The 57,671-nt window shown below is 60.0% G+C and carries 41 protein-coding genes, 1 pseudogene and 1 riboswitch (2 of these 43 running past the window's edge); of the genes and pseudogenes, 23 read left to right on the forward strand and 19 right to left on the reverse strand.

The features are described 5' to 3' along the window. The 13 genes from CLV65_RS04770 to CLV65_RS04830 form a co-directional block, all read left to right on the forward strand. Nucleotides 1-137 carry the 3' portion of a uracil-DNA glycosylase gene (locus CLV65_RS04770; RefSeq protein WP_094690813.1) on the forward strand. 565 nt of this gene lie to the left of the window's left edge, so only the last 137 of its 702 coding nucleotides appear in the window; its start codon lies off the left edge, out of view; the stop codon is at nucleotides 135-137. Between the two features lie 335 nt (nucleotides 138-472). After that, nucleotides 473-1,561, forward strand: coding sequence for an AAA family ATPase (locus CLV65_RS04775; protein ID WP_094690952.1), 1,089 nt, complete (start codon nucleotides 473-475; stop codon nucleotides 1,559-1,561). Beyond that, nucleotides 1,561-2,589 (forward strand): DUF58 domain-containing protein, encoded by a 1,029-nt coding sequence (locus CLV65_RS04780; RefSeq protein WP_094690814.1) that lies wholly within the window; start codon nucleotides 1,561-1,563, stop codon nucleotides 2,587-2,589. Before CLV65_RS04775 ends, CLV65_RS04780 begins: the two co-directional genes overlap by 1 nt. 11 nt (nucleotides 2,590-2,600) lie before the next feature. Beyond that, nucleotides 2,601-3,200 carry a hypothetical protein gene (locus tag CLV65_RS04785; RefSeq protein ID WP_144441853.1) on the forward strand — a complete coding sequence of 200 codons (600 nt, stop codon included), beginning with the start codon at nucleotides 2,601-2,603 and terminating at the stop codon, nucleotides 3,198-3,200. Further along, nucleotides 3,200-4,309 (forward strand): vWA domain-containing protein, encoded by a 1,110-nt coding sequence (locus CLV65_RS04790; RefSeq protein WP_094690816.1) that lies wholly within the window; start codon nucleotides 3,200-3,202, stop codon nucleotides 4,307-4,309. The genes CLV65_RS04785 and CLV65_RS04790 overlap by 1 nt, the downstream gene beginning before the upstream one ends. Continuing rightward, a complete protein-coding gene (locus tag CLV65_RS04795; RefSeq protein WP_094690817.1) occupies nucleotides 4,306-5,343 on the forward strand; it encodes a vWA domain-containing protein in 1,038 nt (345 codons plus the stop codon). Before CLV65_RS04790 ends, CLV65_RS04795 begins: the two co-directional genes overlap by 4 nt. Then, nucleotides 5,340-6,062, forward strand: a complete 723-nt coding sequence (locus CLV65_RS04800; RefSeq protein WP_094690818.1) for a DUF6466 family protein — start codon at nucleotides 5,340-5,342, stop codon at nucleotides 6,060-6,062. The genes CLV65_RS04795 and CLV65_RS04800 overlap by 4 nt, the downstream gene beginning before the upstream one ends. 312 nt (nucleotides 6,063-6,374) lie before the next feature. Continuing rightward, nucleotides 6,375-6,854, forward strand: a complete 480-nt coding sequence (locus tag CLV65_RS08725; protein ID WP_144441854.1) for a hypothetical protein — start codon at nucleotides 6,375-6,377, stop codon at nucleotides 6,852-6,854. Then, entirely contained in the window at nucleotides 6,851-8,413 is a 1,563-nt protein-coding gene (locus tag CLV65_RS04810; protein WP_094690820.1) for a hypothetical protein, read from the forward strand. The genes CLV65_RS08725 and CLV65_RS04810 overlap by 4 nt, the downstream gene beginning before the upstream one ends. Before the next feature lie 104 nt (nucleotides 8,414-8,517). Beyond that, nucleotides 8,518-9,954 (forward strand): adenylosuccinate lyase, encoded by a 1,437-nt coding sequence (gene purB / locus CLV65_RS04815; RefSeq protein ID WP_094690953.1) that lies wholly within the window; start codon nucleotides 8,518-8,520, stop codon nucleotides 9,952-9,954. Continuing rightward, nucleotides 9,951-12,524: a lysylphosphatidylglycerol synthase transmembrane domain-containing protein gene (locus tag CLV65_RS04820; RefSeq protein WP_094690821.1), complete on the forward strand. Its 2,574-nt coding sequence runs from the start codon at nucleotides 9,951-9,953 to the stop codon at nucleotides 12,522-12,524. Before purB ends, CLV65_RS04820 begins: the two co-directional genes overlap by 4 nt. Nucleotides 12,525-12,938: 414 nt before the next feature. Continuing rightward, entirely contained in the window at nucleotides 12,939-13,226 is a 288-nt protein-coding gene (locus CLV65_RS04825; protein ID WP_094690822.1) for an HU family DNA-binding protein, read from the forward strand. Nucleotides 13,227-14,010: 784 nt separating this feature from the next. After that, nucleotides 14,011-14,934 (forward strand): class I SAM-dependent methyltransferase, encoded by a 924-nt coding sequence (locus tag CLV65_RS04830; protein WP_094690823.1) that lies wholly within the window; start codon nucleotides 14,011-14,013, stop codon nucleotides 14,932-14,934. A gap of 58 nt (nucleotides 14,935-14,992) precedes the next feature. On the opposite strand, the gene CLV65_RS04835 is transcribed toward CLV65_RS04830, so the two are convergent. The 5 genes from CLV65_RS04835 to arc form a co-directional block, all read right to left on the reverse strand. Then, the gene (locus CLV65_RS04835) at nucleotides 14,993-16,459 is read right to left on the reverse strand and encodes a proteasome accessory factor PafA2 family protein (RefSeq protein WP_094690824.1); all 1,467 of its coding nucleotides are present in this window, start codon (nucleotides 16,457-16,459) and stop codon (nucleotides 14,993-14,995) included. Nucleotides 16,460-16,462: 3 nt separating this feature from the next. Next, nucleotides 16,463-16,681 carry a ubiquitin-like protein Pup gene (locus CLV65_RS04840; RefSeq protein ID WP_094690825.1) on the reverse strand — a complete coding sequence of 73 codons (219 nt, stop codon included), beginning with the start codon at nucleotides 16,679-16,681 and terminating at the stop codon, nucleotides 16,463-16,465. A 179-nt stretch (nucleotides 16,682-16,860) separates the two neighbouring features. After that, nucleotides 16,861-17,661 (reverse strand): inositol monophosphatase family protein, encoded by an 801-nt coding sequence (locus tag CLV65_RS04845; protein WP_094690954.1) that lies wholly within the window; start codon nucleotides 17,659-17,661, stop codon nucleotides 16,861-16,863. Nucleotides 17,662-18,334: 673 nt separating this feature from the next. Further along, entirely contained in the window at nucleotides 18,335-20,038 is a 1,704-nt protein-coding gene (gene dop, locus CLV65_RS04850; protein WP_094690826.1) for a depupylase/deamidase Dop, read from the reverse strand. Then, on the reverse strand, nucleotides 20,035-21,651 hold the full coding sequence (gene arc, locus CLV65_RS04855) for a proteasome ATPase (protein WP_094690827.1): 1,617 nt from the start codon (nucleotides 21,649-21,651) through the stop codon (nucleotides 20,035-20,037). The genes dop and arc overlap by 4 nt, the downstream gene beginning before the upstream one ends. Nucleotides 21,652-22,232: 581 nt before the next feature. Between arc and serB the strand changes: the two genes are divergently transcribed. Further along, nucleotides 22,233-22,901 (forward strand): phosphoserine phosphatase SerB, encoded by a 669-nt coding sequence (serB, locus tag CLV65_RS04860; protein ID WP_094690828.1) that lies wholly within the window; start codon nucleotides 22,233-22,235, stop codon nucleotides 22,899-22,901. Nucleotides 22,902-24,014: 1,113 nt separating this feature from the next. On the opposite strand, the gene CLV65_RS04865 is transcribed toward serB, so the two are convergent. The 6 genes from CLV65_RS04865 to rpoZ all read right to left on the reverse strand — a co-directional run bounded on the left by CLV65_RS04865 (nucleotide 24,015) and on the right by rpoZ (nucleotide 32,132). Beyond that, complete coding sequence (locus CLV65_RS04865; protein WP_211278396.1) at nucleotides 24,015-25,610, reverse strand: RsmB/NOP family class I SAM-dependent RNA methyltransferase; 1,596 nt, start codon at nucleotides 25,608-25,610, stop codon at nucleotides 24,015-24,017. Further along, a complete protein-coding gene (gene fmt, locus CLV65_RS04870; protein WP_094690829.1) occupies nucleotides 25,603-26,592 on the reverse strand; it encodes a methionyl-tRNA formyltransferase in 990 nt (329 codons plus the stop codon). Before fmt ends, CLV65_RS04865 begins: the two co-directional genes overlap by 8 nt. Nucleotides 26,593-26,760: 168 nt before the next feature. Further along, nucleotides 26,761-27,477 carry an HAD family hydrolase gene (locus CLV65_RS04875; RefSeq protein ID WP_244569105.1) on the reverse strand — a complete coding sequence of 239 codons (717 nt, stop codon included), beginning with the start codon at nucleotides 27,475-27,477 and terminating at the stop codon, nucleotides 26,761-26,763. 142 nt (nucleotides 27,478-27,619) lie between these two features. Further along, on the reverse strand, nucleotides 27,620-30,061 hold the full coding sequence (locus CLV65_RS04880; RefSeq protein ID WP_094690830.1) for a primosomal protein N' family DNA-binding protein: 2,442 nt from the start codon (nucleotides 30,059-30,061) through the stop codon (nucleotides 27,620-27,622). Next, nucleotides 30,058-31,272 (reverse strand): methionine adenosyltransferase, encoded by a 1,215-nt coding sequence (metK, locus tag CLV65_RS04885; protein WP_094690831.1) that lies wholly within the window; start codon nucleotides 31,270-31,272, stop codon nucleotides 30,058-30,060. Before metK ends, CLV65_RS04880 begins: the two co-directional genes overlap by 4 nt. A 572-nt stretch (nucleotides 31,273-31,844) precedes the next feature. Then, complete coding sequence (rpoZ, locus tag CLV65_RS04890; protein ID WP_094690832.1) at nucleotides 31,845-32,132, reverse strand: DNA-directed RNA polymerase subunit omega; 288 nt, start codon at nucleotides 32,130-32,132, stop codon at nucleotides 31,845-31,847. Between the two features lie 712 nt (nucleotides 32,133-32,844). Here rpoZ and ilvD point away from each other — a divergent pair. Beyond that, nucleotides 32,845-34,701, forward strand: a complete 1,857-nt coding sequence (ilvD, locus tag CLV65_RS04895; protein ID WP_094690833.1) for a dihydroxy-acid dehydratase — start codon at nucleotides 32,845-32,847, stop codon at nucleotides 34,699-34,701. 331 nt (nucleotides 34,702-35,032) lie between these two features. Here the strand turns inward: ilvD and gmk are convergent, their stop codons facing one another. Both gmk and pyrF read right to left on the reverse strand, forming a co-directional pair. Beyond that, nucleotides 35,033-35,671 (reverse strand): guanylate kinase, encoded by a 639-nt coding sequence (gmk, locus tag CLV65_RS04900; RefSeq protein WP_094690834.1) that lies wholly within the window; start codon nucleotides 35,669-35,671, stop codon nucleotides 35,033-35,035. A gap of 530 nt (nucleotides 35,672-36,201) precedes the next feature. Beyond that, nucleotides 36,202-37,095, reverse strand: a pseudogene (gene pyrF / locus CLV65_RS04905) (orotidine-5'-phosphate decarboxylase); the annotation flags it as partial. Nucleotides 37,096-37,191: 96 nt separating this feature from the next. Further along, nucleotides 37,192-37,310: riboswitch (FMN riboswitch) on the forward strand. Between the two features lie 4 nt (nucleotides 37,311-37,314). Between pyrF and CLV65_RS04910 the strand changes: the two are divergent. The 6 genes from CLV65_RS04910 (at nucleotide 37,315) to CLV65_RS04930 (ending at nucleotide 44,051) form a co-directional block, all read left to right on the forward strand. Next, nucleotides 37,315-38,031 carry an ECF transporter S component gene (locus CLV65_RS04910; RefSeq protein ID WP_094690836.1) on the forward strand — a complete coding sequence of 239 codons (717 nt, stop codon included), beginning with the start codon at nucleotides 37,315-37,317 and terminating at the stop codon, nucleotides 38,029-38,031. A gap of 130 nt (nucleotides 38,032-38,161) precedes the next feature. Beyond that, complete coding sequence (locus CLV65_RS04915) at nucleotides 38,162-40,666, forward strand: energy-coupling factor transporter ATPase (RefSeq protein WP_158216090.1); 2,505 nt, start codon at nucleotides 38,162-38,164, stop codon at nucleotides 40,664-40,666. Nucleotides 40,667-40,695: 29 nt separating this feature from the next. Next, the gene (locus CLV65_RS09205) at nucleotides 40,696-40,812 is read left to right on the forward strand and encodes a class III lanthipeptide (RefSeq protein WP_211278397.1); all 117 of its coding nucleotides are present in this window, start codon (nucleotides 40,696-40,698) and stop codon (nucleotides 40,810-40,812) included. A gap of 146 nt (nucleotides 40,813-40,958) precedes the next feature. Next, nucleotides 40,959-41,804 (forward strand): ABC transporter ATP-binding protein, encoded by an 846-nt coding sequence (locus CLV65_RS04920; protein WP_094690957.1) that lies wholly within the window; start codon nucleotides 40,959-40,961, stop codon nucleotides 41,802-41,804. Between the two features lie 216 nt (nucleotides 41,805-42,020). After that, a complete protein-coding gene (locus CLV65_RS04925; protein WP_157847224.1) occupies nucleotides 42,021-43,775 on the forward strand; it encodes an FtsX-like permease family protein in 1,755 nt (584 codons plus the stop codon). 54 nt (nucleotides 43,776-43,829) lie between these two features. Then, nucleotides 43,830-44,051, forward strand: a complete 222-nt coding sequence (locus CLV65_RS04930) for an energy-coupling factor transporter transmembrane component T (RefSeq protein WP_094690839.1) — start codon at nucleotides 43,830-43,832, stop codon at nucleotides 44,049-44,051. A gap of 223 nt (nucleotides 44,052-44,274) precedes the next feature. Here CLV65_RS04930 and CLV65_RS04935 read toward each other — a convergent pair whose 3' ends face one another. Then, entirely contained in the window at nucleotides 44,275-46,923 is a 2,649-nt protein-coding gene (locus CLV65_RS04935; RefSeq protein WP_094690840.1) for an ATP-dependent Clp protease ATP-binding subunit, read from the reverse strand. 389 nt (nucleotides 46,924-47,312) lie between these two features. Here CLV65_RS04935 and CLV65_RS04940 point away from each other — a divergent pair, with 389 nt between their 5' ends. Next, nucleotides 47,313-48,275 carry a universal stress protein gene (locus CLV65_RS04940; RefSeq protein ID WP_094690841.1) on the forward strand — a complete coding sequence of 321 codons (963 nt, stop codon included), beginning with the start codon at nucleotides 47,313-47,315 and terminating at the stop codon, nucleotides 48,273-48,275. Between the two features lie 185 nt (nucleotides 48,276-48,460). On the opposite strand, the gene CLV65_RS04945 is transcribed toward CLV65_RS04940, so the two are convergent. The 4 genes from CLV65_RS04945 to CLV65_RS04960 form a co-directional block, all read right to left on the reverse strand. Then, complete coding sequence (locus CLV65_RS04945) at nucleotides 48,461-50,389, reverse strand: DUF3027 domain-containing protein (protein ID WP_244569106.1); 1,929 nt, start codon at nucleotides 50,387-50,389, stop codon at nucleotides 48,461-48,463. Between the two features lie 105 nt (nucleotides 50,390-50,494). Then, entirely contained in the window at nucleotides 50,495-50,884 is a 390-nt protein-coding gene (locus CLV65_RS04950) for a cold-shock protein (protein WP_094690842.1), read from the reverse strand. Nucleotides 50,885-51,089: 205 nt separating this feature from the next. Then, the gene (locus CLV65_RS04955) at nucleotides 51,090-53,231 is read right to left on the reverse strand and encodes a sensor histidine kinase (protein ID WP_094690843.1); all 2,142 of its coding nucleotides are present in this window, start codon (nucleotides 53,229-53,231) and stop codon (nucleotides 51,090-51,092) included. A gap of 262 nt (nucleotides 53,232-53,493) precedes the next feature. After that, on the reverse strand, nucleotides 53,494-54,222 hold the full coding sequence (locus CLV65_RS04960) for a response regulator transcription factor (RefSeq protein ID WP_094690959.1): 729 nt from the start codon (nucleotides 54,220-54,222) through the stop codon (nucleotides 53,494-53,496). 365 nt (nucleotides 54,223-54,587) lie between these two features. Between CLV65_RS04960 and CLV65_RS04965 the strand changes: the two genes are divergently transcribed. Then, the gene (locus CLV65_RS04965; protein WP_094690844.1) at nucleotides 54,588-54,878 is read left to right on the forward strand and encodes a WXG100 family type VII secretion target; all 291 of its coding nucleotides are present in this window, start codon (nucleotides 54,588-54,590) and stop codon (nucleotides 54,876-54,878) included. Between the two features lie 1,192 nt (nucleotides 54,879-56,070). Here the strand turns inward: CLV65_RS04965 and groL are convergent. Beyond that, nucleotides 56,071-57,671 carry the 3' portion of a chaperonin GroEL gene (gene groL / locus CLV65_RS04970; protein WP_094690845.1) on the reverse strand. It continues 16 nt past the right edge of the window, so 1,601 of the gene's 1,617 nt are visible here — the last part of the coding sequence; its start codon lies off the right edge, out of view; its stop codon occupies nucleotides 56,071-56,073.

Raw genomic sequence — 57,671 nt, forward strand, 5'->3', positions numbered from 1 at the left:
CGATCATCAAATCGCCCCACCCCAGTCCCATGTCGGCACGCTATGGCTTCTTCGGATCCCATCCGTTCTCACGAGCGAACGCCGCCTTGGCGTCGATGGGCGCGCAGCCAATCGACTGGTCGCTGCCTTCCGCCTAGGCTGGTGACGTTTTCGCTTAGACTGGTGTCATCCCAGACATGATGACGTTCGAGACACGTGCATCGCCAATCCACGAACAATTCCAAGAACTTCGTTTCAATTCGACAGGAGAATCATGACAGCACCCAATGCCACGCCGGGCATCCCGTCCGGCATCCCCGCGCCAGGAGCGCAACCCGTGGCTTCGCAACCGGCCGCACAGCCGACTGCACAACCGACTGCGCCGTCCCATCTTTTCGCCACGCAGCCCGGCTCACCCGCAACGCCTTCCGCAACCCCCTCCACTGCCGCGCCCTCCGTGAACGCTGCGCCCTCCATGACTGCCGCGCCCTCCATGACCGCCGCGACTTCCGTGCCTCCCACGCCGGCAATGCCCAGTGCATCCCCGCGCAAGCCGATCGTGACGCCCGGCGCATCCGCACCCGGCCATGTGCTGGATGCCGACACCATCGCACGCTCCAATGAACTGGTCGGACGCATCCGCACCTGTTTCTCACATGGTCTGGTCGGCCAGCAGCAACTGCGCGAAGCCCTCATCGTCACCCTTTTGGCAGGCGGACACATCCTTATCGAATCGGTCCCCGGCCTTGCGAAGACGACAGCGGCGCGACTGCTCGCATCATCCGTCTCAGGCACGTTCCACCGCATCCAGTGCACACCGGACCTCATGCCCGCCGACCTCGTGGGCACCCAGGTGTTTGATTTCGCCACGCAGCGCATGACGACGCAGATCGGCCCGATTCACGCGAACATCGTGCTGCTCGACGAAATCAACCGCTCCAGCGCCAAGACGCAGTCCGCGATGCTGGAGGCCATGGCGGAGGGCGCCACGACAATCGGCGGCGAAAGCATCGAGCTGCCCCAGCCGTTCATGGTCATCGCCACCCAGAACCCCATCGATGAGGAAGGCACATACGCGCTGCCGGAAGCCCAGATGGACCGTTTCATGATGAAATCCGTCATGACCTATCCCACGCCCGACCAGGAATGCCAGATGCTTGACATGCTGGCGCGCCGCCGCACCGACCAGCCCGATTACCAGCAAGGTCCGGAGACGACGATCAGCCTGCGCGACCTGACGTATCTGCGCGACAACGTGCGCCGCGTGCATGTAGCGCCGTCCATCATGCAGTACGTCGTGGGCATTGTGTCGACGACCCGCGGAGGCGGTCCGCGTCCGGTGCAGGGATTGCGCAACATCGTGCGATTGGGCGCCAGCCCCCGCGCCTCCATCGCGCTGATCCGCGTGGCGCAGGCGCAGGCGCTGCTCAACCACCGCGACTACGTGGTTCCCGAGGACGTGAAGAATTTCGCCACAGACGTGCTGCGCCACCGCGTGTTGCTCACGTTCGAGGCGCAGGCGGATGACATCACGAGCGACGAGGTCATCGACCGCGTCATCAAGGCGGTCCCCGTTCCGTGATGTTCTTCAAACGCACGCGCGACGCGCGAAAGCCCAACACGCAGCAGGCGAACGACGCATCGCAGGCCGATGTGACCGGCGCGATTGCGCCTGTTGGCGTCGAAGCCGCCTTGGGGCTTGACGACGATCCGATCCGGGCGCGCATCAACGCACTGGGATCGCGCCTGTCGCTACCCACGGTGCGGCGTGCGCTCGGAGTGCTGGAAGGCGAACATCCCTCCGGTCAGCGCGGCAGCGGATATGAGTTCTTGGACGAACGCACCTACATGCCCGGCGACGAAGCACGGTTCATCGATTGGAAGGCGACCGCACGGCGTGGCCGCCCCATCGTCATCGACAAGGAGCGCACCGTCACGAGCACCGTATGGATGCTGCTTGACGGCGGATCCGAAATGACAGGCATCACGGCCGCCGGGGAAAGTGAATGCCGCGTGGCGTTCAACGCGATGCGCATGTTCGCGATGCTCTCCATGCGCCGCGGCGATGATGTGGCGGTCGCGGCGGTGAATTCGCAAGGCGTGGTCAAGGCTCCCGTGGCGAACCGCCCGGTTGATTTCGACCGTGCTTTGCGGCATGTCTCGCGCAGGATCGGCAAGGCACCGCGTTCGATGGAGGAACTGCTGCGTTTCGCCAAGCGTATCAAGGACCGCCGTTCACTCATCATCATCGTCTCGGACGAAACGGGCTGGTCGCAGGTCAACCCCGCTTCCATCAAGACGCTGCGCCGCACGCACCAGATAACAGCGGTATGCATCAAGGCGCTCAACCCCTTCTCCGTGAGCCAAGCGCCCGGCGGGGTTTTCGACGCCCACACCGACAGGCGCATCCCCGCGTATCTGCGCACCAGTACGAATGAATCAGAGCTCTCCACCCACCGCGCCTACATGGACACGACGCTGCACGACACCCTAGAACGTGCCGGCGCCACCTATATCAGCGCGGCATCAAGCGAAACGATGTTCAGCGAATTCGTCACCATGCTGTCGGCGGCGATGAAGAACCGCGACGTCGCCCGCGGCGTGAGATGAAAGGCATGACCATGCTCACTTTTCACCAGGACCTTGCACACGCCTTCGCGCAGCAGGGCGCGGTGCACCTGTCGTATCAGTTTGACGAGACGCCTGTCTCCCAAGTCCCTGCCGCGCCTTTCGCAATCGCGGGATTCCTGCTGCTTGCCATCACGGCACTGGTCATATACGTCACGTTCTTCCCCAAGAAGGCCACGGCCATGCCGTCCGCCCCAGCGGATGGCCCCAGGCACAGTGTTGATTCCGACGCCCGGTCGTGGCATGGTCGTGTCGCGGCGATCGCCAAAGCCCACCGCGACGGCACCATCGATGATGACGAAGCGTATCGCGCGCTCGCCAAGCTGAGCCGTGATTACGCCTCCATGCGCATGGTCACCCGCCATGTGTCGACGCCGCAGACCGGAAGCGATCTGTCCAGCAGCACGCTCACGGACCTGCGCAGCGCCGCGTGGCCGACGCAATGCAGGGACGGCGCGCAAGCCCTGCGGCAGACGATAGCCGCGCTGTATCCGCCTGAATTCGCCAACCCTGCTTCGGATTCCCATGCCGCTGCGGCAACCGTCGATCAAGCGTGCGACTGGGTGGATTCGCTGATCGAGAGGTGGCGCTGATGCAGTCGCTGCAGATTTCACCGTTCGCCCATTTCACGCTGCGCTGGCCGGTGGCAGGCGTTGCCGTTCTCATCGTGCTGTTCGTGGCGTGGGCCGTGTGCCGTCGGCATTCCGCCCGCAAGACGCTCCTGCCTGGCGCCGACGTGCCTCCCGCATGGACGCTGGATGACGATATGTCCGGCTCTCTGGTCGACAAACGCTACCGTCGCTGGCTTCGTTGGAACAAGGCGGCCGTGGCGCTGCTGGCTGCCGCGGGGATTGCCGCAGCGGGATTGTGCGCACGCCCCAGCACCATCGACCGCGACACGACGGATGCCGCGCGACGCGACATCGTGCTGTGCCTGGATGTGTCCGCCTCGACCCTGCCTTACGACGCGCAGATATTGTCGACATACCAGAGCCTTGTCGATCATTTCAGCGGCGAGCGCATCGGCCTGAGCATCTTCAATTCCACGTCGCGCACTGTCTTTCCGCTCACCGACGATTATTCACTGGTGAAAGACCAGCTCGAATACGCCAGCGGCCTGCTGCAGCACGTCACGTCCCAGGAAAGCCTCGATTCGATGAGCGACACGGATTTCAACAACTTGTTGGCATGGCTCGACGGCACGGAAAACGTGACGGACGCCTCCTCGCTCATCGGCGACGGCCTTGTCAGCTGTGCCACGATGCTGCCTGAATTCGTGCTCAACGCCGACCGCAAGGCTGCGGATTCAGCGACATCCACGGCGGATCGCACCGGCATGATCCTGCTCGCCACCGACAACATGACAGCCGGCACGGAACTCTACACGCTGCAGCAGGGCATGGACCTGGCGCATCAATCGGGCATCGCCGTGGACGGCCTGTATGCGGGCGACCCCAGCTTGGTGTATTCCAGCGAAGCGCAGGAGATGCAGAACCTGATCCAGACCAATGGCGGCGTCTATGAAGCGGCCACGTCGGATGACGCGGTCGACAACCTGGTGCGTGACATCGACTCCCGCAGCAAAGCGAGCGACGAGACATCCCAGCGTGCGGATCTGCGCGATTCGCCGGCGCTGCTCCTCGCTGCGCTCGCACTGCTGTGGATGCTGTACCTTGCGATTGAGGGGGCGCTCAAGCGATGAGATTCACATGGGAACCCACACTCGGCTGGCCGGTTGCGATCGTTGCGAGCGTAGTCGTGGCGGCCGTCACCATCGCGCTCGCGGTGCGCGCACACAAGCAGGCGCCGAACGTCGATTCAACGGCGGTTGACTGGGGCAGGCGTTGCGCCATCAGCGCGGTCATCGTCGTGATGCTGCTCGGACCGGCGACGACCGTGCAATCGACCACGCGCGCCGTGTCCGCCACGGATGTGGTGATCGCCGTCGACATCACCGGTTCCATGGCGGTGCAGGATGCGAAGTACCCGGATTCCGGCGGTTCCGCAGTCACGCGAATCACCGCCGCGCGCTATGCGGTTGACACAATCGTGAACCTGTATCCGGATTCGAGCTTCGCAGCGCTGAGCTTCGGTGGCAGCACCACGCTCGGCCTGCCGCTCACGCCTGACACATATGCGGTGGAATCGTGGGGTGACAACCTGCAGACGGAACCCACCGGCATATCGTCGGGCTCCAACCCCTCGTCCCCGCTCGACGGATTGACGACGGTGCTTTCGGATATGCGCAAGCAGCATGCCAACGACACAATCGTGTTGTATTACATTTCGGACGGCGAACAGACCAGTGACGAGCAACGCCAATCGTTCTCGTCTCTGCGCGCCTATGTGGATGATGCGGTGACAGTCGGCGTAGGGTCGGACGATGGCGGGCAGGTGCCGCAGCTTCGCACGGGGTTGCGCGCTGGGGACGCCTTGCCGAATGGCACGACATGGGTCCCCGATCCGGACACCGGCCAGCCTGCCGTTTCGAAACGGGATTCGCAGACGATGTCGCAGATCGCGGATGAACTCTCGGGCACTTATCAGGCCATTGACGCCAACACCCCGGTGTCATATCCGCACTCGGGGGCATCGGCAGGCGATTACCGCATGGTGCAGATCGACAAGCCGACCACGACGACGAACGCCATCGTCTGGCCTTTTGCCTTCGTTCTTGCCGCACTGCTCATCTGGGAAGCCATCGCCCATGCACGCACATCAAGGAGGCTGCTGTGAAGACGAAGATCACTCGCAGGGTTGTGGGATTGCTGGTCGCCTTGGTGCTGCTCGTGGCGGCGTCATGGTGCTTCCTGCTCATGTATTCGATGAACCTGTATGACAAAGCCACCGTCCAGCTCGAGCAGGACATCACGACGTTCACCCAGGACGATTCCGCAGACTTGGCATCCCTTCTGGCCCAGCAGCAGGCGGTGGATTCACAGTTCGAATCCGTGCAGCGCCTGCAGTGGGCGCATGTGCCGTCCTTGCGCACCAAGGTCGATACGAACACCAAGGTCAGCAAGGACCTCACGGAAGCCATCCGTCAACAGCAGGAAGACAACTCCGCCAATTCGAACGGGTCGAATTCAGGATCGGGCGGTTCCAGCAGCTCGGACAATTCCAGCAGCTCTGGCGACTCCAACAGCTCTAGTTCATCCGGTTCCAGCTCATCCTCCTCTGGTTCGTCGGATTCATCCAGCTCCAGCGAATCCTCCTCGGGAAGCACCAGCTCCCCGTCGGAATCCTCGTCAAGCTCATCGTCGGAATCGCCGTCGGAATCATCGTCGGAGTCATCGAGCGAAAGCCCCTCATCCGGCTCCTCGGATTCCTCCAGCGGTAGCGACGGCGATCAGCAGAAGCTGCAGGAACTGCTCAACCGCAACGGCAGCACATCCTCGTCTTCGGGCACCGCGACCGGCGGGTCCACGGGCTGGGGCGCAAGCCGACCCTGGTGACACAAGCCCCTGACGCGCCCCATGCCAGGGCGCGGAACGTCACTCCTCAGCGTGGCACTCCGCGTCATGACACATCCTTGTGCGGCGCCCCGCACCCCTGTGCGACACGCCTGCACGACACGCCCGGCGGCTGACGCCACCGCGTCAAGGGAGATGCGCCCATTGTGCAACTTGTGTCGCGTCCAATGCCTCTGAGCCATGCCATCGCAAGGCTCAGAGGCATTTTCACACTTATCCACAGCCTTCGCCCACACATGTTTTTTGCCTCATGACGGTCCACATTGGTGCGCGACCCGCGGATGGGCAATGCACATGACGCAAGATGACGCTATGGAACACCCGTCTTCACTCAAACCACAGCTGACATCGCCGCTGTTTGCCGAGACACCGCCACTCACACAGCCTCCCTCGCAGTCGCAGTCATCATCGAGAGACGATGGCGCCCTGCAATTTTGCGATATCCCACCGCTGCCCACCGGTCCCACGCTGCGACCCATCGTATCCGGGACCATGGCGCTCGCCCCGGCAGCCGCTTTCTCCGCGGCGCCATGCATATGCCACCGTTTCGTAGAGATGGATGCGGCGCTCATCACCCGCCATGTGCAAGGAAGCCAAGTGGCGCTGCGCACCATCACGGACGCCATCAACGCCTATACCTTGCTGCAATGGCAAGGTTCCGCGGCACAAACATGCCAGTCGAAGCTCGAATCGATGCGCCAGCTCATCGCCGGTATCGACGATGAACTGACCGTCACCATGCGCATGACAACGATAAGGGGGCAGCGACGATGACCCAATACGTCGACACGAAGATCAGAGCGAACCTCACCTACCTAGGTGACCTCGAGGCGTTGCGCAACTATGCCGCGCAGCTGGAATCCGCGTCACGTGAAGCCACGCAAATCGTGCAGGGATGGCGCACCGCACCGGATACGATGCGATACCACCGCAACAACGGCATGTGCTCGTTTTTGACCGCGGGCGCACCTTCCGTCACCCCTGCCGAGCATGCAACACTGCCCTACGATGCGCTCTACGGGCAGTGCCTCACGCATGCCGACCAGTTCACCATGCTCGCCACCACGCTCCATGGCGTCTCCGACAGCCTGGTGAAAGCCTATTCGCTGTATTCGCAAACCGAGCAGACCGCCAGGCGCGTGGTCAACGAGATACTTGAAGCGGGAATCGCGCTCAGCCCCACCACCGCGCTCTATGGACTTGCCGCAGTGCCGCTCCTCACACCCATCATCGGCTTGGCGCGGCATGGCGAATTCACACCCGTGTCTTACACGAACGAAACCGCGTGGATCAGCGATGGCCTTGTCGCCGGCTTCACGTCCGCGCTCACAGGGGCGGCCATCAGCACGTCGCTCGGGAAGCTTTTCACGACGCTGGGCAAATCCAAGGCGAAGCTTCCCAAAAACATCGACTGGGAGAAATACCTCGATTCCACCAACCTCAAGAAGCTCGACCTGGCGCAAGTGTTCAAGAACCTGTTCGCCACCGATGAATCGAACGCGACGTTCCATAAAGCCGCCACACTCACCGCTCCCCTGACGAGCATGGTGCACGGGGAGGGACTGGATGTATATGCGATAACACCGCATGCCGCGCTGCCCAAGCCCGAATCAATCGCGCAAGCGTATGCGAACGTGGACGCACTCACCGCCGATTCCACCAGCCCGGGCTACGCCACGGTCTGCATCCAAAAGCTCGCAGACGCCAATGGCAAGCGTTCATGGATCGTGACCCTGCCTGATTCCGACAACCACCTTGATTCTCCCTGCGCCGCATCGCAAACGATGCAGTTGATGAGCGACTCGTCGCGCCAGCGGCTTGACTCGACGGCCGTGACCTTCGTGCGCAAGGCGATGCAAGACGCCGGCGTAAAGAACGGCGATTCCGTGGTGCTCATCGGCGCTTCGCAAGGCGGCTTGGTCGCCGCTTCGCTGGCCAGCGGGCTTAAAGGCACGTATAGCTTCACGCATGTGGTGACCGCGAGCGCGCCCATCGCCAACCATGAGATTCCCGGCAACACGTTCGTCACGAGCGTCGAGATGGAAGGAGACCTCATGCCCAATCTGGACGGCGCGCAGAATCCGGTGCGTGAAAGCTGGCTCACCGTGCAAGGCACCGCCACGAACGAGGCGGGCGCCACGGATACGAGCACACCCGTGGCAGGGACCGGCAGCAAGCTGGAGCGACCCCACGGCATGAACTACCAGCGCGCCGCATGGGAAAACGCCGTGCAGGCGGGGTCGCCCGCCGTCGAGGAGCATGAAGCGCACTTCAAGCAGGCGACGAGCGGCAAGCTTGTGAGCACCATGTATTACCAAGGCAGGCTGCAATGACTCATTCCCCCAACCGTGCGGCGCACGCCTTGGCAGACGCCGGCACCGCCAAGCGCCCATCGGCAGACGGGAATGCGGTTTGCCCCCTGCCGTATTGTGGAAGCATGTTGCTTACTGATATCACCCCCGCCATTGCTTTGAGCCCTCTGGACGGACGCTACCAGGCGCAGACCGCCCCCCTCGTCGAATATTTGAGCGAACCCGCCCTCAACCGCGAGCGCATCCACGTGGAAACGGAATGGATGATCTACCTCGCGGGCGGCGATGACGGCAAGACCCCGTACATGCCTGGCGTCACGCCGTTCACCGATGCTGAGAAGGCATATCTGCGCGCCATCGTCGATGATTTCGGCGCCGATGGCATCGCAGAGCTCAAGTCGATCGAAGCCACGACGCACCACGATGTGAAGGCCGTGGAATACTACATCGACCGTCGTCTCGACAAGGCCGCTGACGTGCTGGGCGAAGGCACGGAACTGGCACGTCTGAAGCCCCTCGTGCATTTCGCCTGCACGTCGGAAGACATCAACAACCTCTCATATGCGCTGTGCGTCAAGGGTGCGGTCGCCAACGTGTGGCGCCCCGCGCTCGAGCGGGTCGTCGACAAGCTGGCCGCCGCGGCAGACAAGTACCGTGACATGCCGATGCTTGCTCTCACGCACGGCCAGCCTGCCACGCCCACGACGCTGGGCAAGGAGCTCGCGGTGTACGTCTACCGCCTGCGCCGCCAGCTCAAGCATGTGGACGCACAGGAGTACTTGGGCAAGATCAACGGCGCGACCGGCGATTTCGCTGCCCATGTGGCGGCGCTGCCCGACGTGGACTGGGTGCATGTCTCGCGCACGTTCGTGACCGAGCGCCTCGGCCTCGACTGGAATCCGCTGACCACGCAGATTGAATCGCATGACTGGCAGGCTGAGCTGTACAGCACCGCAAGCCATGTCAACCACATCCTCCATAACCTCGCGCAGGATATCTGGATGTACATCTCCCGCGGTGTCTTCGCGCAGATCCCCGTCAAGGGAGCCACCGGTTCGTCCACGATGCCGCACAAGGTCAACCCGATCCGTTTCGAAAACGCCGAGGCGAACCTCGAGCTCAGCTGCGCGCTGTTCGACACCCTTTCCGCCACGCTCACCGAAACCCGTTGGCAGCGCGACCTGACGGATTCGACCACGCAGCGCAACATCGGATCCGCATTCGGTTACGCACAGCTGGCTTTGTATAACCTTGACGGCGGCCTGGACGGGATCCATCCCAACGAGCAGGCCATGCAGGCAGAGCTCGACTCCAACTGGGAGGTGCTGGGCGAAGCCATCCAGACGGCCATGCGCGCTGCCGCCATCGAAGGCCGCGACGGCATGGACAACCCGTATGAGCGCGTCAAGGAACTCATGCGCGGCAAGCGCATCGGCAAGAAGGACGTCGAGGACTTCGTCGCCACCCTCAACTTCGATGAGGAGACCGGCAAGCGTCTGGCGCAACTGACGCCATCGACCTACTGGGGCGTCGCCGACAAGCTGGTAGACTACGACGCATGAGAAGTGATACTGGCGACACGGATCGGCGCGAAGCGACAGGCACACGCGCCGATTCCGGCTCCATCACCAGCGCCAGTGCAATCAATGACGCCGCTGCCGGCATGAATCCCAGCGGCAATTCCCCTGAGGACGACGCTGCGTCCACCGAAGACTTAGGCACCGAAGGCTTAGGCACGGTGGACGCACCCCTCATTTACGACCATGCGCCTCACCGCATCCGAGACAAGGCGGATCTGCTTCGTCTCGTCGGCGCCGCAATCCTTGGCGTGCTGGTGACACTCATCACCGTTTATCTGACAGGCCTCACCACAGGCATGCAATCCGACATGGAACGGTATGCGCAGAGCATCTCGTGGCTCATCACCATGCCGTTCTCGTTCCTGTCGCAGCTGTGCACGGTCATCATCATCGGCTGGGGCGTCATACAGACCCTTGCCGGGCGTGAATGGACGCAATGCCTCAGCGCCGCCGTCGCATTGATCCTAGGCTATCTGCTTGCCAACGCGGCGAGCTGGGCAATCACCGCCAGCGGAAACACACAGCTCATATCCGCGGTCATCTCACCCAGCAATGTCTCGGGAACGCTCCTGCCTGACCTATATGCAGGCATCGCCGCATTCCTCACCGCCAACGGCCCCCGTCGCCTAAGAAGCTCCGTGCACTGGGGCTGGGTCATCATCGCGGCGCTCGCCACGATCCTCGTGATATTGGATTTCGAATCCATCGCCGGCACCGCGGTCTCACTGTGCATGGGACGCATGCTGGGTCTCGCGGTGCGTTACATCGTGGGCTCCCCCAGCTTCGGAGCCTGGGGCAAGCACATCACCGACGCCATGGGGGCGATCGGCTTGAAACCGGTGCGCCTTGTGCGCAGGCGCTCCACAGGGTCGCGCAACATGGCCGACGGACTGGTTCCGGATTCGCGCATCTATGACATGCATTGCAGCGACGGCAAGGATTACGTCGTGTCCGTCTGCGATGAGCAACGGCATACCTCCGGTTATCTGCGCCAGCTCTGGCAGATGATCACCCTCACCGGCATCTCGCACCGCACCGACCGCTCCGCCCGCGGCGCCGTGCGCCACCATCGCACGATGCTCATGTCGCTACGCCACATGGGACTGGAGCAACTCGACCCATACGAAGTCACCTACAGCCGCGAATCCGCGATTCTCGTGCTCACCACCACCGAAGAGCTCACCGCCTGCGACTGGGAATCCGTCACCGACAGCGATGTCGCCGATGCAATGACATATCTGCGCCGCGCGAACGACCGCGGCTACACCAACCGGCTCATTCACCCCGGCAGCTTCGCCCGTACCCGCGCCGGCAACCTCATCGTGACCGGCTGGGACATCGGCGATGACGGCAGCAATGCCGCGAACATCGCCATCGACCGCGTGCAGATGCTCGCCGCGCTCATGTGCACAATCGGCATCGACCGCACCATCACCTGCGGCATCCGCGCATGGGGACGCTCTGCGATGGCCGCGTTGCAACCGTATGTGCAAAGCGCAGTGATCCCCATGGAGACGATGCGACATCCCCAGTGGGACCGCCGCCACAGCATCAAGACGCTCCGCACGCGCCTGAGCAGCCTTGTGGACGAGGATGAATCCGAGCAGACTGCTCCCGTCACCGTCACGCGATTCTCACTGCGTTCGATCCTGAGCATGACGCTGCTCATCATCGCCGTCGTGGCAGTGTTCACCCAACTGAACATGGAAGACATGATCAGCGCGGTCAAGAGCGCGAACCCAGGCATGGCGATCGTGTGCTTCCTCGTGGGCTGCCTGGCATGGGTGGGCATGTCCATCACACTGACAGCGTTCATGGACCGCAGCAAGCGCAACTTCTTCGCAGCGTTCATGGCCCAGGTCACCACAGGCTTCACCGCGGTGTCCATGCCCGCCGGCGTCGGCCCCGCTTTCGTCAACCTTCAGTTCCTGCGAAAATCCGGATACCGCAATTCCGCTGCCACCGCCATCATGAGCGCCGTCGTGGCGGTGCAGGTCGTCATGACGGTGCTGCTCATCGTGTTCGTCGGCCTGTTCACTGGCCGCAATACGCTCAGCAGCGTGATACCGACCGGCACCGTCGCCATCGTCATCGGCATCGCCGTGCTCGTCGTCTCACTGTGCATGCTGATTCCTCCGCTGCGTTCGCTGCTGAGCAGAAAGCTCATGCCGTTGCTGCGCCAATACACGCATCAACTCATCGCCCTGCTCTCCCAGCCCCTCAACCTTGCGATTGCGGCATTCGGCGCGGTGTTGCAATCCGTGGCGCTCGGCGTGAGCTTCTGGGCGGCGCTGCTCGCCTTCGGCTATCGCACGAACGTGATTGAAACGACGTTCCTCTATCTTCTGTCGAACACCATTGGTTCGGCGGTGCCCACCCCAGGTGGCTTGGGCGGCGTGGAGGCGATGCTGTTCGCCGCGTTCACCAGCACCGGCGTGCCCGGCGCCATCGCCATGAGCGCCACCATGCTGTATCGCGTGCTCACCTACTGGATTCGCATCCCTCTGGGTGCGCTGAGCATGAAGTGGCTCGAAAAGCACAACCTCATCTGACCCTTATGCGAAATCTGCGGATTCATCCGTGATTCATCGGTTCGCCGATCCGTATGCTCGTCAATCCGTCCGCTCACCGATCCGCCCTCCGTTCCTTCGCCCACATACCTGCTCCTCCCCTGTTCTTTCCCTGTTCACCCCTTCTCTTCCCCATTCCTTCCCAGTCTCTTCCCTGTTCCGCGCCCGTTTATCGATCCATTTTTCGCACAACAAACGCACTGTGAGAAACCAGAAGGACACACGCTGCCGACGATTCTCACAGATTTGCCCAAAAATCACTGAAATATCAAAGAAAATGCCGTTTCTGGGGCAATTTTGAAGTAATATCTCTAGTGTGATTCAGGGTTTTCCAGTCTGGGAGACCCTTGGAAACTGGGCATCCACCCGGAAGCCCCAAAAGAGAAGGGTGTGCACATGGCATACAACAAGTCCGAACTCGTGTCGAAGATCGCACAGAAGGCTAACCTGACCAAGGCCCAGGCTGAGGATGCAGTCAACGCTTTCGAAGATGTGCTCGTCGAGTCCCTCAAGAGCGGCGAAGGCCTGCGCCTTACCGGCATCCTCACCGCTTCCCGCGTTGAGCGCGCTGCTCGCAAGGGCCGCAACCCCCGCACCCGCGAGGTCATCGACATCCCCGCAGGCTACGGCGTGAAGCTGACCCCGGGCTCCCTGCTGAAGAAGGCTGTTTCCGAGCAGGAGTAGTTCTGACCTCTCGTACAGACTGGTCTGTCGTCACGCGCAAGAGGCGCACTGTCATGCATAGTGGCTTGGCAGTGCGCCTCTTATTGGATGGTCGTCACGCTCGACGAACAAATGGCCGGAAGCATTGCCGAGCGAATTAACACACGTATGGTATCCTGACCTTATCAACGGCGGGACCAAAGAACCCGCCATAGCAAAGCCTGAGACATCAGGCACTGGCCGTCAGACAGCATCTGGCCGCCACACACTGGTCACCAATAACAAAGGAGGAGCATCATGGCTTTCACCACTTCCATGCATCACACCGCCCTCTCCTTTGTCTGCTGTGACGCACATATGGCTGCACCGTCTTGTTGCAATGTCGCATCAATGCGTTGTTGTCGCAGCCTCATTCAGCGTTAATCCCGCACTCGATTAATCGCGTAATCGCGCGGCAGCTTCGACGCGATCGGTCCCCGCATATTTGAATGCATCGCAAACGCGGGCATCCGCGTCAACATACGCCCCGTTTTGCGGCTGTAGGTCATTCGCACCTCCGCCCATCGCCACCGCTGCCCCATCCCTGCCACAACCAGTGGATTCCCCAGCACAATGGATTCCCCAGCACATATGCAATCCATCTGTTGAATCCACCGCATGAATCCACCGCATGAATCCGCCGCATCACCGGCAACCTTGCAACCCGCACAAAGCAATGCATCCGGCACAATCAGCGTACTGATTGGAAAGCCGCGGCAGCCGCTTTCGCCACCCGTAGCCCAAACTTAAGAAAGAGAGACACACCATGCTCACCCAGCAACTTCACGTTCAGAGCCCCAAGCCCCAGCACAACATCTCCATGCAGCGCACCGCCACTTCGCTGGGCGCGGATTTGCCCAATGCACACGCCATTCTGCGCATGCGGGCCATGCCTTCTCACACGGTCAACTTGCGCGGCGTGTCACAGACCATGCTGCAAACCTTGGCAATCCGCGCATTCCGCATGTCCGACGCCTTGGCAATGAGCCTTCTTCGTCGATTGAACTTCGACTTCTCCACAGCCGCGCGGGATGAAGCGCTGTCACAGGCAGTGGTCGCGCGCACACTTGCGCTGGACTCCCTGACCGCCTCATACATCGCCGCCTATCCGCACGGCGTGGTGGTGAACCTTGCGGCGGGGCTCGACACTCGTTTCCACCGTCTGCACACCGCCGACGTGACGTGGTTCAACGTAGATCTGCCGGATGTGGCGGATGCCCGCGCGCGGCTGCTGGGACACAGCAAGAACCTGTTCAACATCGCCGCGGACGCCACGACAACCGCATGGGCAGAAAAAATCAACAACCAGCTGGCGCAGCTGCGTACCACTACACGTACCGCTACACGCGCCACTGCACACACCGCCGAAGCGCAGCCAGATGACATGCCGATGCACCAGCCCGTTCTCGTGCTCATGGAGGGGCTGTCCATGTATCTCAACGACCAGCAGATGCGCAGCATCCTCCACGTCGCGGCGGATGCGTTCCCGCACGCCATGTTCGTGGCGGAGGCACTGACACCACGAGCGGCAATGACCGCGATAATGCCTTCCATCAGCGCCACCGGTTCTCGATTCACATGGGGCGCGGACCGTGGCGATTCACTGCACGCGCTTGAACCGAGATTCCAGTGGTCGGCGGATGTGCCGTTGGAGAACCGCGAGCATTATCTGGCGATCCTCACCCGCTGAGCGCCTGAAAGCGCCCGGAAGCGCCCGGAAGCGCCCGGAAGCGCCCGGAAGCGCCCGGCTAGTCCGCGGCTCCGCTCACGAGTTCCATGACCTTCTTGTAGTCGTCGCTTGGCTGGGAGTCAAAGGGATCGAGCATCTCCGCTTCGCGCGACTTCGCACCGGGCACGGAAGCGCTCACATGGGTCCAATCGGCACTCCATGTGCACCCCGGCGCATTGTTCGCCGCCGTCACGAACGCACCGCGCAGCGCAGCTCGCGTGTCACTGGGCGGCGTGGTGCGAGCCCGCTCCACATCACTTTCGGTGAGCATCGTGCGCATTTGCGCATGGGATACCAGCGAATCGAAGATATGCCCGTTGGCCACATCATGGTAGTCAAGGTCGAATTGCCGGATTCTTGCGACGGAAAGGTTGGGATGCCGCAGTTGCATGGATTGCACGAAACGGTATTTCGCCGCCCAATCCACCCATGTGGCGAGTTCTGTGATGTCCGAAAAGTGAACGGCGTCCAACGCCTTGCCCCACAGTTCCAAGCATTCAGGCGCATCGGCGATGTTGAGGGCTATGTCGTCGCCATGGTCACGCACGAACCGGTCAGCGACGCGCAGATACGTGTTTTGAATTTCCAACGCGCATTTGCGAGAACCATCCGCCATGTCCAGCACCGCCGTGCCGTGCGGGTCATGGCTTACCGTCTTGATGGCTTTGCCAGGATCAGCCAACGCCATGCCGGCCAGTCCGGTGTCAAGGCAATGATGCGTGCAGTATTCGAGGATGCACAGCACCAGATGCGTACATGTCAGCTTCATCCACGTGGCAATCTGCGACCTATTGGAATCCCCCAGGATCACGTGCAGCCTGCGATACATGTCGGAATCCGCATGGGGTTCGTCGCGCGTGTTAATCATCGGTCGTGAACGCGTCGTGGATGCGGAGATTGCATCGTCAAGGAAGTCGGCGCGCTGTGACAGTTGGAACTGCCCGTCGGCGGACCATGTGCCGGCACCTGTGTACAGCTGTCGGGTGACGAGGAACGGTATGAGCTGCTCGCCCAGCAATGACAGTGAAATGTCGCGACGCACCAAGTAGTTTTCGTGGCATCCGAAAGAATGGCCGGCGCTGTCCTGATTGTTTTTATATACGTGGATGCGCGTACGGGGCCCGTATTGCTCCCGGAGCAGGTCCTGCGCCTGCATCGCCAGCGAACGCATCGTGCTCTCCCCCGCGGCATCCAGCCGCAGGGCGTCGATTGGCCGACGCGCCTCGGCGGTGGCGTACTCGGGGTGGGATCCAACGTCAACATACAGGCGGGAACCGTTGGGCGTATAAGTGTTGGTGCTCCGGCTTGCCGCCACAATGGGCCGGAACATGATCATCGCCACCGTGCCCGGGTCAGGGTCACGGTCGGCGTCAGTGACGGAGATGCCGTATTCCGTCTCGATTCCGAAGATGCGACGGAGAGTCATGTCCATCGCATGGCTTTCGGACCGCGACACCCTCGACCTGCTGTCGCGAAGCTGCGGCACGGTTCACTCGCCGCCCTTCTGCACGAAATGATTCACGTAATCCTCCGCGTTGTTTTCCAGCACGGACTCGATGTCGTCAAGCACGGAGTCGAGTCCTTCGGCAACATCAGCATATTGGGCGGCCGGATTGACCTGTCCCTGTTCAACCGCCAGGGACTGCTCCTGTTGCGTCTGCGCGCCCTGCACGTTCGTCTGCTGAACCGGCTTGTGTTCCTGCGGCATTGCTACCTCCAAATCATGCATATGCCCATGCTGGCCGGCCGGGGTCAGTGGATTCCGCCGGTTAAATCGCCGGCGGGTTTGCCCTGTCAAGACCGCGACCTGAACGATTGGTCACCGTGGCTACCTTACCTCATAAAAGCGCGAGATGAAGCGTGAGGCGAAGCGTAGCGCAGAATCGCCTAGTCCGCTGCAGCATCCGAGGCGTGTGCCGCTTTGTTCAGATATTCGCGAATCTCGTCACGCAGCACGCCATTCGTGGCGAGCACATCGTTATCACTGTCCCAAGCGATCTGATTGCCGTCCCAGCGTTCGAGGGTGCCCTGTGCCTCCCATACGACCACCGTCGCGGCGGCGACCGCCGGCACATCCCAGGAGTGCAAGGCCGGCTCGAAGTACGCGTCATACGTGCCATCCGCAACCTTGCACAGATCAAGGGAAGCCGGCCCAATGCGCTTGATGTCGGCGGGCAGCCCCGCCATGGATGCGGCGGCATTCAAAGCCAACTTGGATTCCTCGGGGAAGTATGACATGCCGAAGCAAATGACCGAGCCGCGCAGCGTCTTCGCAGCGGAGGGAATCACCGCCTCGCGCTTCTCGTCACCTTGGGGCGAATGGCGAATGCGGATGGCGCCTTCACCACGCGCCGCCAGATACATGAGACCCAGGGCGGGTGCGTAAACGACGCCAAGTACCGGATATACCTGGTGGAATTCGTTCACTTCCAAGATTGCGATGGTGATGGTCCATTCGCTCAGGTTGCGCAGGTAGTTGATCGTGCCATCGAGCGGGCACAGGCTCCAATACCGGTTACCCGGCGTGAGGTCGGCGCCGCCATCCTCCCAGAAGCCCTTCAGCGGGTCGATCGCGCTCACCTCGGCGCGCAGCATGCTCATGATGGTGTCGCTCAAATCGGTGGTGAACGCCGCCCCAGGCTCGTCCTGTTTGGCTTGCGTGCCGTGCGGTCGCAGCTGCGAGCGCATCACCTGGTCGCCCACATGGTTGGCAACCGTGGAGATTTCGAATGTCAGCGAACGCAAGAGGTTCGTGTCGGACGTGTTGAGCGCACGCTCGGCGTCCACGGAGTCGCTGCGCTGGCTTGAAGGCAGTGACGGATTGGGGTTGATGATGTTCGCCATACGTCTTGTCCTTTCCAACGGGCCGCGTGTGACACAACGGCCCGCGCATCATGCGGTGTCTGGGTTATCGTGCGTTCCGCAGCGCAGCCATGCCGATCCCAATTCGGCTGACATGCGCAGTGCACAGACGCGACGAGCGCAATGCTGGCGCATGTATGCCCATGGCTTTCACGCGACCGTTCTCCGCATGTGTCCTCATGCGTCTTACCTCATGCGTGTCATCGTGTGTATCACCACATGGGGGATGTATCGGTGCGTCTTCTTACTGCGCGTGCCGCGTTTTCTGGCTTTCGCTGCGTGATTCTTGTGTCTTTCTTTGATTAACGCAATCCATTTTATCCGCTGTCATGCCCATGACCATGCATGGCGATGCCAGACACGCTGACGTGTCTCACCACATTGCGCAGACGAACACCATTGCGCGCGTGAACACATGTCGCAACGTCAGGCGTTCACGCGTTCCGCCTGTGTTCTGGGGCTCTGCGCGCTGTGATTTTGAGCTCCGAGACTTTGTGCCTTAGGATTCCGCCTTCCACGATTCGAGGAATCGCCGCGCCTGTTCGCCATAGGCTGATTCAGTGTGGCCGCAGGGGTCGGAGCAATCGATCACGTGCAAGGTCCCGCCCGTGTCGCGCACCGTGATTCGGCTCCATCCTGCCGAATACACGGCCTGGGGGCATGATCCCACCAAGACGCCCCGTAGCCAGGCGCGGGTGTTTGCCGGAGGAGTCCCCGCGGCGGCAAGGATTTTCCGCGGTTCCACCAGGGACTGCGCACGCCGCCGCACCGTTTCGAATACCGACCCCTTGGGATCCAACGCCGCCCATGCGATGTCTATGGCACGCAGGCGGGCATCGGACCACGGCAGCGAGCGCCTGTTGCGCAGCGATTGCATCACCTGCCATTTGAGCAGCCATTCCAACCTGCCCGCTTCATCGGAAAGCCCCAGTCGCTCGTCCTCGTCTGCGTTCATGACGCGCCCGATGTCCGTCAGCGCCACACCCCACATGTGCATGATGCGCGCCGTGTCTTCATCCGGCCACAGAGGCTCCCCCACGGAGGTGCAGCCCCAGATCTGCGACGCAGCAGCATACACCTGGGAGCGCAACGCCACCTGTATCTGCCAGGCGGTGCGCGTGGTGCCGTCCGCCATCTGCAGCGGCACGCGCAGCGTCAGGTCATGCGACACCGTGTGCATGGCTTTCACGGGGTCGGCGAGGGTCAGATGCTGCAATGTCTGTGCGGTATCGAAGCCTGCGGCGTCCAGCGCCCCGGCAAGCCACACGACGATGGCGGTGGTGCCCAGCTTGAGGGCCTCCGGCACGTCCATGCGGTTGGCGTCGCCAGCGATCACATGGAACCGGCGGAATTGCTCCGTGGCATGGGATTCATCCCGTGTGTTGACGATCGGACGGTCGAATGTGGTCTGCAACCCGATTTTCGAGTGGAAGAAATCTGCCCTTTGGGACAGCTGGAAGCCCTCGCCCTCCGATTTCTCTCCAATGCCCACGCGCCCGGCACCGGTGAAGATCTGCCGGGTCACCGCATGAGTGGTGAACAATGCCGCGATTGTGTCGAACGGCACGGCGCGGGGCATGAGGTAGTTTTCGTGAGCGCCCCAGCTGGCGCCCTTGCCGTCCGTGTTGTTGCGATGCAGCACGATGCTCCTGCCGGTGCGCTGGGAAGCGAGCCGCGCCGCACGGAGTATCAATTCGTCGCCCGCGCGGTCATACAGCAGTGCGTCGAAAGGACCGATGCATTCGGGCGCGGAATATTCGGGATGTGCATGGTCCACATAGATGCGCGCTCCGTTGGCCTGGAGCCGGTTTGTGGCGCGCAACTGAGGGGAATCCGTCAGCATGCTCGGATCGGCTTGGGCGCGTTGCAGTCTCATGCCACGCGCATCGTTCACCGGATCCTCCATGCCGTAATCCCAGCGGATTGCGGCAGCCTGTCCCTCACCTGCCGCGGCAATGACATCATGGCTCAGTTCGATGGGATTGGCATGGGGGTCGGTCTTGTCGCTGACGGCATATTCGGTCTCGATGCCGATGACGCCCATGGGGCTGCGTGCCGGTGATGCAGAGGAATGGTCTGGCGCCTTGCGCGGCCCTGGGGGGACGATGCCCTGCTGCGGATCGATGCGCGCCGTTCCGCCGGCGGCATCCAAACCCGAATATGCCGTATCCGGATTCGTGTTTTCAGAGCTTTCAAGCGTCATTTGATGCCTCCGTCCTCCGTGAAGCTCGCACCACCGCCTGTGGGCACCGTGTCGCCCGAGGAGAGCACCACCTGCGCCACGTCGTCGCCAATGCCGGCGATGCGCGCCCACTGCTTCACATTCTGCGACGTATACGCCTGACTTGCGGCATCCGAGGATTCGACGAATTCCTGCTGCACCGCCTCAAGCAGGTCGCGTTTGGTCAATGCCGCGGCCTCGTCCTGCCCCAAGGAACGCTTGAGCGCGCTCATCTTCGCACGGTCCACGATGCTGCGCAGCATCGCACCGGATGCCAACTCCGTCAGGAACACATCATGGCGCACGCCTTCCGAGTTGTACACGGCGCAGATGTGCCGGCGATGTGATTTCTCGTATACATCGTCCACCACCGCGTCGATGAGCCCCTCAACGGTCTCGCCCTGCGCTATAGGCAGGTCAGAGGTAATGTAACGGCCTAGGATATCCGCCGCTGCGGAACGATCCGGCCGATCGATGCGCACCTTGACGTCCAAGCGTCCCGGCCGCAACACAGCCGGGTCAATCATGTCCACGCGATTCGACGCGCCGATCACCACGACGTTGTGCAATGCTTCGATGCCATCGAGTTCGCTGAGGAACTGAGGCACGAGAGTCGTCTCCACGTCCGAGGACACACCACTGCCACGGGTGCGTAGCAACGAATCCATCTCATCGATGAACACGATGACCGGCACCCCTTGGGCCGCCCGTTCACGCGCCCGGGCGAACACAAGGCGCATGATGCGCTCCGCCTCGCCCACGTATTTGCTCAAAATCTCCGGCCCCTTGACCGACAGGAACACGCCCGGCACCACACCTGCACGCCCGGAATCGCCAAAGCCTTGGGACAATGAGTGCGCGATGGCCTTGGCGATGAGGGTCTTGCCATTGCCAGGAGGACCATACAACAGCACGCCCTGCGGGGGACGCAGACCGTAATGCTCATACAGGTCGCGATGCAGGAACGGCATCTCCACGGCATCCCGGATGCGTTCGATCTGGCGGTCGAGTCCGCCGATGTCGTCGAAGGTCACGTCCGGCGCCTCTTCGAGCACCAGATCGTCAACGTCTTCGCGTGGGAGCGTCTCCACGGCATATGCGCCTGTGGAATCCACCATCACGTCATCGCCCACCGCGATGTCGAGATCCGTCAGTGCAGCCCCGCGCAATGCGACGCTGCGCCCGCCGGCGGAATCCTCCAGCACCAGTCTGCCGGCGCCCAGCAAGCCTTTCACACGGCGCACGGAACCCGCGCGCGGCATTCCGCATGCCCGCACCAGCACCAGGCTGTCGTTGAGCAGCACTTCCTCCCCCGGCTGGAGCCTGTCGACGCGCACCTGCGGCGACACCACCACGATCATGCGGCGCGTTCCTTGCGCGACTTCAGCTGTGGCCTTCTGCTCCCCGCGATCGATCTTGGCTTCATCCACCCGTATGAACATCGCATACGTCATCGGCGGATGCGCCAAATCGTTGAGCCGCGTGCGGGCGTCGCTCAGCTCCTTGCCCGCCTTCGTCAAAGCCGCGGCAAGGGCATGATTGCGTTCCCTCAATGCATCGAGCTGCTCGGCAAGATCCTCCACTCGATCGACCATGTTCGCTCCTTGCTCGTCCGATTGAGCCCTTTCTTTGAGCTCAAGCGATTCAGGCCATCGCAGCCTGCCATACCAGCCTATACAAACCGCGGCGCAAACCGAAAGCCGATTCTTCGCGCCGCACGTCGCTTTGACTCTAGCGTGCGTGCGTTGATGCCGCTGTGTGTGTCGGCCTTGCGGCGCATCCTGACTTCACTGTTTGCCTTGGCTCCACTGCTGATCTTGTCTTCACGACTGATCTGTGTTCCGCTGCGCGCGGCACGCCTTTCCCAATATTCAGCCCACGTGTAGAATCGTTATGTTTTCCGTTTGTGTTTCCCGTAGAAAACGCGCGGACCATCGCATGTCATCTGCGTGCGACGCACCCCGGCTTGTGCCTTGGCCGAAACTGCCATCGACGAACCGGCCTCAGGACAACGCGCGTCGACCAACAGACACAGGCAAACCAACGCATAACAAAACGGCAGATAACCAACTGACAACCAACCGGCAACGACGCAACAGACACACCGCGCCGATTGCACGCACACAATTCGCCGCCCGCGCACCACGCGCAGACCGGCACAACACGAAAGCGACAAATGACCCAGCCCCTGCACACCAACGCCACGCCATCGCGCCTTGTGGTGATGGATATCGATTCCACGCTCATTGACGAGGAGGTCATTGACCTTCTGGGCGAAGCCTCTGGCCATGGGGACCTCATTGCGGGCATCACCGAGCGCGCCATGCGAGGCGAAATCGACTTCAAGCAGGCGCTGCGCGAACGCGTCGCCCTTCTCAAGGGACTGTCCACCGATGTGTTCGACCGCGTGCTGTCGCAGACGCATTTCACCAATGGCGCGCTTGACTTCGTGGACGAATGCCATAGGCGCGGATGGAAGGTCGGAGTGGTGTCCGGTGGATTCCATGAAGTCGCTGATTCACTTGTGGAACGGGCGCACCTCGATCATTGCCTCGCCAACAGGCTCATGGTGCGCGACGGCCGTCTCACGGGTGAAGTGGACGGCGACATCGTGACGAAGGAATCAAAACTGGCCGCATTGCGCGCGTGGGCTCGATCGGATGGCGTGCCGATGGATCGCACCATCGCCATCGGCGACGGTGCGAACGACATCCCGATGATTCTCGCTTCCGGCATCGGCATCGCGTTCTGCGCCAAGCCCGTGGTGCAGCAAGCCGCACCCCACAGCATCACGCAACGCGACCTGCGCCTCGCCCTGCCCATCATCGACGCAGAAGACCGCTGAGGCCGAATACTGGAGCCAAACACCTGAAGCCGAAACCTGAAGCCAACACCGTGCTGGCAGGCGGATGCAAGGGGACGCGAGGAATGCTCATGGCATGTCGCGTCTGCGTTTGTCTGCGTTTGTCTGCGTTTGTCTGCGTTTGTCTGCGTTTGTCTGCGTTTGTCTGCGTTTGTCTGCGTTTGTCTGCGTTTGTCTGCGTTTGTCTGCGTTTGTCTGCGTTTGTCTGCGTTTGTCTGCGTTCGTTCGCTGGGCGTCAGCCCGATTGCCCCTGTCGCGATTCTGTTTGTTAGCACGAAAATGCATATCGGTCAAGTAAACATCTCGAACAGAAATATCGAAAATTTACCTACGCAAACATGGATGATTCCCCCGCTGTCAGCAATCGTCGCGACGTCGACCTTTCGTCTCTGAGCCATTCAAAGCTACGTTGATAATCGAACGTTTTACCCATCGTTTGACATTCTCGGATTGTTCGAGCGACACGCCGCGACACGCCTTGGAATTGCAACGGTAAGCAGCCATGGCGACACGCCGAGCGGGTAAGTTTTTCCTTCACCGTCATTGATTACGCGCGATGGACTTTCAGACTTTGCCCAGATTGTCAATTGGGCAAGAAAAGCCACTTATCCCAAGGGTTTCCGCCGCTTACTCACGCTTGTTTTCAGTATTGTTTACTAGTAAACAGACTTGTTTGCATAATTTTTCATTATACAATTCACAATTTTTTGTGTACTTCTTTACTAATTATTTTGATTTGTGTACTCCATAAGGAAGTTCGACGGCTATAGTTAAAGGCAACAGCAAAGAGCAACTCCATTAACACTTTGCTGGGATGAGAATTTAACTGCGGTTCAAGAGCCGCAAGCGTCAATCACTTCGGTGGTTGTAAAACAAAGGGTCTATTTTCAACTCCCTATCACTCGGATTCTTTGTTTATGCGCTTGTGAGGACGGTATCGCAGCCGGAAGCATGAGGTTTTGTCTCTCCCTTTCCCCTCTACGCTTCCAGATTCTCGACAGGCAGGATTCGTTCTGCCGGATCCTGCGACAATGATGTCGCGGAGATTCTTTGAGTGGCCGCCATCTACTCCGGATGGCGGCCCTTTTCTTTTCTCTACCGCACGCGGCGCAACACGGCGATGAACATCTGGTCAGTGTCGTGAATCTGTTCGAACAGCTGCACATCGCCGGAGCCTTCCGGCACGGGGATGCGCGCGCCATCGCGCACCACGCGTTTCAAAATGCCCCGGGCATCGCAACGAACGGCGGTGACATCGGCATTCTCCGTGGCATCGGCAAGCACCGCGTCCACCACACGGACGGTTTCATCCAGCACCGGCGAGCAGGTCACGTATGCCACGACCCCTCCGGGGCGCACCGCCCTCAAAGCAGAGGCCAACAGTCCTTTTTGCACTTCCGTCAGCGCGGCAATGTCTTCGGCCTGCTTGCGCCATCGCGCCTCAGGCCTGCGACGCAAGGCGCCAAGCCCCGAGCAGGGCGCATCCACCAGGACTCTGTCAAAGGCTCCCGGCATTGCCTTGCCGAACGCCGCGCCATCGCGTTCACTCACCTGATCGATGCCTTCCGGCACCGCGCTCACGTTCTCTCGCACCAATTGTGCACGATGATGGGATGGCTCGTTTGCCGTCACCTTGGCGCCACGCAGCGCCGCAAGACTGGCCAGCAACGCCGTTTTGCCGCCCGGCCCGGCGCACATGTCAAGCCACCGCACATCAGGGTTCTCGGCGATGTCTGCAGATGCATCACCGATCGAGCGTCCACCCGCCACAGGTTCCAGTGGCGCGGCCGCTAACACCAATGCGGCCAACTGGGACCCTTCATCCTCCACACCGGCACGATGCGATTGCACGGCGGCGACCGCCTGCGGCGCCACTGCCCTGACACGCAGCGCATAGGGGCTCCACATCCCGGGCTCGCAGTGTGCATCCGGCGGAAGCTCAGCGCGCAGATCATCCACCGTAATGAGGCCCGGACGGGCGACAAGCGTCACAGCAGGCGGCTCATTGTCGCGTTCGAGCATCGCGCCAAGATCCATGCCGTACGCCGCTGAATCCGCATAGCCCGACGCCTTCCATGAGTCTTCGAGTTCACGCACCACCCAATCCGGATGGCTGTATCGAACACCCAGTCGTTGCACGGCATCCGCCTTCGGTATGCGGGACACCACGATGGACTCCCACTCCTTGCGGTCGCGCCCCACGATGCGATGCATCACAGCGTTGACGAAACCACCGGCATGCGCACCCACACGTCTCTTGGCAAGCGCCACCGTGCACGAAACCGCAGCATGATCAGGCACCCCTAGGAACAGCGCTTGGTAGGCGCCAAGCCGCAACACGGTCAGGCATGAAGCATCGATTGCATCGGCATCGCGACGCGCTGCAGCGCACACAATGGCATCAAGCAAGCGCATCCAACGCAGCGTGCCATACACCAGATCGGTGGTGAACGCACGATCCCTCGCGCTCATGCCGCTCGCCGCCACAACCTTCGGTGTCAGCAGGTTCACATACGCGTCTTCGCCCAGCACGTCCGAAAGAATATCGAACGCCACCACGCGCGGATCGGCCGCCGTGCGCTGTTGAGACGCATGACCTTTTTCACGGCTCTGTGCGTGGCCATGTGCATGGCTTTTTGCATGGCTCTGTGCACGCGTCCGCGGATGCCGCGAAGCGTTCGGATCAGTCACAATACGCCTCCGGGGTCAGATGGGCGCCGCGCGCCCAATCGGCGGCGGGCATACTGCGTTTGCCTTGCGGTTTCACACGCAGCAGTTCCAATGGCTGTGTGCGCGTGCACACCCACACGTGCTTTTTGCTCGTCACGAGCGCACCGGGTTTGCCCTGCGCAAGCTGCTGCGCGACGTCGGCAGGCACTGTGGAGACATCATCGACCGGTCGGGCTTCATCCACATGCAGTTTGACTCCGGCAGCGTCTGCTTCCGAGGCACTGGAATGCACCATGCACCATGCGCCCGGCTCAGGCGTGCAGGCGCGAATCTGACGGTCCGCCGCGAACACCGGCACATCGAATCGAATGCGGGCGTCATCGGTGCGGATCTTCGCCGCCACTTCAAACGCCCCCGGCTCTTGAGGCACGAGTACTGCGCGGCCTTGCGCCACGAGTTCCATCGCTGAGCACAGCAGATGGCCGCCGTCTTCGGCAAGGCGCGCGAAAAGCTCTCCGCTTGTTTCATGCGCACCGATTTCCGTCGTGCTCTGGGCAAGGATCGGTCCTTCGTCCATGCCTTCCGTGATGCGGAACACGGTGACGCCGGTCAGCGTATCACCGGACCAGATGGCGCGCTGCACCGGGGCGGCGCCACGCCATTGCGGCAGCAGGGAGAAATGGAGGTTATACCAGCCTTGCGGCATGGCGGCAAGCACTTGGGCACTCAGGATGTTGCCGTATGCCACGACTGCAGCGGCCTGGGCGCCAAACGCCGTCAGATCCTCAAGGAATCCCGGGTCGCGGGGATTCTTGTCAAGCACCGGGATGCCCAGTTCCTGCGCCGCGACCTTGACAGGGCTGGGAGCCAGCTTCCTGCCTCGGCCTTGTGGCGCATCCGGACGGGTGAGCACGCCCACAACCTCAATGTCACCGCCGGCCTGGGCAAGCAGCCGCAGCGAGGCGACCGCCACGTCAGGCGTCCCAGCAAACAAAATCCTCATAAACGCTCCTTAAACCTAAACTCAAAACCTTAAACTCACGGCGCCAATGGCCGTCTGCACACACGGCAGCAGCGGATGGCGCTGCCGCTTGCAGCAGCAACGGCTGCGCTCAATGCATGGAGACGCGCCGATCTCGGCGACCGGCATACGCCCATGCGGCGAATGGAATCAGCTTACCGCGTCGCCCGGCTGGGCATTCCCTGCGGGAATCCGCACACCTGCCCGAACGAGAGTGCTGCGCAACACGCCATGGTCACCGCCGAAGCGGATGGCACGCATGCCCACTGAATTGGCGGCAGCCACATTCGCCGGCTTGTCATCGACGAACACCGCATGGTCGCGGTCGATTCCGAACCTGTCAATGGCCAGTTCGTAAATCGCCGTGTCAGGCTTGCGCACGCCTTCGAAACCGGAGACCACATACCCGTTGAGCAGGTCGAAGACCGGGAACATCGGACGAGTGATCTCGAAATCATCTTTCGCCCAGTTGCTCAGACCCCACGTGCCGATGCCGGCATCGGAAAGATCCTGCACCAATTTGCGGGCGCCCGGCACACATCCGACAAGGGAATCCATGAAATTGCGCGAATAATACGCGTACATGCTCGCCCATTGGTCGCCATGCGTGCGGCGCATGTATTCGTATGCTTCCTCGATCGTGGCACCGCCGTCACGCATGTCGCACACGTCGCTGAAGCCGGATGTCGCGTTGTCAAGAAAACGGTCGATGGCCGCATTGTCGTATCGGCTGCAGAGCACGGCGCGCGGATCCCAGATGGTGAGAACTTCACCGAAATCGAACACCACATCGGTGATGGGCTCGCCTTGCGCCTTGGCTGCCGCACCTTCGGCACACACCGCATAGTCATCAACATGGCAAGTCATCGGCATCTCCTTGGATGTGTTGTGCACTGTTCCAGGACTTGGAAACGCGGGAATCCGTCTGCAAAATGCATGGAAAGGAGCCTGCAGGGAATCCTTTGCAGGGAATGCCATTGCGAAAGGAATGCCGTTGCCTAGGATGTGCCTATGCGAAGTCCTTGGGATACATCTGGAACCGCAATTCCAAAGGATACCCCATTGCCGCTTGCTTCGCCGCCGCCTTGTGCAAACGTTCGGCGAGCTCATCGGCACGGCTGTTGGGCACTCGCACCACCGCCCGCACGCGATCGTCCATTCCTTCAAAGGTCCGTTCCGTCACTGTTTTCGGCGGAGGCATCGGAATCGGCCCCAGCACGGATGGCATGGGACCCAGGAAGAACTGCTGCAACGCCTGTGCCGCATCCGCCTGTGCTGACGCTGCAACAACCGCACCCGCTGCATCCGCGGTTCCTTTTGGCATCTGGGTTGCAGTGCCCGTGCCCTCAGGGGCTCTCTCAAGGGTTCCCTTAGACTCCCCTTCGAAAAACACCGCATCGATCGAAGGCGGGATGGCGGGCGGTTCGATGGTGGAGATGTCTCCGTCAAGGGCGCCGATCTGACGCAGGACGGCCTGCACGACCTTGCGGTTGCCCCACACATCCGCCGCGGTTATCGCAGGCGGGAAACACGCCTGGGTGCGTTCCACGATTTCTTCGCGTCCTAGGATCCTCGGATCCCAGCGTTCCATGGATTCCCACACACCGGGAAAAGCGTCGCCCAAGAGCACCACCCTGCCGCCATCGGAATCGGGCACCGTCAAAGAAGCGGCATGCATCCACGCGACAAGTGTGTCGATGCGCGCATCAATGCCTTGTTTGAAACGGCTCTGCCATGCATCCAGCAATGCCACCGCAGCGTAATCACCCCCTTGCACGAATGGTTCGCACCATGGTGTGGCGACGACAAGCCTAGGCGCGGCATCGACACGCGCGACGATTCCTTGCACCTGAGTTGAGACCGCGATCGGCACATTGCCGAACAATCCGGCAAGTTCCTCCACTGTCGTCAGGGCCCCCACTCGCATGCCCCGCACATGGCTATCGCCGCATTCGGAACACACCCAGTCGCCGGCCGGGGAACCACACCAATCACACACCAAGCGTTCGCGGTCCATTGTGTCGCGCACCAACGGGCCCCGGCAGCGCGCGCAGCGAGCGCGGGCGTGGCATTGTCTGCACACCAGCGCATCCATCGGAGCGTCGCTCGGCAGTGACAGCAGCACGGGACCGCGTTCCAAGGCGTTGGAAAGCATCGTCACGGCGGTCGAGGGGATGCGGGAACCGGCAGTCGCATCGAGCAGGCTGTCCAGTTTCTCTCGATCCAGACGCACCATGCGCGGCAGCAACTCATCTATCGCCTCATCGGTGCCATGCACCCGTGCCGCACCGTGGTCGGCGTCCCATTGGGACTGTGCGCTGCGACAATGCCCTGCAACGATCAGCACACCATGATGCGCACCCGCACGCACTTCCAGCACCCCTCGAGCATTCGCATACGGCATGAATCCATCAGCATTCTGATACACCATGTCGTCCACGATCACGAACAGCGCGTTCTCCCCGACAGGGGCATACATGACGGCACGCGTGCCTATGGCGCACTGCACCACGCCCGCCGCCAACGCCTTGTACGCGCGGTATCGCTGGAGGCCGGGAATCGACCCAAGCAACACCGCGAAATCTCCTTGCCATGTTTCGGCATCACGCGCGGGGTCGCTGTGGGCTTCCGTCGTCTCTGCTGCACATGGCGCGAAACGGCGCAGCCCCCATGAATTCATGACCCCCGCCAGCTGGGCCACGTGACGTTCATCAGGCAATACCACGACCACCGGCCGCCCCGCCATGAGGGCATGCAGGACGGTCCACGCCATGTCCTGCGCCCACGTGTCGGCGCCCGGTAGGCTGTCCCAGATGATGCGCGGCGCCTGCGTCGCGCCGTCCCAGCGCCATCCGGCACTCTCCACGGCCGCTATCGCATCATCGGCACCGGTGTATTGACGACGAATCCTGGCGGTCTGTTCGACATCCGTCTTCGTCAGCCCATCGCCCCATCGCACACGGCGGCGGATTTTCGCCGGATGGTTGTCGACGGAAGCGACGCGCGGCGGCACCGCCACGCGCAGGATGTTCGGCACGGTGCCGCCGAAATGCTCGGCAATCAATTCAATGTCGCGGCGCATCGCAGCGTCCAGCAACGCACCGTGCGTCTGGACGGTTTTGATGTATTTGAGCGCACCGGGGTCGACGTCGCTGGAATGCCCCCGCTGCCAGACGAATCCATCGAGAAGGCGGGGGCCGAAGGGCACGCGCACGCGAGCGCCCGGCACGGCTTTCTCAGCCATGTCCTGCGGCACCAGGTAGTCGAAGGTGCGTCCCAGATGCGGCGCCTGTTCATACAGCATCACGTGAGCGATGGGGTCGTGCGACGCCGGTTGCTTACCGGCGCGCTTTGCAGCCGTGGCGCTGGCACGACGACGCTTTGACGGACCGCGCGGTTCCAGTCCGTCAAGCGTCGGCTGCTCCCATGTGGCTCCCGGGCTATCGCTCAAGCTTGCGGAGCCGCCTTGAGCGCCGCGTCACGCAAAGCCTGAGCGCGGTCGGTGCTCTCCCAGGGGAATTTCACATCCGTGCGGCCGAAATGGCCGTATGCGGCTGTCTTTGAGTAAATCGGACGCAGCAGGTCGAGTTCGTCGATGATGGCGGCGGGACGCAGGTCGAACACCTCGCGCACCGCCTTCTCGATCTGGTCGCGAGTCACGCCATCGCATTCGGTGCCGTAGGTGTCAACATTCACCGCCACGGGGTCTGCGACGCCGATTGCATACGCCACCTGCACCTCTGCCCTGCGCGCAAGATGCGCGGCGACGATGTTCTTGGCAACCCAACGCGCCGCATAGGCTGCGGAACGATCCACCTTGCTCGGATCCTTGCCCGAGAATGCGCCGCCACCGTGGTGTGCAGCACCGCCATAGGTATCGACGATGATCTTGCGACCGGTCAGGCCGGAATCCGCCGCAGGACCGCCCAGCACGAACGAACCTGTGGGATTGACAAGCATGCGGTATCCGGTGTGACGCACCTTGGTGCCGCAGATTTCGTCAAGCACAGGGTCGATCACTTCGTCGCGCAACTGGTCGCGCAGCCAGTCTTGGCGCACTTCCGGATCATGCTGGGTGGAGACGACCACAGTCTCGATGTCCCGGGGATTCCCCTCATCGTCGTAGGCGACGGTCACCTGTGTCTTGCCATCGGGGCGCAGATGCGGGACAATGCCGTCCTTGCGCACCTTCGCCAAACGCTGCGCCATGCGATGCGCCAGAGTGATGGGCAACGGCATGAGTACATCCGTCTCGTCGCACGCATAGCCGAACATGACGCCTTGGTCTCCGGCGCCCTGAGTTTCATAGCGTTCTTCATCAGAATGCGCTTCACGGCTCACGCCTTGGTTGATCTCGGCGGACTGCCCAGTAAGGGAGACAAGCACGCCGCAGGAATCGGCATCCAGCCCAATCGCGGAGCTTGTATAGCCGATGCGGTGAAGCACCGTGCGCACCGTGGCAGGAATGTCCACGTAGCCGTTGCTGGTCACTTCGCCGAACACCATGAACGCACCCACCGTGGCACAGGTCTCCACCGCCACATGGGAATGGGGATCCTGGGCAAGCAGCTGGTCAAGCACGGCATCGGAAATCTGATCGCAGATCTTGTCCGGATGCCCTTCTGTCACTGATTCCGCTGTTACGAGATGCGGTTCGGTCATGGTGTCTCCTTTACAGCCTATTGCGGCAAACTTGATGATGTAAGGATTCGACGGTTTGAGCCCGCCACAGAATGCGACAGGTCCCTATCCATCTCCCCCATCATAAACGCGACCTCGCCGCGACGCGACCCCGCCGCGTCACAAACGCGCGCCGTGCGACCAACGCCCAAGCGTTGCCCAAGCATTGCTCGGGCGCTGCCTGCACACCGCTTGGCCACCACGACTGCCCCATGTGCAAAACGCGCCATATGCAAAACGCGCCATATGCAAATGGTGGGTGCCCGCTGGTCTTCACCAGCAGACACCCACCATCGCAACGTTTCTCATTCAACGCCTGGGATGATGCCCATGCAACGCTGTGCGAAGCATTGTGCGAACAGCATGGCGCCACACACACCATCCCGTTACATTAAACGTTCGGTGCATGTGCCTTATCCGGCATCTTTCGTCCCGGCTGTGTTGTTCCCGTCAACGTTCCTGTCTGTGTTCCCGCCAGTGTTCCCACCAGCGTTCCCGTCATCCGTTACACGCAGCGGGCGGATGCCGAGGGCACATGGCCGAGATACGCTGAATCAGTTGCCTTCGTTGGCGTCGTCCTCGCCCAGGGTCTCCTCGAGCAGGCCGTCGTTGATCTCACGGAACGCGATGGACAGCGGCTTCTCGTTGTTCTTGTATTCCACCAGCGGACCCACGTTCTGCAACAGGCCCTCGTTGAGCTGGGTGAAGTAGGAGTTGATCTGACGAGCGCGCTTGGCGGCGAAGATGGCCAGTGCGTACTTGTTGTGGTTGGTGCGCTTCATCAGGTCGTCGATAGGCGGATCTGCGAGGCCCTTCGGTTCAGGGCTGGTACCCAATGCCATGTGATGTGCTCCAAACTCCGTAAATGGATATGAAAATCTTCGTTCCTCAACCGGCGCAGGCATAAAGCACACGCAATTCCGCCGGCTGATTGCATACAGAGTCACATTATAACCACATTCCAAGCTAGTTACCACTACGGCGCGCCTGCTCATCCACGGCGCGCGGCACGCCCTTTCAACGAACACCCGCTGTCCCAAGAACGTCACGCCCGCCCACATATCACTATGCTCGCATGTCGCCTTGTGAACCCATCTATATTCCGCAGAAGAACATTACATTCCCCATCACCACTGTCTCTGCATCCTTCTGCCCTTGTCAGTGCTCTACTGCAATCCCTGTTTTGTCCGCACCTGCGAAATCATGGGATCTATAAGAAAGCCTGGAGAGACGCGCCTGAAGCGCACAAAATCCGCGCCGCCCGCGTACATGATGTGAGGCGTACACGATGCACGCCATGCACGCGCACACCATGCACGCGCACGCGGACACAGATAAAGAAGCGCTGGACCGTCGGCGACATCACCCGCCGCAGCGCCTGGTTTGCCGACCAGATCCTCAAGATCTACGCATTGCAATAATGCTGCGCCCGCCGAGCGTTCGGCACACGGACCCGCAACGCTCGGCGCACACTGCCCAGCATGTTCGGCGCACACGCGTTCGGTATGCGACATACCCGCGCACAAGTCCGCACGCGCGCGATAGTGTGGGGGCATGAAAATGAGATCTGCAACAGTCATCAATAACGATCGCATGTTCGCAGGCGCCCGCGCCCTTTACCGCGCTGCAGGCGTGAGCGACAAGGATTTCGGCAAGCCCATCGTGGCAATCGCCAATTCCTTCTCCGAATTCCTCCCCGGCCACGTGCATCTGCAGAAGGTCGGCCGTCTTGTCTCCGAAGCCGTCAAGCAGGCAGGCGGCATCCCGCGTGAGTTCAACACGATCGCCGTCGACGACGGCATCGCCATGGGCCACACCGGCATGCTCTACTCACTGCCCAGCCGCGATATCATCGCCGACGCAGTCGAGTACTCCGTCAACGCGCATTGCGCCGACGCCCTTATCTGCATCTCCAACTGCGACAAGGTCACGCCGGGCATGCTCATGGCGGCTCTGCGCCTCAACATCCCCACGATCTTCGTCTCCGGCGGCCCGATGGAAGCCGGCTACACCGTCGTCAACGGCAAGAAGGAACGCACGGACCTCATCTCCGTTATGTCCGCCTCCGCCGACAACAACATCTCCGACGAGGAGCTCGTCAACTTCGAGCGCACCGCATGCCCGACCTGCGGTTCCTGCGCCGGCATGTTCACCGCCAATTCCATGAACTGCCTCACCGAAGCCCTCGGCCTCGCGCTGCCGGGCAATGGCACGACGCTTGCCTCCCACTCCTACCGCAAGGAACTGTTCGAGAAAGCCGGCAAGCTTATCGTCGATCTGGCGAACCGCTACTATCTTCAGGACGACGATTCCGTGTTGCCGCGTTCCATCGCCACGAAGCATGCGTTCGAAAACGCCATGACGATGGATGTGGCAATGGGCGGCTCCACCAACACCGTGCTGCACATCCTCGCTTGCGCGCAGAGCGCCGACGTGGACTTCACGCTCGATGACATCGAGCGCATCTCGCACACCGTGCCCTGCATCTGCAAGGCCGCTCCTTCCGGCAAGTGGGAGATTTCCGATGTGCATCGCGCCGGCGGCATCAGCCGTATACTTGGCGAGCTCGACCGCGCCGGCAAGCTGCACCAAGACGTGCATTCTGTCGATTACCCCAGCCTCGAAGCCAAGCTCAACGATTGGGATATCCGCCGCGACACGTGCACTGACGAAGCCAAGCGTCTGTTCCATGCAGCGCCCGGCGGCATCATCTCCCCTGAACCGTGGACGCACACCACGCTGTTCGATACCCTCGACACCGATCCCGTCAACGGCGCGGTGCATGACATCGATCATCCGGAGATCGAAGAAGGCGGCCTCGCCATTCTTCACGGCAATCTTGCCCCCAACGGCTGCGTCGTCAAGACCGCGGGCGTCGACAAGTCCATCTGGCATTTCAAGGGCAAGGCATTCGTCGTGGACTCCCAGGAGCAGGCCTGCAAGGCCATTCTCTCTGACGAGCTCAAGCCCGGCGATGCGCTAATCATCCGCTATGAAGGCCCCAAGGGCGGCCCGGGCATGCAGGAAATGCTGTATCCGACCGCATTCGTCAAGGGCAAGGGCATCGGCAAGAAGGTCGCTCTCATCACCGATGGCCGTTACTCCGGCGGTTCGTCCGGTCTGTCCATCGGCCACGTGGCTCCTGAAGCCGCTGCAGGCGGCCCAATCGCCCTCATCGAGAACGGCGACGAGATCGAGATCAACATCCCTGAGCGCACGATCAGCGTGAACGTGCCCGACGATGTGCTCGCCGCCCGCCGCAAGAAGATCGAGGAAGGCGAAGGCTACCGTCCGCACCGCGATCGCAAGGTGTCGTTGGCCCTCAAGGCTTACGCCGCTTTCGCACGCTCCGCCGACAAGGGCGCCACCCGCGACCCCGACCTCATCAACAAGCTCGCCAACCTCGACTAAGGCAGGCGATGCGCGTGTGGAATTTCACTCGGTGATATTCCACACAACAAATCTCATGTGAAGCCGATTGGGGCCCGCCCGGACAATCCGGACGGGCCCCAATCATGTGCATGCGCCTTGCAAAATGGCTCGCCTTGCATAGAAGTGAGGTCTTGGACGCTTGGGTATCCAAGACCTCACATGGGTTTCATCGGCTCATATCAATGCACGTGATCAATGTGCCTGATCAATTTACCTGGGCTGGGCCGTAAACCTAGACTTCTGGCTGACCTAGGTTTCCAGCTGGGATTCCATGGCATGGGATTCCAGCTGACCTGAGATTCCAGCTGACCTAGTCTTCCAGGCCATACTCCTGAGCGATGACGCCCCACAGTTCGTTGGCAGCGCGATCCACCTCATCATTGACGATCACACGGTCAAATTCGGATTCCGCCGCGATTTCCACGCGTGCGGTCTCCAGCCTTTTCTCTCTTTGCTCAGCGTTCTCAGTGCCTCGCGATTCCAAGCGTTTCGCCAAGTCATCGAACGTAGGCGGCGCAAGGAACACATACATGACGTCGAGCCCCAGCTCCTTGGCGCGTTGCTTGACGCGGCGAGCGCCTTGCAAATCGATTTCCACCAAGGTGGGGATGCCAGCGTTCATGTGGTCAAGCAGTGGCTGGATGGGCGTGCCATAATGCGCCATGCCATGCACAACAGCGGTCTCGAGGAATTCCCCATTACGCTCCATCTGCTCGAACTTGTCGGTGGTGACGAAGTGATAATCCACGCCATCCACCTCACCGGGGCGTTTGTCACGTGTCGTGGCGGAAATCGACACCCAAATGCCGGGATGGTCATGCAGCAGCTTGTGCTCCACTGTTCCCTTCCCCACGGCGGTAGGCCCCGAGAACACGATCAACCTACGGGTCGGCTTGGTCGACTGATCAGCATTGTCGTTATTTGTGCTGTTTTGCACTTGGTCGCTCATGCGCGAATCTGTTCCTCCCACCGGTTTCGGTGCCGGTTGTTGTCGTGGTTCCTTTGATGGAGTGGTGTTCTTGTGTGTGGAAGTCCTATGCAACGGACGCACGTCTGGACTCACTGAGCTTCAGAAGCGTGTGCACCATTATTGGCATTATCGGCTTGCTGCGCACCTGCCTGCGTCTCAGCATTCGCTTCTGCCGGTGCGTTCTGTGCGTCAGTGTGAGCTTCTGCCGAGGCGTCCACTCCAGCCTCCGCCTGGGAATCCTCCGCTTCCGCCTCATCGAGTTCATCATCAGCGGCCTGGCCTACGGATTCTTCAGCGTCGGCGAGTTCCTCCACGTCGTCGGCAGCGATGACCGCGTCACCAGGCACCGCAATAGCATCCGCGGCATGAACGATCCCAGCGCCAACGCTTGGGACGGCGCTCGCATCATTCCCCGTCTGTGTCGTTCCCTGCGCATGAGCCACAGCCGGCGCAGCGACAGAGAAGGAGTCGCTGTCCTGAGTGGGGTGCGGAGCATGCTGAGCCACGTCCATTGCGCGACGCACCTCATCGCCGATGGCGGTCACGGCTTTGCTCAGTTCATCGATGTCAGGGCCATGCGCGGCGATGGACCGGGCGACAGTCACGAGCACGTTGCCATGCGTGCCAGCAAACACGGTCTTGAGATCATCGTCGGTCGCCCCCTGCCATCCATAGCCTGGCGAAAGAATCGGTCCGGTGAACTTGGCAGGGTCCACGCCGCCTTCCTTCATCCACTTGCCGATGGATGCGCCGATGATAAGTCCCACGGAGCCCATGGAGTCGGGGAATTCCGCATTGTATTTCTGCGCATCCTGCGCAATGCCGTACGCCACCGTTTGCCCGGCGTACTCCCCTGCCTGGCGAATGGCGGATTGCAAATGTGCACCTTCGGGGTTCGGTGTCAGCGACGCCACGAACACACCGCAACCGTTGTTGAGGGCATCGTTGACCAAACCGTCGAGCGAATGGAAACCGTAATACGGCAGCAGCGTGATGGCGTCCGTGTACAACGGCCCGTCCGGCTTCAGATAAGCGTCGGCGATGGATGACAGGGTCGTGGGAAGACCGCCGCGCAAGCAGTCGACGATGGTGATCAGCTCCATCTGCCGGGCTGCATACAATGCGCGTTCCAACGCCGCATAGCCTTTGGAACCATAGCGTTCAAACATGGGCATCTGGAACTTGACTGCAGCCGCCCTTCCTTGTGCGCCTTGCAACATGCGCATGGAAAACAGCTCCGCCCCTTCGGCGTCGATGTTATAGCCCCAGTCGTGCAGATTCTTGCGATGCGGATCGATTCCCACGCACAGCGGTCCATGCTCGCGCATGGCGGCGGCAAGCCTCAGTCCAAATTCCTGGCGCGGCGAACCGCTGGTGGGCACGGCGGAATTATCAAAGCTCATGTCTTCATCGTAGTTCATCAAAGGGCCACACTCACCGACGCAGACCGTCTTGTGGATAAATGAAACACGCCGGTCACCAAACGTGATACTATGCACACGTTGTTTCAGGGCGAGGTGAAATTCCTCACTGGCGGTACAGCCCGCGACCTGCGAAAGCAGCCGATTCGTTGAAATTACGAAGCCAACGGTAACAGTCCGGATGAAAGAAACGAGGCTCATATGAGCAATTCTGTGCAATCCCATACCTTCCAGACCGCATCCGACGACGTAACGGTTCCCGCGGGTTCCAGTTCCGTCGCATCCGATTCCGCGGCACCCGGCTCTGTCAATCCCTCGGAATCGATCGGTTCGGCATCGTCATCTCCGTCCAAGCCGGTGGTTTCTTCTCATTCCACCGTTGACCAATCACGGTGGTCAGCGAAGCGCATCGCCATCTACGCATTGTTCGTCGCAGTCGCGATTGCCCTGACGTTCGTGGAAGTTCCGATTTTCCCTGCGGCTCCGTATCTCAAATATGACCCGTCCATCGTCATGTGCATCATCGCTGGCTTCACGTTCGGCCCATCGGCAGCGGCAATCGTGTCAGTGCTGTCGTTCGTGCCGCATCTGTTCACCAATCCGTTTGGCGCGATTATCGCGATCCTCGTGGCACTGCTCATGAGCGTGCCCGCGGCCGCAGTGTATCGCCGCAAGCGCACCATTGGCTCTGCCGTGCTCGGCCTGGTCCTGGGAACGGTGCTTGCCACCGCTGGCGCGGTCGTCGGCAATCTGATCATCACGCCGCTCTACAACCCGGCCATCACCGTATCTGCAGTGGTGGGCCTCATCGTGCCGGTGCTCCTGCCGTTCAACATTCTCAAGGCCGTCATCAACGCCGTGATCAGCCTTGCGCTGCTGCGCCCCTGCACACGGCTTCTTGCGAATGACGCCGACTGATACCACAGTCGCACACGATCATGTGACGCCACGTGGAGCTACGAGGATTCCTGCCGTAGCTCCACGTGGCGTTGTGCAATACATGTCTGACGAAGCATCAAAGAAAGCTGCAATGCCCACAGTAGCTGCAATGACAACATCTGAGGCGAATGCCGCGACACTACCCCTGCCGAACGCCCCGACAGTGTCCGCGACAACATCCACGGCAACGCCCAGCACACAGCCTGCCGCGCAACCCACCGCGCAACCCACCGCCGTCGCATGCTTGCGCAACGTGACGTTCCGCCATGGGACACGCACGGTGCTCGACAACCTTGACGTAACCATCCACGATGGCGAATGGGTGGCCATCATGGGGTCAAACGGATCGGGAAAGACCACGCTTTCACGGCTGCTCAGCGGTCTCACGGCACCCGACAATGGCAGTGTGCAATTGATGGGCCTGGACTGTTTCACACCAGTCTCGGGAGTCAATCTTGACGCGTATCGCGCCGCGCGCCGCAACATCGGCCTGGTGCAGCAAAATCCCGAGGACCAGATCGTCACGACTGTTGTGGAAGATGACGTGGCATTCGGCCCCGAAAACCAAGGTCTTCCCGCTCACACCATCAGCGAAAGAGTGCATGATGCCTTGGCGCGCACCGGAATGGAAGGCGAGGCCCTCTCTGACCCCGACGACCTGTCCGGCGGCCAACAGCAAAGGGTCGCCATCGCCGGCACGCTTGCCTTGCATCCTCGGATGCTGGTGCTTGACGAACCGACCGCCATGCTCGACCCTCAAGGCCGTGCAGAAACACTGCGCACCATGAAGATGGCACACGACCATGGCACCACAATTGTGCAAGTGACGCACATCGCTTCCGAAGCCCGTCTCGCCTCCCGCGTCATTGAACTCGACAATGGCTCGATCATCTATGATGGCCCGGCGGAGGGATGCAATCTATGCAAGCCGGCGGCCGCGCAAGTTTCCGTTCCCCCCTCTGATGCCGCTCCAGCCAGCAAGCAATCCACTGACACGACGCCAGGCTTGCCTGCTGGACCAAGTGCACAACCCGCCATGCCATCGACTTCGGCATCTTGTGATGACTCATCATGTGACGACGCATCACAGCGCGGTATCGTCTTCGCTGTGAAGAACGTCTCGTTCCGCTACCCGAACGCCGACGCCTTTACGCTACGCAACATCGATTTCACTGTGACGCAAGGGGAATTCGTCACCATCACAGGCTCCAACGGTTCAGGAAAGTCCACGCTGCTGTCGCTGCTCAGCGGCATCAACAAACCGACACAGGGCACGGTGCGGGCTTGGGGATGCGACCCTCATTCGCGCAAAGGCAAGCGGCAGCTGCTGGGACGCATCGGCTATGTGATGCAAATGCCCGAACGGCAGCTGTTCGAAACGACTGTGGCGCAGGATGTCGCCTTCGGACCGACGAATCTCGGATTGAACAGTGTCTCGGTGAATCAGCGCGTGCATGACACATTGGAGACCGTGGGAATCAGCAAGCTTGCCGACCGTTCCCCCTGGGAGCTATCCGGAGGCCAAAAGCGTCTGGCGGCAATCGCCGGCGTCCTGTCAATGGACCCAGATGTCTTGCTGCTCGACGAGCCGACCGCTGGTCTGGATGCCCGTGCATGCCATCGCATCATCGGTCTGCTCGACGGCTTGCATCGACGCGGGGTGACTATTGTCGTCGTCACCCACGACCCTGACCGCTTCCGCACAGTGGCGACACGCACTTTTCATTTGGACACCGCCTCTTCGGGAAGCGCAGGGAATATTTCGGATACCGACCTGTCGCAGACCAACGTACAAAGCGAACACAAGCAGCACAAGCAACAGCAGCACGGCAAGCGGCGACGGAACGCACACCGCCTCGTTTCTCGCATGGACACGCGAGTGCTTGAGATCGTGTGCACCATCATGATGGCAGGCATGTTCACCGTCACGTCCCCGCTCCAACTCGCATGGGCGTTTATCGGGGTTCTTACTGCAATGTGCCTGACCGATGCAGGCGCGCGTCGCATCATGGCTTCATGCAAATCATTGTTTGCGATCATCCTAGTGCTCGGGCTCTTCAACGTGTTTTTCGTGCGCACCGGATCCGCCATATGCCATATAGGCACCATACCAATCACCGATGAGGGGCTGCGCAACGCGGTGCTGTATTCTCTCCGTTTCGCCTTGGTCATCGTCATCGGCGCCACAGCGGTGTCAGCGGCATCCACCACACGGCTCACCGACGCCACGGAATCGCTGCTATCCCCGCTGGCGCGCATCGGAGTCCCGATACACGAATGCGCTCTCATCATGACACTGGCGATACGGTTCCTGCCCATCATCAGCCGTGAATTCACGCAGCTGGCACATGCACAGGCCAGCCGTGGCGGCAACATATCCACGGGTAGCCCCTCCAAGCGATTGAAAGCCGCAGTGTCGCTGCTCGTGCCGGTGTTCGCCCTCGCCCTGCGCCATGCCGAGCATATGGGCACCGCCATGGAAAGCCGCGGATACGAAAGCGGCATCGTGCGCACACACTGGCACCAGTCACATCCCGGCGCTGCCGACCTGTGCGCATGCATCGGCGTAGCACTGTGGCTGGCAGGACTTATCGCCATCCCACAGCTATGGTGAACCCGCGGTTACGAGAGAGAAGGTGGAATATGAACTCGTTGCTTGATTTGCAAAATCTTGAGCAAGATGAGCAGCAGAGTGCGCCGTGGTCCACATTGAGCAATAATTGCCATCAGTCTTGGAGCACGATGAGCTTGAACTGCTAGAATTTTGGCTTCTTACTGAGAGCACAGCCATCGGCAGGCGGGTAGGTTCCCTGTTTTACAGGGGATGCACGCCTGCCTTCTTTTTCTCTTTCGTGTTTCACATCTTCATATTGTTGAAGTACCGTCGTGCGTATGGAAGGAACAAAATGATAAGAGATGTAACTGCCAACAATTCGGCGGAGCTCAAGACTGCCGAAACCGTCTCTTCCATTGATGTCGCTTTGTCCGTGCATGGGCTGCGTCATTCCTATGGCGGCGATGCGTTCGTCGTAGACGGCGTGTCGCTAAAATTCCCCGTCGGTTCGTGGACTGCGGTGATGGGACCATCAGGGTCTGGCAAGTCAACGCTCCTGTACTGCATGAGCGGGCTTCTGCGTCCATCTGAAGGTCGAGTGTCGTGCAGCGGCACGGACATCACTGGGCTGTCACCCGACGAGCTGACGCGGTTCCGCCGTGAGCATTTTGGGTTCGTTTTCCAAGGCTACAACTTGCTTCCCGAGCTCACCTGCACGCAGAACGTCATGCTACCCACTCTCTTCGGTCCCGCCCCGATTAGCGAAGCTGAAGCTAACGAAGCGTTGACAAGCGTAGGACTGGACGGGTACGGCGATAGGTATCCGGATGGTATTTCTGGTGGCCAGAGCCAGCGCGTGGCGATTGCGCGTGCCCTGGCCACACATCCGGATGTGGTGTTCGCCGACGAGCCCACAGGTGCGCTGGACACACACACGACGCGCGCAGTCATGGACTTGTTCGGCATGGTTGTGAAGCATGGACAGACGCTGATCATGGTGACGCACGATCCGAACGTAGCGGCGTGTGCAGACCGCGTGGTGTTCCTCGTAGACGGGCGATTAGCCAGCGTCCACGGTAGGATGAGTGCCTCGGACATCGCACTCGCCTTCGCCACCGGATTCGCCAGTCCCGCCGACGCTACCACAATCCCCGACGATGAGGTGCACATCAGCGCGGACTCGCACGAAGGGGAGTGAATAGCCATGCGATTCCTTAGCCTGTCCAATCAATTCCGCCACGCGCACCGCACTTCGTACCGCTCACTTTGCCTGTCGCTTCTTTTCATGTCCGCCCTCGTGTCCACAGGATTTCTCGTGCTGTGCTCCGCACAAAGCCGTGACGGCGCGCCTACTGCGGTAACTGCTCTTCAACGTCTGGAAACACGCGCCTACTACGAAGGGACCGCCGAGTTCATGAGCATCATGGTCTCATCCTGTCTGCTCGCCTCGCTTGTGCTCACAGTGTCAGCGGTCGGTTTTCTCGTGCAAGAGAACCGTCGGCAATATGCCTTGCTGTACCTCAACGGAGGCACACCCCGTCAGGTGCGCCTCATGGTGATGGTCACACTGGGTGCTCCGGGCCTTGCTGCCATATCCCTCGGCACAATTATCGGATGCGGTCTGTGCTTCCCGCTTGCCCACCTCCTGATTCGAATCGGCGGCGCCGCACCCACGTTCCGTATAGCCATCCATCCGCAAGGAATTCTTCTGACGCTACTCTTCATGCTTCTCGCCTTGCTCCTGGGAATCCTCCTAGCGACACGACGCTTGACCCACGTCGCTCCCATCGAGGCGGTTGTCGGCATGTGCGCCCCATCCCATGTGACAGGCCGCGCACGGATTGCTGCAGCAATAATTCTGGGGACGGGTGGTCTCACCGTCGGCTTCACTCCCTTGAGCATACAGGCAGAGGCCCGAATCATCGTGCAGACCATGCTATATGTCGTCGCCACCGCCCTCGCTGCGCCACTCATCATGCCTCATATCGCTGCCTTCGTCACCGCTCTGTCCGTCCCGTTCAACCGAGCCGCGTATCTCGTGGCGCGGCAACGGAGCCTCAGAGGCGGGCAACGGGCAGCGTCCGTGGCGCTTCCCGTCATCATTCTTCTCTTAGTCGTCTGCCCGTTCCTGTCTATGATGGACGTGGGCACAGCCGAAAGCGTCGCAACAGATATGGCACAGATTCCGTCCCCTCTCGTCTTGCGCAGCACTGGAACCGTCGCAGGCAACACGGAGGATTCATCTGAATCGCACTACGCGGCGGCCCTGGCGTTCGCCCGCAACTCGTCCAATGTGGAATCAGCGGGCGTATTCGATGCAGAGCGTTATGCTGCCGACACCGGGCGGACCGTGCGCACAGCCCTCGTCGCCAAATGCGACCGAGGCACATTGCTCACGAACCTCGTCATTCATGCCGTCACCGACGGAAGCCTGAATGACCTAGACGATGACGCAGTGGCCGTGGCCAGCGGATATGGGCAGGTAGGCGACACCGTCACCCTCCGAGGCACTGACGATACACCGCACACATTGCGGATCGTCGCTGTGTTCGGCTCCCTTCCCGGTCTCCAGCCCGACTACATCGCGCTCACCGACGCGCTCGGTACATCTCGAGGATCCAACGCATACGTCATGGGATACCTCGACACTGGCAGCCCGCTCGCTGTGCAGTCCGCGTGGAACGCCGATTCATCCCTCTCATGGGCCCACATGTACACCAAGCAGGAGTTCATCAACTACTACGTCGCCTATCGCAAGCAGGGGCGGACAGGTGTGTCCACATTCATCGCCGGTGCCGCTTTCATCGCACTCATCGCACTCATTCAGGCAGTCGGTACCGCCGTGCGCGAAGCCGCGCCCGGCGACCGACTACTCGCCCAGATATGTGCTCCGCGCCGCCTCGTCACTGCCATCGGGCTCATCGAATACACAGCCGGCGTCATCGCCGCCGCGCTCACCTCGGCACTCGTATTCACCCTCATCTGGATTTCCATGACGCTTATCACACGTACTGACGGTCTGAGCCTCCTCCCGCCCATTCCCGCGCGCGTCTTCCTTATTCTCATCCTCGCCTGCGTGGCAATCAGCGCCATGGAATGCCTCGCTGCCATGAGAAGAAGCAGCAGCAGAAGAAGAAGAAGAAGAACAAGTGAAGATAATTCGTTATGAGCGAATCTCTTCCATTATAGAAAGCCCATCAATACAGGAGCCACAGGTCGGCCCATGCGGCGCATCAAAGCCGCAGTGTCGCTGCTCGTACCGGTGTTCGCCCTCGCCCTGCGCCATGCCGAGCATATGGGCACCGCCATGGAAAGCCGCGGATACGAAAGCGGCATCGTGCGCACTCACTGGCACCAGTCACATCCCGGTGCCGCCGACGTATGCGCATGCATCGGCGTGGTTATCTGGATCGCCGGGCTTATTGCCATCCCACAGCTATTGTGATATGGCTGCCCGCATAACGCGGGTGCACATCTTAGAATGCACAACGCGACTGCGAATATATAACGGCATGTACGCAAACACGGGTAACGGCATCCCGGCACATGATCCCTGCGAACACATATAAAAGGTGGCTTGGAATCTCAAGGATTCCAAGCCACCTTCCTTAATTGACAGCGGTCCAGCCTTCTGGATTCAGAGTCAGGCTGCCCTTCCAGCCGATGTGTCAGTCAGCGTTGTCATTCGATTCAGCAACGCTGTCCGAAGACGACGTATCGGTAGAAGCACCGTCTTCCGCATCGCTCACTGGCTCGGAGACAAGCTGCGAATCATCACCTGATGTCGCGACGCCATCCGTGCCATCAGCACCCTGAGCACCGTCTTGCGCCACCGTGCCATCAGCAGCGAACGGAATTCCCACGAACTCGAATGTCGCATCTTTGCCTTCGCCCTTGGCATCGATGCTAATGCGCTCATTGTCGTGGAGCCGGCCTTCGAGGATTCCCTCGGCCACCTCGTCCTCAATCTGGTTCTGGATGACGCGCCTCAACGGACGTGCGCCCAAGAGCGGATCGAAGCCCTTGACAGCGAGCGCATCCTTGGCGGCATCCGTGAGCTCAAGCTCAATATGACGATCGAACATGCGGTCGTTGAGCTTCTTGAGATCAAGATCCACGATCTGGCGCACCTGCGGCTCGGTCAGCTGCCTGAAGACGATGATGTCGTCAAGTCGGTTCAGGAACTCGGGGCGGAAGTTTTCCTTGAGCTCGCTGGTCACCGATTCCTTCATGCGCTCATACGACGTCTGGGTGTTGCCACCGACATTGAAACCAGTGGTGGCGCTACGCGTGATATTGCGCGTACCCAGATTGGTCGTCATGATGATGATGGTGTTCTTGAAATCGACGGTCCTACCCTGGCCATCCGTGAGGCGGCCATCATCAAGCACCTGAAGCAGCGTGTTGAAGATATCGGGGTGGGCCTTTTCAATTTCGTCGAACAGGATGACCGAGAACGGCTTGCGGCGCACCTTTTCGGTGAGTTCGCCACCCTCGTCGTAGCCGACATACCCCGGAGGGGCACCGAACAGACGAGAGGCTGCGTACTTCTCTCCGAATTCCGACATGTCAACGCGGATGAGCGCATCCTCGTCGTCAAACAGGAACTCAGCCAGTGCCTTGGCAAGTTCCGTCTTGCCCACGCCGGTGGGGCCTGCGAAGATGAAGGAGCCGCTGGGGCGCTTGGGATCCTTGAGTCCCACGCGGGCACGGCGAATGGAACGGGACAATGCCGTAACTGCATCGTCTTGACCGATGATGCGCTTATGAAGCTGGTCCTCCATGTGCATGAGCTTGGAGGATTCGGCCTGCGTGATCTTATACACGGGGATTCCGGTGGTGTCGGAGAGCACATCGGCGATGACGTTTTCATCAACGACCATCGACACGTCGGATGCGCCTTCCTTCCAAGCCTTTTCCTTGGCCTTGCGATCCGCCTCGAGCTTTTCCTGCTCATCGCGCAGATTCGCCGCCTTTTCGAAGTCCTGAGCCTTGATGGCCTTGTCCTTCTCAGCGTTGATCGTCGCAAGCTTGCGATCGATCTGCTTGAGCTCAGGCGGTGCGGTGAGACGCTTGATGCGAAGACGGGCGCCTGCCTCATCAATCAAATCAATCGCCTTGTCGGGCAGATTGCGATCCTGGATGTAGCGCTGCGACAACTCGGCAGCAGCCTGGATGGCGTTGTCGGTAATCGTGACTTTGTGGTGGTCCTCGTACTTCTTGCGCAGTCCCTTGAGGATCTCAATGGTTTCAGCGACCGTCGGCTCCGGCACTTGAATAGGCTGGAAGCGGCGTTCGAGAGCAGCGTCCTTTTCTATGTACTTGCGATACTCATCGTTCGTGGTGGCGCCGATGACCTGCATCTCACCGCGGGCAAGCATGGGCTTGAGCATGTCGCCGGCATCAAGAGCACCATCAGCCGACCCCGCACCGACAATCGTGTGAATCTCATCGATGAACAGCACGATGTCACCGCGGGTGGTGACTTCCTTGAGGACCTTCTTGAATCGTTCCTCGAAATCGCCACGGTAGCGCGAACCCGCCACCATGGAGCCCATGTCCAGTGAATACAGCTGCTTGCCGCGCAACGTCTCCGGCACATCGCCCACGGCGATCTTCTGCGCCAGACCTTCGACGACAGCGGTCTTGCCCACGCCCGGCTCACCGACGAGCACAGGATTGTTTTTCGTACGGCGGCTGAGCACGACCATCACGCGTTCGATTTCCTTGCTGCGTCCGATCACGGGATCGAGCTTGCCATCGATGGCCTGCTGGGTCATGTTGCGACCGAACTGGTTGAGAATGGCGGAACCAGACTTGTTCTGCTTATCCGCCACATGACCGGAATTGGCGAGTTCGCCTTCTTCCTGACCGGGCTCGCCATTGCCACGAATCGCATCAATGACGGAAGAGCGCAGGTCATCAAGGTCCACGCCCATCTTCACCAGCACTTGGGTACCCACACCCTCGCCCTCTTGGATGAGTCCCAGAAGGATGTGCTCGGTACCGATATAGCTATGCCCCAGTTGCAAGGCTTCGCGCAACGACAGTTCCAGCACCTGCTTGGCATGCGGGGTGAACGGAATATGACCGTTGGGGGTGGCGTGCCCCTTGCCGATCATCTCCTCCACTTGTTTGCGCGCCGAGTCCAGATCAACTCCCTTGGATGCAAGCGTCTTTGCCGCCACGCCGTCACCTTCGCGGATCAGGCCCAGAAGCAAGTGCTCGGTTCCAATGTAGTTGTGCTGGAGAGAGCGCGCTTCCTCTTGAGCCAGCACGATAACGCGCCGGGCTCGGTCGGTAAAACGTTCAAACATCGGATAACCCTCCTACTAAGTGCTTGCAACTTTACCGATTCTCGGTGACGAATGCAGCGATTTGAACGGAATATCGCTATGAACTGAAACCGATTCGATTGCAACGAGCACACAATGGCGTGGACTCATACATTCACAAGCCCATGTGACAGGCATCGGTGCAGAATCCGCTTCACGCAACGCCCATGCAACGCTCGTGTACGCCCATTCCGCACCCATGTCATGATTCTCCAGATGCCCTGAGCCAAGCCCAATCGGCAATCCCCGCACCGGACAGTTGGCACCAGCGGAATGCGTTCCCTGTGTTTCTCAACTTTATTTCAGTCCGCTAGAGTGGGAATTGGATACTTTGCCGCGTCGGACGCCTAGGCGTCCGTTAAGGAGAGATTATGACCGAACCTTCCACCGAGACGGGCTCCTTCCCCGTTATCAAGAAGAATTCCGACATCGTCGTTGGCATTGATGGTTCGAAGGGCTCATGCTGCGCGCTGGCTTGGGCAATGCAGGAAGCCTCCCTCACAGGGCAATATGTCAACGCCGTGTATGGCTGGACGTATTCGTGGGACATGGGCCCGGAGCCTGAGGACGAAGCCGGCTGGGATGCCATCCGAGAGCGGATTACCAAGAAGCTGTACAGCTGGGCTCAGATCGCCAACGAAGGCATCAATTTCGACATGTCCAAGCTCAAGCTCACCAGTGTCAGGTCCTCAGGAAGCGCCGCATTGCTCCGCATCGGGCAGGAATCGGATCAAATCGTAGTGGGGCGCCGTTCCCTGAATCCCGTTGCACGCTGGTTCTTCGGCTCGGTGTCATCATCCATAGCTGAGCATTCCCACGTGCCAGTCACTGTGGTGCGCGTGCGCAACTATCAGGAAAACGCTGTCACTGAAAATATCCACCATGCCTTGAGCGATGATCTGGAATCCGAACCCACAGCATCTCGCCCTATCGTCGTGGGAATTGACGGTTCTGAATGTTCTCTCAGGGCGCTTGCATTCGCCGCCCATGCGGCGCGCATTGAGAAGCGCCCGCTCAAGGTCCTGTATTGCTGGCAGATAAAGACCCTTGATACCGACCCCGCCCAGGGCATCCCCAGCGAGGAAGAAGCGCAGAGCATCGCCGAATCCAAGGTCGCGCAGTGGATTGAGAAGGCGGAAATTCCCTCGGACGTGCTTGTGCGAGCGCATGCCTTCCATATTCTTCCGGGAAAGGGCATGGTCAGCGCCAGCGAAGACGCCGAACGGGTCGTCATTGGTTCCCGTGGCCTGAGCGGCTTCGATGCACGATTGTTGGGGTCCGTCAGCCAATACGTCTTGGAGAACGCCAAGAGCACTGTCACGATCGTGCACTGACGATTGTGCGCTGACAACAGTTGTACGCTAACAACGATTGTGCGCAGACAACTGCGCAGTGATGACTGTGCAGTGGCGGTTGTGTACTAAACCGGACCGGTGGCTCAACAATGAAAACGCGAGGCCCGCGGAGCGTTTACACGCTTCGTGGGCCTCGTTCATTTGCCTGTTATCATGCCGCCTTTTTATTCAGCAGTCTCATTCGATTCAGACTCAATCGATTCAGACTCAATCGATTCAGACTCAATCGATTCAATGGATGGCTGGCTGTCCGCTGCCTGCGCTGTCTCAGCCACTTCAACAGCAGCAGACTCTGCTGCGACTTGGGGAAATTCCCGCGTTTCGTCTGGTTCATCGGATGCTTCCGCCTGATGTGTGACTTCGGGCGCATCAGCAACAGCTGGTTCATCTGCGCCATCGGACTCATTGGGAGCATCAGCATTAGTCGACACATCAGTGCCAGCAGCTGTATTCACATCAGCGGACTCATTTGCGCCAGCGTTATCGACGGATTGATCAACCTCATCAATGCCATCGCCTTCATCCGCGCCTTCAGCCGCGGCTCCAGCTCCGGCTCCATCCGTTGCCTCAGCAGTCTGAGCCTCCGCATCCGAAGCATCGACATGCGGGGCATCTGAGACATCTGAGACATCTGCATCCGTTGCGTCAGGCACTTCTGCCGCAGCGTCTGCTGCCTTTCCATCCGCTTGTGCGTCCGAAGATGAGACCACAGCCGCAGATTCCTCTCCCGACGCTTGCGCAGCACGTCCATCGGCGGACTGGGCCGAATCTTCCACGTCAGCAGCTTCAACCGCATCCGCTGATGAATTCACACCTTCACCCATCGTGGAGTTCTCGTCGTTATCCGTCTCAGCGCTGTCCATCACTTCCGTGGATTGCGAGGATTCGTCGCCGGAGATACCGAAGTCCTCCATCATCTCGACAGCGGCATTTTCGTCGCGATGTCCTTGGCGCACAATTTCAATGGTGTTGTCATCCAACGCCGGCTGCGTCTGAATCCACATGGGGGTAGGCGCAGGAGGAGCGATTTCCGAATGTTCGCCGCAACCATGGTCTCCAGAGACGACCTTGCCGTCATCAGGGCTCCACTTGTTGGCGCACACACCAAACATCTCCCCCAGGTCTCCCTTCAGCGACACATAGAAACCGCATGTCTGGCAAATCTTGCCATCCGCGGTCCTCGTACTCAGAGCCTTGGGGCCATGGGGGCCTCCATACCATCGTTCAGCAGCTTGGGAGCGACCAAGGGGCGTCAACACACGACGGCGGGAAAGACTGTATTCCTCAGCGATTTCCTCGGCTTCCTGATGTTCTTGCTTTTCCTTTTCTGCTGCCTGGGCAACCGCTGGGTCGGATTGCTCACGCTCAAGCTCGTCTTTTTCCTCGACCTGCTGCTGTTCGGTGCGGGCCTGTGTGTTGTCAGGACGGAAACCGTCTTCCAGACGAGGATCATCCTCCTCGGTGCCGATGGAGTCGGTCGGCGACAGGTCAGAAGGCTCCAACCTGTCTTTCCATGGAATCCACGGTGGTGCGAGCAAAGCGCCTTCCACGGGAACGAGCGAGGACTCGCACACCGTCCAAATATCACGCGTCTCATCGTGGAACAGCGTCACAGACCACTGCCAGTTCTCATACCCCGGCACTGCCGCTTCAAAACGAAAATCGGTGATGCCGTCGCCTTCGTCGATGGATTCGACGAAATTACCGACCTGCGTCTCATCTTCTGCCACGAGAAAAGCCACGTTCATGGCAAGTTCCTTGGGATCGATCTTCGGATACGGCTCATCATCGAACTGTGCGGCATCCTGCGGAGATGTGCGTTCCGTCACAGACTGCTGTTGCGCGTCATCCACGGCATCCGCATCCGCGCCATCCACCGCAGCTGGTTCATCGCCAGTATCGGCATCACCTTCAAGGCGGTTCTTCCCGGTCATGTTCTCCGTCGTGGATTCATCCGTGTATTCATCCGCGGATTCACCATGGGCGTCATCGCCTTCATCCGTCGGCGCAATCGGAATTCCCATGTCCAAAACCCCTGCCGGTGTAGTCTCCTGATCGGAATCTGTGGGAAGGGTCTCGTTCACATCTGTCATAATTCAAACCTTAGAGTATGTTGCCGAAATATGCGAACGGCGGCCTTTCCAGACCGCCATGCATTTCAAAGTGCTGGTTGCCAGGATTCGCTCCTGATCGCCCGGTCACTCCTCAATATCGAAATCGTCGGCAACCGCACGCAGCATCACAGCAAGTTTATGCGATTCCCGAGGACCGGGATAGTGACGCCTACGCAAAGTGTTGCCAGCTGCATCCAACAGCTTGATGAGATCTTCGACGATTGCCGCCATGTCTTCAGGAGCCGGGCGAGTCGCCTTCACCATGGACGGCAGCGGCTCATTCACCGTCACGGACAGCGCTTGCGGACCACGGCGGCCATCAGCTACCGAAAACTGCACTTTCGCTCCCTTGCGCAATGTCGTGACGCCCTTCGGCAATGCCGAAGCCGGGAGGAACACGTCCTTGCCTTCCTCAGACTGAATAAACCCATAACCCTTTTTCTGATCAAACCAACGCACACGTCCGCTCGGCATAGTCACCTCCAGAAAAGACACGCCGGCAATGCAAAGCGCTTCCCGCGCTCAGCGTCGCCGGCATCCAGCGAAATCACACCGCTGCCATTCCAATCAATCAGCGAACCATTGTAAACCAGATTCCCCAGAAATGTAATGCGACCCACGCTTTCGTTATGGCCGAACACGATTGCGTTCGGCCCTATGCATGAATAGCTTCAAGGGCTTATGCCGTTGGGGCACCATCAATCTGGTCTGGACCCGATGTGTCAAGGGGAAGAATGATGGAATACGACAATCCGCCCCCTGGTGTCTGCGTTGCACAGATGAGGCCATGATGCGCATGGACAACGGACTGCACAATGGACATGCCCAATCCGGTACCGCCCTTGAGTCGCGCACGCGAGGGGTCTGCAGTGTAGAACCGTTCAAAAATGCGGTCACGCTGGTCAGGACGCATCCCGGGACCGTGGTCGCTCACAACGACCACAGCGTATTCACGCGACTGGGATTCCTCCCCTTTCTCTTTTCCTTGTGTTTTTCTGCCCTTCCGATTATCTCGGGACTGGGAGTCAGCGGACTGGGATGGATTCTTTGACCCGTCGAGCCGCGAACGGAAAGCGGCAGCCTGCGCTGGTCCATCCGTGGAATCCACGTTCACCCCTACGGATTGCATAAAATCATGCAAAGAATCCTGGGTGCTGGGAAGCTGCGCCAAATCGCGGGCATAGGCAGATCGGACAATGCATGCGCCGAATTCAACCGGGGAGTCCTGAGGCGTATAGCGATGAATGTTGCCGATGATATTCGTCAGCACTTGGTGCATGCGCATAGGATCGCCTTTTATCGCCACCGAACCGAGGGTGTCATCGTTCACGGTGAAGTTCCAAGAGACGCCGCCATGTTGACCAGTGTCGCCATCCTGCGCCTTGGCCGTCTTGTTATCCACGTCGCTTGTGGTACCAATCGCAGAATCGGTGGAAAGACCGGTCGCATCAGCCTTGGCATCATGCGAATTCATTGCGCCGTCGTGTGTGGATTCGGCCTGCCTTGTCACAGTCACGCCGCCCAGCCGTACCGATCGCTCAGGATCGAGTGCGTGGATGTCTTCTGCGGATTCGCGTATGAGCTCATCCACCTGCACGGTTTGGTGGATGTCAATGCCACGCCCCTCATCGAAACGGGCAAGGGCTAACAGGTCTTCGACAAGCGATGACATCCTTTCGCTCGACGTCTCGATGTGATCGATGGCATCGTCAGCATGTTCCAGCGCCGAATCAAGGTCATCCGATTCAGCGCGACGCTGCATCTTATACAACTCCGCGTATCCATGAATCGTCGCCAATGGGGTGCGCAACTCATGAGAGGCGTCGGAGACAAACTGTTTCATTTTCTCCGTGGTCTGCTCTTGCTCTTTGAAGCTTCGTTCTATTTGCGACAGCATTTTGTTGAGCGACAGCGCGAGGGAACCCACTTCTGTATTAGATGGCAGCTGAGGCACTCGTTCGGAAAGATCGCCTGCAGCGATCTTCGCCGCTGTTTTCTCCATTCGCTTGAGTGGCATCAATGTATTACGCACGAACATTGCCGCGAGCACACCGGCTGCGACGAGAGTGCAAATTCCAGCGATAAGGAAGTATTGCGTCACCATATCCGTCGTCTCGTACATATCCCGCAGGGACATGCCGATATACGCCACGCCAACCACGGTACCGCCTGAAGGATCCGTACCTTGGTCGGACGATGAAGAGGAACTTGACGATCCGGAGGCTCGTGTGGCCGTCTCGACAATCTGGAACGCCTCCACTCTCCAGTCCCGGTTGGCACTTTTGAGGTCCTTTGAAGCCACTTGAGTGCCTGCGGGTATCGTCACTGTAGCCGAAACGGTGAAAGGCTGGCTGTATTCGACAGCGGAAAGGTCTATCGAATCCAGATTGGGTTCACTGATCACCCCATCGCGAAGCATGGGGCGCATTGTCGACAATACATCGCCGTCAGTGTCGCGGATTTGCAGAAAGTAATCGGTCGGCGAGTAATTGCGTTGGCCGGGTGCACTGCCAACGACCTGCTTGTAATTGTCAAAAACAAGCTGGGCTTGCTGCGACAACTGGGTATCGGTTTTCTCAAGGATGTACTGCTGAACCAATTGCCGCACCGCAGCGCCAAGCACGCATTCCGCCAACATCACCACGAGAATGACGATGGACGCCAGCTGGAACGACAACGACATTCCACGGCGCATCTTTTGCAAGCCAGACGTGCGCTTGGGCTCCTGTGGATTGTTTCCAGTGGCGTCTTGTGCCTTATTCGGATGCTGGGGCGCCTGACGTGGAGGTTGCTTGCTGCCGGAGTTCAACGCAATGTGCATGACGATCCCCCAGCCTGTGCACTCAGCGATTCCTTCACCGATTGTGGCGTCATGTATTCCTCCTCCGGCTCGACATATGTCGGCGAAACTGGCAACCGCAGCTGCAAACCACGTAAATCAGAACCGAGTAAAAATCCCGCCCGCGAATCCATTATGCATTGTAAGCACATGAGGATTGGAAGCCATGCGCATGGAGTCCGGTCAGCGGAATCCAGTCAAATGAATCGCGGGACAACCGCCTGTTATTTAACTATCATGCGCATTACTTGGCTGAGGAGGAACGTGGTGCGCGAATCATGTAGCCGATTCCTCGTTTGGTCTGGATGAGCGGCGTGACCTTCTTGCCATCGACCGTGATGCCATCGACTTTCTTACGCAGGTACGAGATGTAGGACTCCACGATTGCCGCATCCCCGCCCCAGTCATACTGCCACACATGGTCAAGAATCTGAGCCTTGCTGACCACCCTGCCCTCATTGTCCATGAGATAGCGGAGCAGCTTGTATTCCGTGGGGCTCAGATCGATCTCCTGCCCCGCGCGGGTGACGTCATGGCTGTCCTCGTTGATTTCGAGGTCCGCCACACGAATGATGGGATCCTCTTCATCCTCGCCCTTCGTGCGTCGCAAAATCGCCCTGATGCGAGCAATGACTTCTTCAAGGGAGAACGGCTTCGTCACATAGTCGTCACCGCCAACAGTCAGGCCCATGATCTTGTCCTGGGTGTCATCGCGAGCGGTCAGGAAGAGAACCGGCGCTTCCATTCCCTCCTGACGAATGCGGCGGGTCACGGTGAAGCCATCGATATCAGGCAGCATGACATCCATGATGATCAGATCAGGATTGGCGTCACGAATGACCTCAAGGGCTTCACCACCGGAGGCAGCTGTCTTGACTTCAAACCCCGAGAAATGCAGCGAAGCCGATAGCAACTCTCGTATCGAGGGCTCGTCATCAACTACAACAATGGTCGCTTCCAAATTCTTTGCCATGTTTGAAAGCATGGCATTATAGCCTGATTTTTTCCTGAAAACATCCTGCATCTTTAGCAAATCTTTTATTTCCCTTTGCACTGTGACACGGTTGCCTTACCGCAAGCAAAAGGTTTGCTGAAACGCTGCCATGGTGTGGACATAGGTCAACGAGTGAAATCACATCGCCATAATCCCTGATTCCCAACGATCCGACGACATCGTCCCAATCCGAACGTTCCATGACGGTCCACATTTGTCAAAATGCCGCGGAGACAGCGCACGCATGACGTATCGTCGCAAACGTCATGACAATCCGCCCAGTGCACGGGGCGGGACATATCCAAACGAACACCCACCCACGACCCCGGAAGGAGGTGACAGCAATGCCTCAGTATCAAGTCGATTCGGAACAGATCCAGACGTCGAGCGCCGCAGTGCAACAGTCCGTTGCGCAAATCCGCTCCTCGGTCAACGGCATGTATTCCAATCTCACCCAGCTGCAAAGCGTCTGGCGAGGTGGAGCCGCCAACCAATTTGGCAGCCTCATGACCCAATGGCGTTCCGCACAGCAGCAGATGGAAGCATCACTCGAAAGCATTCAGAATGCGCTGAGCCGCGCATCGTCGGTGTATTCAGAAGCCGAGATGCAAGCTTCTCGCCTGTTTGCATCATGACACGCCGCAACGCAAGCATCATGGCTCACAGCATGATGTGCCGCGACTGCACACCATGAGTCGGCGCCGCCCAATGCCGCTGGGCGGATGCCAACCACCCATATATGCCACAGGCAGACGGTCCAGTTGATGAACCCTCACGACGATTGTTCATTCATTGGATGGCGCTGCAGATGGAATCAATCCTAGGCAGATTCCATCACGGCATATTCCATAACAACAGATTCCATTGCGAGCCCCGGATCGACCGTGGACTCCTCTCTTTTCCTTCGCACAAATCCGGGGCTTAATTCCGTTCCCCGCATCGCATGATGCACACCCTCCTGGCGAAATCCACGGTATCCTTTTCGCCGGGAGGACTTTCCCATGCCCGCACACGAAAAGTCAGCACTTACAAGGCGCACGCGAAAAGTCAATACGCATGTCAGGCCACGCCGACATGGACGGACACCATAAGCATCTCTGCATGTGGCTACCAAGCAATGGGACATCAAGCACAGACACCCGAACACAGACACCGACACCGAGCACCGACACCGGGCACAGACACCGGGCACAGACACACAAACAAAATCCCCAAACACAGATAGATACCCAAGCAAAGATTCCGAATACATACACCCAGGCAAAACATCCAAGCGCACAGATGCGAAGCACCCCCATCAAATCCTGCACGGCATGAATGGCCTTCACCAAGCAAAACACCAAGCACAACATCCAAGTACACAGATGCGAAGCACCTGTCACCCGACGGGCATCGCACATATCACATGATGAGGAATCTCACCGATTACGCGTCGTGGCAAACACAGCTGTCAAAGCTGCGAGATGATGGGACTTCTTAAACATCAATATCAATAGCATGGCCATCATCGAGGCCCAGCATCGTGCCATCATCAAAGCCCGAGCGGTATATCGACATGCAAGGCACGATACAAGTGTTACACCGACGGACAGAGCGCAATCCGACAGTCAGAGCACAATCCAACAGTCAAAGCGCAATCCAAACCAGAATGCAAATCCAGAAACCCAACATGCCTCGCGAAAAACAAAAATCCCAGCATCGGGATTCCTGCACTGTCAGTGTGAGAGGAACCCCTGTGTTGGGATTCTCATGACTGTCAGTGGCAGGAATATCCGAATGCTGGGAGCAATTCAGAGATCAGGCACCATTACCTGGTGCTCGTCTGAATCAGTAGCCCATATCCTGGTTCTGAGCGCCCTGTGCTGCCGGCGGTTCCGGCTTGTTGGCAACAACGGCCTCGGTGGTCAGGAACAGACCAGCGATGGAGGCTGCGTTCTGCAGAGCGGAACGAGTGACCTTGACCGGGTCGGTGACACCGGCCTTGAACAGATCCTCATATTCGCCAGTTGCAGCGTTGAGACCATAGCCTGCAGGAAGATTACGAACCTTGTCGATCACGACATCACCGGACAGACCGGAGTTTTCAGCGATCTGCTTGATAGGAGCCTCGACAGCACGCAGCACGATGCTTGCGCCAGTCGCCTCGTCGCCTTCGAGCTGGGTCTTCTTTTCAGCGGCTGCAGCAGCCTGAATCAGAGCCACGCCACCGCCGGGCAGCAGGCCTTCCTCAACAGCGGCCTTAGCGTTGCGCACAGCATCCTCGATGCGGTGCTTGCGCTCCTTAGCCTCGACTTCAGTTGCAGCGCCCACCTTGATGACGGCAACGCCGCCAGCAAGCTTGGCGAGACGCTCCTGAAGCTTCTCACGGTCGTAGTCGGAATCAGTGTTGGCCATTTCGGCGCGAATCTGGGAGACACGAGCCTCGACGTCTTCCTTGGAGCCAGCGCCCGAAACAATCGTGGTCTCGTCCTTGGAGACGATGACCTTAGCAGCGCGGCCGAGTACGGTCTCGTCGATGGAATCGAGCTTGAGACCCAGCTCATCGGAGACGACCTGGCCGCCGGTGAGGATTGCCATATCCTGCAGCATTGCCTTGCGGCGATCGCCAAAGCCCGGAGCCTTGACAGCCACTGCATTGAAGGTGCCACGAATCTTGTTGAGAACCAGGGTCGGCAGAGCCTCGCCGTCCACATCCTCAGCCACGATGAGCAGCGGCTTGCCAGTCTTCATGACGAGCTCGGCGATGTGCACGATGTCCTGCTGGCTGGAAACCTTGCCAGAGGTCAGAAGGATGTAAGGATTTTCGAGAACTGCGGTCTGGTCTTCGGCGTTGGTGACGAAGTACGGGGAGATGTAGCCCTTGTCGAAGCGCATGCCCTCGGTGAATTCGAGATCAAGACCGAACTTGTTGTTGTCCTCGACGGTGATGACGCCATCCTGGCCAACCTTTTCGATGGCTTCGGCGATCTTCTCACCAATCTCAGGATCAGCAGCGGAAATCGTTGCCGTGGCAGCAATCTGATCCTTGGTCTCAACAGTGCGGGATTCCGCATTCAGCTCATTGGAGATGGCTTCGGTGGCCTTCTCAATACCGCGACGCAGCGCAATCGGGTTGGCGCCGGAGGCGACATTCTTCAGGCCTTCGTGCACCAGAGCCTGTGCAAGCACCGTAGCGGTGGTGGTACCGTCGCCTGCGACATCGTCCGTCTTCTTGGCGACTTCCTTGACCAGTTCGGCACCGATGCGCTCAAACGGATCCTCGAGGTCGATCTCCTTGGCGATGGAGACACCATCGTTGGTGATCGTCGGAGCGCCATACGTCTTGTCAAGCACGACGTTGCGTCCCTTCGGACCAAGGGTGACCTTCACAGTGTCGGCAAGCTTATCAAGACCGGCAAGCATGCCCTGGCGAGCTTCATCGTCATAAG

The sequence above is a fragment of the Pseudoscardovia suis genome (genome assembly GCF_002797875.1).
In the GTDB taxonomy this organism is placed as follows: Bacteria; Actinomycetota; Actinomycetes; order Actinomycetales; family Bifidobacteriaceae; genus Pseudoscardovia; species Pseudoscardovia suis.

Bases quoted from the DNA above. Each gene is read 5' to 3' on its own strand.
- CLV65_RS04775 (WP_094690952.1), top strand. From the start codon at position 473: ATGACCGCCGCGACTTCCGTGCCTCCCACGCCGGCAATGCCCAGTGCA.
- CLV65_RS04780 (WP_094690814.1), top strand. From the start codon at position 1,561: ATGTTCTTCAAACGCACGCGCGACGCGCGAAAGCCCAACACGCAGCAG.
- CLV65_RS04785 (WP_144441853.1), top strand. From the start codon at position 2,601: ATGCTCACTTTTCACCAGGACCTTGCACACGCCTTCGCGCAGCAGGGC.
- CLV65_RS04790 (WP_094690816.1), top strand. From the start codon at position 3,200: ATGCAGTCGCTGCAGATTTCACCGTTCGCCCATTTCACGCTGCGCTGG.
- CLV65_RS04795 (WP_094690817.1), top strand. From the start codon at position 4,306: ATGAGATTCACATGGGAACCCACACTCGGCTGGCCGGTTGCGATCGTT.
- CLV65_RS08725 (WP_144441854.1), top strand. From the start codon at position 6,375: ATGACGCAAGATGACGCTATGGAACACCCGTCTTCACTCAAACCACAG.
- CLV65_RS04810 (WP_094690820.1), top strand. From the start codon at position 6,851: ATGACCCAATACGTCGACACGAAGATCAGAGCGAACCTCACCTACCTA.
- purB (WP_094690953.1), top strand. From the start codon at position 8,518: ATGTTGCTTACTGATATCACCCCCGCCATTGCTTTGAGCCCTCTGGAC.
- CLV65_RS04820 (WP_094690821.1), top strand. From the start codon at position 9,951: ATGAGAAGTGATACTGGCGACACGGATCGGCGCGAAGCGACAGGCACA.
- CLV65_RS04825 (WP_094690822.1), top strand. From the start codon at position 12,939: ATGGCATACAACAAGTCCGAACTCGTGTCGAAGATCGCACAGAAGGCT.
- CLV65_RS04830 (WP_094690823.1), top strand. From the start codon at position 14,011: ATGCTCACCCAGCAACTTCACGTTCAGAGCCCCAAGCCCCAGCACAAC.
- CLV65_RS04840 (WP_094690825.1), bottom strand. From the start codon at position 16,681: ATGCCGCAGGAACACAAGCCGGTTCAGCAGACGAACGTGCAGGGCGCG.
- CLV65_RS04845 (WP_094690954.1), bottom strand. From the start codon at position 17,661: ATGCGCTCGCAGCTGCGACCGCACGGCACGCAAGCCAAACAGGACGAG.
- dop (WP_094690826.1), bottom strand. From the start codon at position 20,038: ATGACGCTTGAAAGCTCTGAAAACACGAATCCGGATACGGCATATTCG.
- arc (WP_094690827.1), bottom strand. From the start codon at position 21,651: ATGGTCGATCGAGTGGAGGATCTTGCCGAGCAGCTCGATGCATTGAGG.
- serB (WP_094690828.1), top strand. From the start codon at position 22,233: ATGACCCAGCCCCTGCACACCAACGCCACGCCATCGCGCCTTGTGGTG.
- fmt (WP_094690829.1), bottom strand. From the start codon at position 26,592: ATGAGGATTTTGTTTGCTGGGACGCCTGACGTGGCGGTCGCCTCGCTG.
- CLV65_RS04875 (WP_244569105.1), bottom strand. From the start codon at position 27,477: ATGACTTGCCATGTTGATGACTATGCGGTGTGTGCCGAAGGTGCGGCA.
- metK (WP_094690831.1), bottom strand. From the start codon at position 31,272: ATGACCGAACCGCATCTCGTAACAGCGGAATCAGTGACAGAAGGGCAT.
- rpoZ (WP_094690832.1), bottom strand. From the start codon at position 32,132: ATGGCATTGGGTACCAGCCCTGAACCGAAGGGCCTCGCAGATCCGCCT.
- ilvD (WP_094690833.1), top strand. From the start codon at position 32,845: ATGAAAATGAGATCTGCAACAGTCATCAATAACGATCGCATGTTCGCA.
- gmk (WP_094690834.1), bottom strand. From the start codon at position 35,671: ATGAGCGACCAAGTGCAAAACAGCACAAATAACGACAATGCTGATCAG.
- CLV65_RS04910 (WP_094690836.1), top strand. From the start codon at position 37,315: ATGAGCAATTCTGTGCAATCCCATACCTTCCAGACCGCATCCGACGAC.
- CLV65_RS04915 (WP_158216090.1), top strand. From the start codon at position 38,162: ATGACAACATCTGAGGCGAATGCCGCGACACTACCCCTGCCGAACGCC.
- CLV65_RS09205 (WP_211278397.1), top strand. From the start codon at position 40,696: ATGAACTCGTTGCTTGATTTGCAAAATCTTGAGCAAGATGAGCAGCAG.
- CLV65_RS04920 (WP_094690957.1), top strand. From the start codon at position 40,959: ATGATAAGAGATGTAACTGCCAACAATTCGGCGGAGCTCAAGACTGCC.
- CLV65_RS04925 (WP_157847224.1), top strand. From the start codon at position 42,021: ATGAGCATCATGGTCTCATCCTGTCTGCTCGCCTCGCTTGTGCTCACA.
- CLV65_RS04930 (WP_094690839.1), top strand. From the start codon at position 43,830: ATGCGGCGCATCAAAGCCGCAGTGTCGCTGCTCGTACCGGTGTTCGCC.
- CLV65_RS04935 (WP_094690840.1), bottom strand. From the start codon at position 46,923: ATGTTTGAACGTTTTACCGACCGAGCCCGGCGCGTTATCGTGCTGGCT.
- CLV65_RS04940 (WP_094690841.1), top strand. From the start codon at position 47,313: ATGACCGAACCTTCCACCGAGACGGGCTCCTTCCCCGTTATCAAGAAG.
- CLV65_RS04945 (WP_244569106.1), bottom strand. From the start codon at position 50,389: ATGACAGATGTGAACGAGACCCTTCCCACAGATTCCGATCAGGAGACT.
- CLV65_RS04950 (WP_094690842.1), bottom strand. From the start codon at position 50,884: ATGCCGAGCGGACGTGTGCGTTGGTTTGATCAGAAAAAGGGTTATGGG.
- CLV65_RS04955 (WP_094690843.1), bottom strand. From the start codon at position 53,231: ATGCACATTGCGTTGAACTCCGGCAGCAAGCAACCTCCACGTCAGGCG.
- CLV65_RS04960 (WP_094690959.1), bottom strand. From the start codon at position 54,222: ATGGCAAAGAATTTGGAAGCGACCATTGTTGTAGTTGATGACGAGCCC.
- CLV65_RS04965 (WP_094690844.1), top strand. From the start codon at position 54,588: ATGCCTCAGTATCAAGTCGATTCGGAACAGATCCAGACGTCGAGCGCC.